Origin of the sequence: Zhongshania sp., from assembly GCF_041623545.1 — a bacterium.
GTDB lineage: Bacteria > Pseudomonadota > Gammaproteobacteria > Pseudomonadales > Spongiibacteraceae > Spongiibacter.
Window position 1 is genome coordinate 1 of sequence record NZ_JBFJWS010000009.1, and the last position, 48,397, is coordinate 48,397.

Genomic DNA, 48,397 nt, shown 5'->3' on the forward strand with positions numbered 1-48,397 from the left:
ACCAACAAGATATTGCTGCCATCACTAAGCTGCAAATATTCTTGAAGCGTCGCAGAGCTTTTTTGATCCATTTTGCTGCCGCCGAGGCGCAGCTCGATGAGTTTGCGCTCGGCAAATAGAGACATGGATTGCCCAGCGTCAATTAACTGTCCCCAGTCAAAGCCGCGTTCTACATTGAGTACTTCGCGCTCGTGAATACCTTGTTCGCGGCAGTGCTGGCGGATGGTGTCGCAACATTCCTGAGTGATAAGTAGCTCATCGCCGCAGACTAAATAGACAGGGGATAGGCCTTTATTGAGTTGCCCGGCTAATTGCTCAGGACGTAGTTTCATCTAGGCTGGGCTTGCATTTGGTGTGACCAAAATTCCACTTGGCGGGCGAGGCGAATGCTGAGCTGCTCGCGCATTTCGGCGCGAACAATGGTCGATTCAGTTTCTTCGCCAACGGGATTGTCGGGATCGTTTACGATCAAGCGACGTTGCTGGAGGGTATGAGGGCCTTTTAAATTTTTGCCATCTGGCGTTTGTAACTCGACGCTAGCAGATTCGTATAGGGCGTACTCAGCATCGCGGGCTTCGCGATCTAGGGCGGCGCTACGCTTTTGCTCCTCAAGGAGTTTAATCACCACAATAAGCTTGGCGTCGTTGCGCCTTTTGGTAACGGCGACGTCATTGATCACAAACTGGCGCTTAAGTGATTGGCTTAATTCTTGGCTGTCCCGCTCAGCGCTGATATACACCGGCTGCATGTCGGTCGCCAAGCTGGTACTGCCGCGCAGGGCGAAGCCGCAGGCCGCGAGCCACAGGCAGGCGGCCGTGGTGAGTAATACTTTCAGAACATTAGTTTGCAACGATATTCACCAATTTTTTAGGCACCAAGATTTCTTTGCGGATGGTTAGCTCCCCAATGAAGCGCTGGACGTTGTCCTGCTCTCTGGCCATTTTCTTAATAGCCTCACCGTCGGCATCGATAGCAACCTCAATGGTCGCTCGAAGCTTGCCATTGACCTGTACCGCCATTTCAATAGTGTTGCGTACAAGTGCGCTTTCGTCTACTTGTGGCCAAGGTGCGTCTATCACCGCGGTGCTGTGACCCAATTCTGCCCAAAGTTGATGGCTTATATGGGGCACGATTGGCGCTAATAAACGCACGGCAGCTTCTAGTGCTTCACGCTCCACAGCCAAGCACTGGGGACCTTGCGCTTGGAACCGCGAAACCTCGTTGATCAATTCCATTACTGCAGCTATCGCCGTGTTAAAGGTTAGGCGGCGGCCGAAATCGTCACTGACCTTGGCAATGGTTTCGTGGGTTTTACGGCGCAAATCCTGTTGTGGGCCGGACAGGCTCGCGGTCTCAAGTGCCGGTGGGCTGCCGGCATCGAGGTGCGTGGCCGCCAATTTCCACAGACGCTTGAGGAAGCGGTGCGCACCTTCAACTGCGCTGTCAGACCATTCCAAACTCTGTTCTGGTGGCGCCGCAAACATAATGAATAAGCGCACGGTGTCAGCGCCGTACTGCTCGATTAAGGCTTGTGGGTCGACGGTATTGCCCTTGGATTTAGACATCTTGGTGCCGTCTTTTAGCACCATGCCCTGACAGAGCAATTGTTTAAAGGGTTCGTCAGAGTTTACTAAGCCTTCGTCGCGCATTAGCTTGTGGAAGAAGCGCGCATATAACAGGTGAAGTATGGCGTGTTCGATGCCGCCCACGTATTGGTCAACGGGCAGCCAGTAATTGGCGCGGTCGGGGTCGAGCATGCCGTCTTCGAAATCGGGACAGGTGAAGCGCGCGTAATACCAAGAGGATTCCATAAAGGTGTCGAAGGTATCGGTCTCGCGCTCTACAGGTTTGCCGTCGAGTTCGTCTTTGCGCCACTCAGTATCGGCTTTAATGGGCGATTGGACGCCGTCCATCTCCACGTCTTCCGGTAGCAGCATGGGTAGCTTGTGGGCTGGCACTGGAATCTCGCCGCCTTCGGGCAAATTAAACATGGGGATGGGTGCGCCCCAGTAACGCTGGCGGGAGACGCCCCAGTCGCGTAGACGGTAATTGGTGGTGACTCGGCCTTTGTCTTGTGCAATCAATGCATCTGAGATTGCGGTGAATGCGGCACTGAAATCGAGGCCGTTAAAATCGCCGGAATTAGTTAGCACACCTTTTTCGGTAAACGCGGCGGCGTCAATATCGATGGTCTCGTCGTTAGCCGGTGCAATAACTTGCTTGATGCCAAGGCCGTATTTTTTCGCGAACTCATAGTCGCGCTGATCGTGGGCGGGCACTGCCATAACCGCGCCAGAGCCGTAATCCATGAGTACGTAGTTGGCGATCCACACGGGCACCAATTCGCCGGTGAGCGGGTGGCGGGCTTGCAGGCCGGTGGCCATACCGCGTTTTTCCATGGTTGCCATATCGGCTTCGGCTACTGAGCTATTGCGGCAGCTGTCGATAAAAGTGGCCAGTTCGCTATTGGTTTTGGCAACTTCAAGGGCAATCGGGTGCTCGGCAGCTAGGCTGACATAGGTCACGCCCATCAGGGTGTCGGGGCGAGTGGTGTACACTTCAAAGCTGTCGGCACCGGCCACGGGGGATTCTAAATCAAAACGCATTTGCACGCCCTGGGAGCGGCCAATCCAGTTGCGCTGCATGGTCTTAACTTGCTCAGGCCAGCCGTCAAGTTGGTCTAAGTCGTCAATTAGCTGTTCTGCGTAGCTAGTGATTTTAATAAACCACTGAGGGATTTCTTTGCGTTGTACTTGGGTGTCACAGCGCCAGCAGCAGCCGTCGATAACCTGTTCGTTGGCCAGTACGGTTTCATCAACGGGACACCAATTCACCGCCGAGGTCTTTTTGTAGACCATGCCTTTTTCGTAGAGGCGGGTGAAGAACCACTGCTCCCAGCGATAATAATCTGGTTTGCAGGTGGCGAGCTCCCGACCCCAGTCGTAGGCAAAGCCCAATTGCTTGAGCTGGTCACGCATATAGGCGATATTCTCGACGGTCCATTTGGCCGGCGCGGTTTTGTTTTTAACTGCCGCGTTTTCGGCGGGTAGGCCAAAGGCGTCCCAACCCATGGGCTGTAGTACGTTTTTGCCGAGCATGCGCTGGTAGCGTGAGATCACGTCGGCGATGCTGTAGTTGCGCACATGCCCCATATGGAGCTTGCCGCTGGGATAGGGGAACATGGCCAAGCAGTAGTATTTTTCGCGACTAGGATCTTCTACGGCGGTGAAGCTGCCTTGCTCATGCCAAAATTGTTGGGCAGAGGTTTCGATGTCACGGGGGGCGTATTGATGGTCCATTGGCAGTGTCAGTTCTCTATACAGCGGGCAGATGAAGTTAAGGGCGCTTATTCTAGCAGCTTAGCTGGGTCGGGGCGATTGCCTAGCGTCGATCCGAGTCGCAAGAAGGAGACCGAAACATAATAAGATGATGGGCGTTGAGCCATAGCGCGTGAAGGGTGTTGTACCTTCGCGGGCGTGGACTTCACCCCGCAATGCGGTTTCGACAAATGACGGAACGCGACTGCGGATATTGCCGTGATGATCGACTAGCGCAGTGATGCCAGTACTCGTTACCCGAATTAGCTCCCGGCCATTTTCCAGTGCGCGCATTTGTGCCATCTGCATGTGCTGATCTGGGCCAATGGAATGACCAAACCAGGCGTCATTGCTGATGGTAAACAGAATATCGCTGCCCCGGGAGCTTTGGGCGATAAGGTCGGGGTAGGCTACTTCATAGCAAATTGACGGCGCTAACTGCCAGCCCTTCACTTGTAGATGGCCCTGTTCGGCGGTGCCGCGACTAAAGCTGGATAAGGGGAGGTCGAAGATTTTTAGCAGGCCGTGAATATACTGACTGAGGGGAATGAATTCGCCAAAAGGCACGAGTTTTTGTTTGTGGTAAATGCCTTCGCCGCCGCTGATGACCATGGCGGAATTATGCATTTTTTCATCGAAGCGGGTGGGTACGCCAGTGATTAATGCGCTGCTGTTCTCGGCAGCGCGCTCAGCGATATAGTCAAAAAATGATTGGGCATTGTGATATAGCGCGGGAATGGCGGCCTCAGGCCAAATCACGAGGTCGGCGTCGGCCCAGAGTTTTTCCGATGCAAAATCGTAGAGCTCTAGGGTTGCCCAATATTGGGTGTAGGCCCATTTTTTTTCTTGAGATATATTTGATTGCACTGCGCCGATCCGCAGAGGTGCGATGTCTTTGGCTTGGGTCCACTCGGTTTGTTTTAGCAGGTAGCCCTGGCCAAACAGCAGGGCGCAGCCAAGCAGCGGCGCGGTGTTGCGCAGTTTAGTTTTATGGGGTGCGAGGAGGAATTGCGCAAGGGCGCCGCCACTTAGCGCAACCCAGAAGCTGAGGCCGTATACGCCGATAACCGGCGACCAGCCTGCCAGTGCGCTATGTAAGTGACCATAGCCGAGATAGAGCCACGGAAATCCGGTAAAGACCCAGCCCCGCAGCCATTCGCATAATACCCATATTGCGGCAAAGCCGAGAATACGGCCGCCACGGCCATTGCGGACCCAGCGGCTATAGGCATAGCAAAATAGCGCGGGAACTAAGCCGAGAAAAACACAAAATATGCCGGTCATCGGTAGGGCGAGGTAGGCGGGGGTTGCGCCGAAATCGTGAATGGCAATATAAACCCAGGACACCCCGGTTAAAAAACTGGCACTGCCAAAAACCCAGCCCATTATAAAACTGTGCTTTGGGTTGGTGATGTTGATGCCGGCAGCCAGAGCGGCCATTGCTAATATGCCAATCCACCACCAGTCAAAGGGCGCCAAGGACAAGGGTAGGCAGGCACCGGCGACGGCGAGAAATAGTACGTGGCTAAATTTTATTGATGACGGCGTATGTGGTGACGGGGTGTTCACAGTTTGCGGATCCAAGCTGAAGGCCAAATTTAGCGAGGACCTAGTGTAACGGCGCGCTGGTCTTACTGCTAGCGCACCGAGGTGAATCAGGCTTGACGGATGTCGGTGTCGTTTGCCGGATGTAAGGCAGGATTGTTCTCGTCAGCGCTGTCCGCACTGCTGGCAATTAAGTGTGCGGGCTTGGGCGTTTTGTCTGGGTAGCGGTTGGTGAGGGGTTCAGGGCTGCCGCTATTGTCGATTAAATACACGTGGCGGCGCTGCAGACCACGGGCTTCTTTTACACCGCAAGAGTGGGCGATAACGCCGACCTCATGCATTAAATTGAGGGCGTAATTCTTAACCCGGGTTGCTTTGTTAGTGGGGTCTAGGCCGCGCTGCAACTCTGGGTCGTGGGTGGTAATACCGGTGGGGCAGGTATTTTTATTACATTGCAGGGCTTGGATGCAGCCCAGTGCAAACATAAACCCCCGCGCGCTAACGATAAAATCTGCGCCTACGCACAGCGCCCACGCCGCTTCGGCGGGGTTAATCATTTTGCCAGAGGCAATGACTTTGATGCGTTTGCGCAGATTGTATTCGCAGAGTTTGTCTACCACCATTGGCAGGCTGCGGCGTATCGGCAGGCCAACATAGTCCATGAGACTTTGCGGCGCCGCGCCGGTGCCACCGTCGGCGCTGTCGATGGTGATAAAGTCAGGTGCGTATTTTTGGCCGCGTAAATGGATGGCCTCGCACATTTCGTCCAGCCATTCAGAAAAGCCCACTACGACCTTGAAGCCCACAGGTTTGCCGGTGATGCCACGAATGCGCACAATCATGTCGAGCAGGTCGTCGATGCTGTGAATGTCGGTGTGGCCATTCGGGCTGATGGAGTCTTTGCCAACGTCGATGCCGCGGATGCTGGCGACCTCTGCGGTGACTTTGCCGCCGGGTAAAATGCCGCCTTTGCCGGGTTTGGCACCTTGGCTGAGCTTGATTTCAAACATCCGCACTTGCGGGTGGCTGGCAATATTGCGGAGTTTCTCATCGCTGAGCTGACCGTCTTTGTCACGAACACCGTATTTAGCAGTACCAATTTGAAAGACAATGTCGCAGCCCGCTTCCAAATGGTAGGGCGATAGGCCGCCCTCCCCAGTATTTAACCAAATGCCCGCTTCTTTTGCGCCGGCGCTGAGAGCCTGAATCGCAGGTTTGGATATGGCGCCAAAACTCATACCAGAAATGTGAAAAATAGCGGAACTGGTGTAAGGGTGCTTGGCAAAGCCTTCGCCGATGGTGACGGCGTGGGTGGGTACTGCGTCTTGACTGAGGGTGGGGAAGAAGCAGTTCATAAACAGGACTTCATTGCTCTGGCTCAGGGGGCGGGTAGAGCCAAAGGCGATGGTGGTGTCGATGTTCTTCGCCGCGCGGTATACCCAAGAACGTTGGGAGCGATTGAAAGGTAATTCCTCTCGGTCCATTGCAAAGAAGTACTGGCGAAAAAACTCGCCTAAGTGTTCAAAAATATAGCGAAAGCGACCAATGATAGGGTAGTTGCGGCGAATGGCGTGCTGGGTTTGGGTGATATCGGCGATATAGATGTAGGCAAGATAGATGATGCCCACTGCTAGAGCTAGTAGGAATGCTAAGGCAGCATATTCGATAAAGGTGTTGGCGATATTATTAAGGCTGTCGAGGGTCGTTGTGAACATAGCTTCCTCAATGTGTGCAGTAAAATGCCAGTGTATTAAGGCATTGTAGACTGAAACGATGAGAAAAGTTTACCGGGGCGCTGAACGAACCCCGGTAGATAGCAGAGCGCTTACTTAATTATCGATTTGGGCTACTTGGCGCATACGCAATAAATGAATTTGCCGGTTGTCCGCGTTCACCACTTTGAACTCAAAATCGTCAAGGCGAGCTATTTCATTGCGGCTGGGCAGATACCCGAAAGCTTTAAGTATCAGGCCGCCAATGGTATCGAATTCTTCGTCGCTAAGCTTAGCGTTGAAATAGTCGTTAAAGTCGTCGATTGGCGTTAGCGCTTGCACTACAAAATCATTGTCAGTGATTTTACGAATCGGCAAATCGTCGTCTTCGTCATACTCGTCTTCGATATCGCCAACAATTTGTTCAAGAATATCCTCGATGGTAATCAGGCCAGCCGCGCCGCCATACTCGTCAATCACCACGGCCATATGATGGCGCTTTTCGCGGAAATCGCGCAGTAGCACGTTCAATCGCTTACTTTCCGGCACTAAGGTTGCCGGGCGGAGAATGTCGCGAATGTCGATGTCTTCGCTATTGGGGGTTTTCCAGAGCAGCGGTAATAAATCTTTTGAAAGCAGTATCCCAAGGACGTTGTCCAAGGTGTCGCCAATGACTGGGTAGCGGGAGTGGCCGGTATCGACAATAATTGGAAGCAGCTCACTTAGGGGCTGGTCTGCCTTTAGAACCACCATCTGCGGGCGTGGAATCATGATTTCCCGGGCCTGCATATCGCTGATATGCATGGCACCTTCAACAATGCTTATGGCATCGTCATCGATGACTTCATTCTGTTTGGCGACAGCAAGCAGTTCAAACAGATCTTCCCGCGTTTTGGGTTCAGATGAAAAAGCATGGGCTATTTTCTCGATCCAAGACTTGTCACTTGGATCGTTGCTAGATCGATCTTCACTCATGGTTTTGGGTGCTGTCCTCGCATATAGGCGTATAGGGATTGCTAATATTTAGTGCATTTAGAAGCGCAATTTCCAGCGATTCCATTATTTCGGCTTCATCATCGTCGATATGATCATAACCGAGGAGATGGAGTGTACCGTGAATTACCATGTGCGCCCAGTGGTCGTGACAGGGTTTACCCTGTTCTATGGCTTCACGCTCAACGACTTGCTTACAAATAGCGAGGTCGCCTAAGAGCGGTAGCTCGAGTTCTGGAGGTAAATCAGCAGGAAAAGACAGCACATTGGTGGGGCCGTCTTTTTGTCGATATTGTAGGTTCAGTTCTGCACTTTCGGCAATATCAATGAGACGGATACTGAGCTCGGCCTCCTCGCGGTGTTCCGCTAATGCAGCTTGAGCCCAGCGTTCAAATTGAGTTTGGCTGGGCAGCTCACCTGCTTCGCAGGCGATTTGCAGGTCGAGATCGAGGTGGACTTGGCTCATTGAGCGCCGCCGCTTGTTGCATCAAAGGCGGCGTAAGCTTCAACGATGCGCTGTACCAAGGGGTGGCGAACCACGTCTTTGGCAGCAAAGTGGGTCATGCTAATGCCGTCGATGTCGCCGAGCACTTTCATTACGTGTACGAGACCGGAAGGCGTGCCCCGAGGCAGATCGATCTGGGTGGCATCGCCGGTGATAACCGCAGTGGAGCCGAAGCCGATGCGGGTCAGGAACATCTTCATTTGTTCCCGTGTGGTGTTTTGGGCTTCATCCAATATGATATAGGAGTCATTCAAGGTGCGGCCGCGCATAAAGGCCAGTGGGGCAATTTCGATAATATTGCGCTCAATGAGTTTGGTGACGGTTTCCATGCCCAGCATTTCATAGAGCGCATCGTAGAGAGGCCGTAGATAGGGGTCGATTTTTTGGGCCAAATCACCGGGCAAAAAGCCGAGCTTTTCACCGGCCTCAACTGCTGGGCGAACCAATAAAATACGCTGCACGTCATTGGAAATCAGTGCCTCGACGGCACAGGCGACCGCGAGATAGGTTTTTCCAGTACCGGCAGGGCCAATGCCAAAATTAATATCGCAACTTTGGATAGATTTTACATAGCGCTGCTGGTTTCCGCCCCGAGGTTTGACGCTGCCTTTCTTGGTTTGGATGACCACCGGCACATGATCGGTGGCGGGATGGCTTATTTGCTCGAGACCAGCTTGCTGCAAATTTAGGTGCACGCTTTCAGCGTTTAAAACAACGCCATTTTGCGAGTCACTGTACAGGTGTTTGATCAGTTGTACGGCATCGTCAACGGATCCACTGGGGCCGTTAATCTGAAAAGTATTGCCCCGCGCAGCAATGCGCACCAGCAGGCGCTGTTCAATCATTTTTAGGTTGGCGTCATGCTGGCCGCAGAGATCGGCAAGTAAACGCGGATCGTTGGGTTCTAGAGTGAGAACGCGTTGTATATCTTGAGCTGTCAATGATTCACCGAGTGCCACAAATGCAGCGTAAATTGTGAAATTTCGATCATAAGCCGGTTTTCAGGAGAATCAAACCGGCGACTGTTTCTAAAGCATTTTGCCCCGCAGGGAGTTGGCGTAGGCCTCTAATATGTCTACGTCGACAAATTGGCCGATAACGCTCTGATCCGCGCAGGGAAAGTTGACGACCCGATTGTTTTCGGTGCGGCCTTGGAGTTCACCGGGATCCTTGCGGGACGCGCCGGTGACTAAAATGCGCTGGGTAGTGCCCGCCATTTGACGGCTGATCCGCGCGGCATTTTGTAGGATTTGGTGCTGGAGAATGTCGAGGCGTTCTTTTTTCACCGACTCCGGGGTTTCATCGGGCAATTGGGCGGCTGGGGTGCCGGGCCGAGCGCTGTAAATAAAGCTAAAAGAGTGATCAAAACCGATGTCGTGAATCAGCTGCATGGTCTGTTGGAAATCTTCGTCGGTTTCGCCGGGAAAGCCGATGATGAAGTCAGACGACAGGCTGATGTTCGGGCGTATGGTTTTGAGCTTGGCAATTTTGGCGCGGTATTCGTCGGCGGTGTGACCGCGTTTCATGGCCGCGAGAATACGGTCACTGCCATGCTGTACTGGCAGGTGTAAGTGGTCCACTAGTTGCGGCACGGTGGCATAGGCCTGTATTAGAGCCTCGCTGAACTCCACCGGGTGCGAGGTGGTGTAGCTTATACGATCGATGCCGGGAACCTGGGCAACAAAGTGAATGAGCTCAGCGAAATCGACGATATCGTCTTCGTGGTTGACGCCCCGATAGGCATTGACATTTTGACCGAGCAAATTGACTTCGCGCACACCTTTGGCGGCGAGCTGCGCGACTTCGGCGATGACGTCGTCGAAGGGGCGGCTCACTTCTTCGCCACGGGTATAGGGCACAACGCAGAAAGTGCAGTATTTAGAACAGCCTTCCATGATGGACACAAAGGCACTGGGGCCGTCCACGCTGGGCTCGGGTAGATTGTCGAATTTCTCAATTTCGGGAAAGGTGACATCGACAATAATGGGACCCTTGGGCTTCTTGCTGTCGAGCATGGCGGGCACCCGGTGCAGGGTTTGCGGGCCAAAAATGAGGTCGACAAAGGGCGCGCGGCGGCCTATATCAGCGCCCTCTTGGCTGGCAACACAGCCGCCAACACCGATGACGAGGTCAGGGTTTTTCGCTTTGAGTTTGCGCCAGCGGCCCAGCTGGTGGAAAACCTTTTCTTGGGCCTTTTCGCGGATGGAGCAGGTGTTGAGTAGTAATACGTCTGCTTCATTCGGGTCGTCGGTGGGAATCATGCCGTGGCTGACCCCGAGCAAATCCTGAATACGGGATGAGTCGTATTCATTCATTTGGCAGCCCTGGGTTTTGATAAACACTTTTTTTGGCTTGCCCGCGGCGGTGCTGGCAATGAGCTCGGCTGCTGCTGATGTGGGGGACGATTCGCTGGTTTCAGGCATAGGATTCGTTAACGATTAGGCCGCTAATGGCCGCAAATAAAATTGGGGAGGCATTATAGCTAAATTGTGGTCTAAAACCCAGAAGTGCAGTGGATTTGGCAAATTTATGCTATCATCCGCGGCCCGGTTTTCCGGTGCCATCTTTCGCAAATACAGTGCTGTTAAACGACGGAAAGACTATGCCCCAAGCTCCTATTTATAAAGTTATTTTCAATAATAACAACAAGGTCTATGAACTCTACGCGCGCGCGATTTACCAAAGCGACATGTACGGTTTTATCGAAATTGAGGAGATTGTTTTTGGTGAGCAGAGTCAGATTGTGGTCAATCCGGGTGAAGAAAAGCTCAAAAATGAGTTTCACGGCGTAACGCGCAGCTATATTCCGATGCATGCGATTGTGCGGATTGACGAAGTGGAGAAAGAGGGCGCAGGTAAAATAGTCGATGTTGAAGGCGGTAGCAGCAATGTGCGTCACTTCCCCAGCGCGCCAGGTCGGCCGATTAATCGGACTCCAGACTCTGAGTAGTTAATAAATCGATATAAAAAAGGGGGCGCCGATTAATCGGCGCCCCCTTTTTTATTGTGCGGTCTATTTAGCTTAAGCGCTGACGCACCGAGGCTAACTTTACGCAATTCACGAAAACCGCCATGGCGCGGTCGATCTCTTCCAAGCTGGGTACGCTGGGTGCAATTCGGATATTTTTGTTCTCTGGGTCCTTACCGTAGGGGAAGGTCGCGCCGGCGGGTGTCAATTTAACGCCGGCTTCAGCGGCCAGTTTAACGACTTCTTTCGCCAAACCGGGCAAGGTATCAAAAGAGACGAAATAGCCGCCCTGTGGCTCGTTCCAGCTCGCCATGCCGGTGTCGCCTAAGCCTTCACGTAAATGCTTGAGTACAATATCAAAACGGGGCTTTAGTACAGCGGCGTGGGCCTGCATATGGGCTTTGAGGCCGGCGCTGTCCTTGAGAAAGCGTACATGACGCAATTGATTGATTTTGTCAGGGCCGATCTGACTCATGCCTAGGTGCTGGGTGAAGGCTTTGAGGTTGCCTTTAGACATACCTGCAAAGGAAACGCCGGCACCTGCATAGGTGATTTTCGATGTTGAGCCAAATAGATAAACGCTGTCTTCAGTGCCGTGGGCGCGGCAGCGATCCATGATATTGGCGAGCTCTGGCGCATCGTCGCTTAGGCTGTGAACCGCGTAGGCGTTGTCCCAGAACACCCTGAAATTACTGCCCGCGAGTTTGCCGAGTTGGGCAATACGGTCAACAACTTGATCGGAATACACGGTGCCAGTGGGGTTGCTAAAGCGTGGAACACACCAGATTCCTTTGATACTGGGGTCGGCCTTAACTAATTTTTCAACCGCGTCCATGTCTGGGCCGTCGTCGTTTAGTGCAACTGGGACAAGTTCGATGCCAAGGTGTTCACACACACTGAAGTGGCGGTCGTAGCCAGGCACCGGGGCGAGGAATTTAGTGGTTTTGCCCTCGCTGGACCAGCTTGCGCCAAGGGCGCCAAAGCCTTGGTTTTGAGCGAAAAGTACGGCGAAATACATTAGTGTTAGGCTGCTATTTCCGCCGATTAGTATCTCGTCGTTGGCCACGCCGAGGACGTCAGCAAACAGCCGCTTGCACTCGGGAATACCGTCGAGCCCCCCGTAGTTGCGCAGATCGGTATTGCTCTCGTTACTTAGGTCGTCGCCCAAAATGGTGTTGATGGCGTCCGATAAATTCAGTTGTTCTGCGCTGGGCTTGCCCCGGGTAAGGTCGAGATTCAGGCCGGAGGCTTTAAACTGTTGATACTCCTGCGCCAGGGTAGTTTCCCATTCGCGTAACTGCGTAGTAGAAGCGTGGTCGAGTTGCAAAGTCATCACCTTAAATGCGTGATCGCGGTTGAGTGCGATTGAACGAGTGTGGTTTGGGCCGTGTTTGCTCTGTACAAGCAGACATGCGGGGCGAAAATTATACCTATTTTTGGGTGCTGTCGTCACCCGAATGCGGATAATCGTCGTGGGCTTAAGGGGGCGTAGCGTAGGATTTAGGTGCGATTCAGGCTGGTACTACGCCCTGATGCAATCATGCGCAGTTGGTGCAGCTCTTCAATCAGCGCTTGGCTTGCTTGGTAGCTGTAATTTATGCGGGCCAAGCCCTCGCTGAGTTCGGCTTCAAGGTCTTTGCTCATGGCCTTGGCGCGGCGCAATTCTGACCAGTCTGCGTGGGGCTTGATATACCAGAGGATATCGTCAATTAGCTTCATGCTGCGGCGCAGCGGGGTGCTATTACTGCCGTGACGCAACCAATGGTACAAGACAATGGTGGTCATTGGGCCGTAGAGCATATTGTCGACGCTAACGGGCAGTTTGAGCTCAGCGGTTTTCTCGTCGAGCATTTCATGCACTTTGCGGCGCAATCTAGTCAAACGTTTCTGGCCGACGTCGGCGCTCAAATTGCGTTTGTCGTTAAGTTTGATGCTCTGTAGTAAATGTTGGCAGCATTCGTCAACTTGCTTGCGGATTTGAGTGAAGTCGTTAGCGTGAATATCCTTTTTGGCGAGTTTGCGACTAATGATTTTAAGTGCACCTTCAAATTGCAGGCGTTGACCGCTGTCCGCGTCGTCCCAATGGCTAAGTGCATTAACGATCTGCCGGCAAACTTGGCGGGCCGGGTGCAGGGAGTGCAAAAAGCTATGGCGGTCTTGCAGGGCAATACTGCTGACCTGGGTTTGCAAGGTGTTTAGCGCCGCGAGAATGCTTGGCGATAGTCGACGGCGGTTGCTTAGTCCGTGGAAAATACTCGCAGCGGCCTCGATGAGTTCATTGTCAGTTGCCTCGATAAGTGGCGCTGCGCTGCTACTTTCGCGGAAGTCGTGCAATTTTAACAAGCGCTGCAAACGCAGTTCTGTTAGCGCTCGCTGCTGGGTCGTTAAATTCTTTTCTTTCAGCTGGAGTTTGCTGTGGCTAATCCAGTCAGCTAAATTGTGGGCTTTAATGGGCTTCGGTAGCGTGTTTGCCAAGCTGTCGTAAAGTTTACTTAGCTCATTGATAAATAGACCCTGAAACATCGTAAGGGCTTGATGGCGATGCTGGGTGTCGAGGCGCAGCGGATTCATTATGTGCTGAAAGCCGGCCAGCAAGGTTATCGGTGCAATGGCGCGGCAAAAATATTGCAGCTCGGCCTTTTCACTTGCAAAGCTGTCGTCGGGCAATTTTTCTAATTGCTGGGCGAGGCGATCGAGCTCGGGGTAGTTCCCCGATTCGTACTCGCGCTTGCTAGTAAACGCCTGATTGATATGTTCGGCAAATAAGCGAAACGCTTCGTCTTGACCTGCTTTAACGGCACGTTGTTGGTCGAGGAGCTCATTTTGCTCGTTTGCTGAGTTTGCGGTGAGGGCGCGGCGATGGAAGTTATCTTGGAGGCGCTCAAAATAACGGTACAGCTGCTCGCCAAACCACTGTCGAGATTGTGATTTGAGGCGGTCAACAAGTAATCCGGTATCGCTAAGTGGCATGCATCTTCCAAGGCGCTACGTAATAGTGCGTATATCAGTTTAATAAAGGTATCATATAAATGTCACATGAGGACTAAGTTTGCGTGTTATTTGTTCAGGTTTTGACCAATGTCACGCTTTGCGTGCGCCCAGTCTTAGGGCGCTTCAGCGATAAAGGTTGCTCTTTTGGGTGCGGGGTAGCCCTCAATCGTCTTGTTGGCGTCTGTCGGGTCTAAGAACTCCGCTAAGGAGTGGAATTGCATCCATTCAGTGCTGCGCTGCTCGTCAGTGCTCGTTTGGTTGACCTCGATGAGGCGTGGGTTTTTAAATCCCGCCTTTCTTAGCCACGACTCTAAGCTCGCCGTGCTTGGAATAAACCAGACGTTGCCCATTTTACTGTAACGTCCCTCCGGGACGAGTACCTCGCCAGCGCCGCCGTCAATGATCAGTGTTTCCAGTACTAATTGGCCGCCGCTACGCAGGGTGTCGCGCAAGGCCAGTAGGTGGTCAAAGGGGGAGCGGCGGTGGTAGAGAATGCCCATGGAGAAAGTAGTATCAAAGGCGTTCAGCTTCGCTGGCAAATGCTCAATGCCCATGGGTAGCACGGCGACGGCGGGTTCATTCAAGTATTTCTGTAGGGCAAAATACTGGGTGATGAACAGGGGGGTTGGGTCAATGCCCACCACCAGTTCGGCGCCAGCCCCGCGCATGCGCCAGCAGTGATAGCCGCTGCCGCAGCCGATATCGAGCACCGTGCGGCCATTGAGTGGCGCGATTGCGTTCTTTAGTCGATCCCATTTCCAATCAGACCGCCATTCGGTATCTATATGCACGCCGAATAACTCGAAAGGGCCTTTGCGCCAAGGGTGGAGTCCCTTTAGCGCTTGCACCAAGGCGCCGCGCTGTAGCTCGCTAATGTCGCCAGTAGCGCCAACGCGAGAGGTGTTTAGCTGAATTTTACTTGGTGTGAGCGCCGGTAGTGACTTGAGTGCTTCTTTCCAGCGGGGTAGGTCGCCATATCTTGATTCGTTCAGGCCGCTACTAATCTGCTCTGGTAAGAGTGCGGCCCAATTGGCGAGCTGTGGGTGTTGGCTGAGAATATCGAGGAATGCGCGGTAGTCCATCATTTAATGGCAACCAGAGAGGCGAAATTAAAACACTGAAACCACACGTCAATACTGCTAAAGCCCGCTTCACGTAGGCGTTGCTGGTGTTCAGCTAGGGTTTCTGGCACTAGGACGTCCTCCAGTGCGCTGCGCTTTTGCGCGACTTCTAATTCGCTGTAGCCGTTGGCGCGTTTAAATGCATGATGTAAATCAGTGTTTAGCTGCTGCAGGTGCTGATCTGCAAAGCGGATTTTTTCGGACAAGATCAGAATGCCACCGGGGCGCATTGCCGCGCTTATCTTGTTGATCAGCGCCGCTCGCTCGCTGGCGGCAACAAATTGCAGTGTGAAATTTAACACCACCACCGAGGCATTGGTGATCTCAGTCTCTTGGATGTTTTCACAGCGCAGCTCAATTGGGGCGGTAGCTTCACTGATATAAGCGCGGCTGCGCTCGATCATCGCCGCGGAATTGTCGACGCCGATAATATTGCAGTCACGGCTATTGATTTGCCGTGCCATGGATAAAGTGCTCGCCCCCAGTGAACTGCCTAAATCGTAGATATTGCTTTGGCCTTGGGCGTAGCGGCCAGCCATAACACCCGTCATTGCGATAATTGTCGAATAACCCGGCACCGAGCGCTGAATCATGTCTGGGAAGACTTCTACGACATGTTCGTCGAAGGCAAAGCGGCCGAGCTTGCTTTGAGGTGTGGCGTAGAGGGTGTCGGGCTTGGTCATTTAAGTTTACTTTCGAGGTTTCGGGGTGTCAGGTCCAAATTTTATCACAGCCTAGCTTTCGCAGGCGAAATGTGGCCCCGGCTATGTTTATGCTTGGTGGAGGAATTTGTGCAAGTGATGATCGTTTTTATGCACGTTTGGGCGGGTGGGTGTGTGGGGAGGATAGGGCTGGCTGTTTAGGCCAGCCCTTAAGCTTAGGGTTGGTCAGCGGCTTGGGTCACAGTCGCAGACGCAAATGACTCATTACCTTGTGGGGTTTTTACCGTGACGGTGACAGTCCCACTGCCTTTTTTCGCCGCGGGTTTAATGCCGAAGCTGAAAAATGCTTCGCCATTAAAATTAGAAGAAGCAACAGTAAATGAATTGGGGCCAGTGATTGCACCGAAGTCCGTTGCGACCGAAATGACCGTTCCCGCAGGTGGAAGTTGATTGTTGACGCTATCGATTAGCGCCGTGACGCTTGCTGGTGCAGGCGTTGTCGCGTCGCCTAGGGTAATGCTTGTCGGCATTACAATATTAAAAAAGGATTCGGACAGGACAATAACAATGCTTTCTCGTATGGTTACGGTGGTTTGTGTAGGGTTGCACTTACTTGGGCCTTTGCAAAGTAAGCCTTCGTAAGTACCGCTAGGGACGTCACGGGTAAAGTTACTATTAAAGTCGATATAGGGTTCATTTGGTGAATCGTAAGCCCCATTCTCGTTATCGTCGCGGTAGGCTTCCGCTAGATCAGTGAAGTCTTCAGCATCGTCGTATTGTCCGTTTGATGGGTTGCTGTCGTTAAAGCTTTCTTCACCTATGGCTGTTGCAAGTACAGTCACGCGCTCGTCCGGCTGTGGACGTGGCTTTTGCGAGGTCAATTTGACTGAACATGCGCCGCCTACGGTGGTGCAGCTGCCTTCTATGGACGCGCCCTCGGCCTGGAAGGCGACAGCCGTTCCATCGGGTACAGGGTTGTTGTAGCGATCAGCTGCGCGGATTGTCAACTCGGTGGTGATGCCGTCGTAGTTAGAGCCTTCAATGTTGAGGGTTGTTGCACTGAGGGAAAAGCTGTCTTGGTCCGGTATGCCCGTAGTAATAACGAGGGCGCTAGATTGCGCACTTGAGGTGGCTGAGCTTTGCACGGCGGTTGCGGTCACGCGTACGGCGGTTGCCACGGTACCGGAGGCAACGGTTGTGGTCACAATGCCTTCAGCGTTAGTTGTGTTTTGATTCGTACTAAGTGTTATGCCGCCGGAGGTATTGTTTAGCTCGAAGGTAACTAGCTGATTGGCAACCGGTCCACCCGCGGTATTAGTGACTTTAAAAGAGGCAACAGATTGCTCTGGAATAGCGCCAGAGCCTTTAATGCCAATAATTTGCGGGCTGGCAGAAATGAAGCTAATTGAACCGAGTGGCGCGGGCGTGGTGTTTATGGTGACAGTAGCGGTGTAGCTGGTGCCATTTAGGCTGGTTTGTGCGGTGATCTTATCATCGCCGGAGCAGCCTAGTGTGGTATAGGTGGTGCTTACTGTGCCGCTGGTATTGTTCGCGATCGCTGGGCTAAATTCGGCAAGGCCCGACCCGCTGCAGGGTGAGTTAAATAAGATGCTTGCGGCGTCAGTGATGAAGTTACTATTTTGGTCAACGAACGCGACGGTTAGGGTAGCGCTTTGCCCTGCATCTAGCGCGCTGCTGTTGCTCGCGATTTGACCTGCTGTAAATGTGCCGCTTGTGAATGAGCCGAACTTGGCAATTGTAGGCTCGGTAACGCTGCCGTTACCGTTACCGCCGTCAGTAGGGTTTGTGGTGTTATTGGTGGTGCCGGGCGTTAATGATGGTCCAGTGCCACTTCCGCCTCCACAGGCAGTAAATAATAGAGCTGCCAAAACCAGCAGGCTGGAGCGTGAGAAGCGTTTCATATCGGGTGTCCCCTATCTATTTATTTCTTAACTTGGGCTGAGTAAGGCTTAAGATTATATTTTTTCTCAGTTTAATACAGTAAGTCACTAAGTATTAAAGCATATTAGCTTAATACTTAGGAATTTGCGGCAAACTTGTGATGAGTAAGGCAAAAGTTTGGGCTGAGCTTGATATGTTTGCCATGCCAGCGTTTGAAAAATGGCGTCTGGGGCCTGTTTCTGAGTCAGTGGGCGGTAAAGTGGTTTATGTTAGCTTAGATTATAAGGACTCTTTGTTTGTTAGCCCAATAATAAAAAAGGAAGAGCGGCATGTCGGATATTAGTTTTAAGGACCGCGTTGTTATCGTTACTGGTGCCGGTGGTGGTCTTGGTAAATCGTATGCGCTGGAAATGGCTAAACGTGGTGGGGCGGTTGTTGTCAACGATTTAGGCGGTAGCGTGGATGGGCCTGGTGGCTCGTCGAAAATGGCCGACGCCGTTGTAGAGGAAATTTTAGCGGCCGGTGGGCGGGCTATTGCCAACTACGACAGTGTGGCCACATGGGCTGGTGCCCAGCGAATTGCTGCTGCGGCGATAAAGGCGTTTGGCCGGATTGATGCGTTAATCAACAACGCCGGCAATATGCGCTATAAACCCTTTGAAGAGTGCTCAGCAGATGATTTGAATGCCCTGCTATCCGTTCACCTCATGGGTACTTTCAATATGGCCAAAGCGGTCTGGCCCCATATGAAGGCGCAGGGCTACGGTCGTATTGTATCCACCTCTTCAAGTGCAGGCATGTACGGCGATGAAAACTATTCTTGCTATGGCGCGGCTAAAGCGGGGGTTACCGGCCTTATGAATGTGCTGGCCCATGAGGGTGAGGCACACGGTATTTTGTGTAATGTAATGATGCCCAATGCCATGACCAGAATGACTGATATGGTTTCCGCGCAAATGGGCGCTGAGGATGTTGATAGAAGTCGAGCAATGATGGCGGCGGTACAAAACTCCATGTCCCCCGACTTTAACGCCGGGCTCGTTGTCTATCTGGCCAGTAGCGCCTGCTCAACTACCCATATGGTCTACTCGTCCTGTGGCGGGCGAATGGCAAGGGTGTTGATTGGTGCCACAGACGGTTGGCAGGGGTCGAAGGAAATCCCGGCGGCTGCCGAAGATATTGCCGCACATTTTGATGAAATTACCGATTTGGCACGTGGTGTTCATACCCCGAAAAGCCCTGGGGATGAGTGGCGCATTGTGTTGAGTAAGGCGGATCCAGTAATTCCGGCTGGCAAAGCATCCCTATAGTTGGCGGGTTAGTGTCGAGCAAAATAAGACGAGGCACAGCGATTGCTGGCATTATGGCGCGCTAATCTCCGCGCCTGTCGCCCGTCGAAACTGTCAGTGGGTAGAAATTTGAATAAGTATAAATACCTGCTAGGCTTGGTTTTAGGTACTAAGCGCCTGTCATGCAGTAGTCCTGATTAGCGGCGCGTTGTTTTGCTAACAACGCTCTGGGGTGGACGACTTCGTTGAATACCTACTCGCTAGCCGGGTTTTGGGGGGCTCCCGAATCGGCTAGCTGAATTCGACGGTCTGACATGGCGTTTTACTACTTCTCTCTTTGAAGTTGTTGCGAGTCGGGCTGTATTGGCGACGCCGAGACTCAAAGGGGAAGGGATGCCATGCAATACCCTAGTTACTCGATGCGGAGCCTCTGTACCGCTGGTGTATTTTTACTTAGTGCGTGCACTAACATTCCCGTTGATGCGCCTCGGGCAGAAGTGGCGCCCCTTCAGGCCGAGCCTGCCTCTTACCCCGTCTTGCCCAGTGTGCAACAGCCAAGCAAGCTCGAAATCGATCGCCAAGCGCAGGCCTTTTATCGTGATACGCCGCCCTGTCTCGACCATCACTTTTCATTGCGCGATCTACCCGTTAGTGAAGTTCGACTATCTAATAACGACCTATCTACTATTGCTTCGACGCTAAATCTAATGGGTTACGGCGTTGTCGATTTACGCAACCCGACGGCAACACCCAATGGCTTTAGTTGTGCCGAGCTCCCATTACTGGTTATTCCGAGCCAATCCACTGGCGCGATGCGCGCCAGTGCTCGCGTTAACGGAGGTTCCGGCGGAGGTAATTCGAGCGGCTTTGGCGGCGGTTCACAGCAATACGGTGGCGCTGCAGCGGAGATTAGCCCACTTGGCTACTCGGATGCCTCCGAGATGGATCGCTTTTTGGTTTACTACCATCCGTCGCAAGAGCAAGCGATGAAAAAGCTGCAATGGCTGGTTGCCAATAAGCTCGATGTCGCTTCAGCGCAGGTCTATATCGAAACCATGGTTCTTGAGGTCCGGGAAGAAGACAGCGAAGAGTTCGGGTTTGAATACAGTAAAGCCGACAACGATAAAATGTTCACCTTAGGTGGCCTAATCCCTGGCGGCGATACCGTCGATTTTACCCGCGATACCATTGCCGATGCGGCCACCGGCGTCAGTGTATTTCAGCCCGGCCTGGGTAAGCGTTATCGACTAAAAGCATTGATAGATGAAGGCAAAGCCGAAGTACTTTCGCGGCCCAGCGTGCTGGCCGTCAGCAATCGGCAGGCAACCATTCAGATCGTCGATATTATCCAGTCACCGGTTCTTACCAGTACATTAAGCCAGTTTGGTGGCTTGCAGGTAACGGGGTACAACTTCGAGCCTTTACTCATCGGCATCACCCTGAATTTAAAGCCAAGGGTCTCGGCGGATCGACGCTGGCTAACCTTGGAGATTGACGCCACCGTGGACTCCGAGGACGACGAAAACAACGGCCAAGTATTCGCGCCGACAGCGTCGGGTGAGCGTGTTCTGCTTGCCGAGAAGCAGGGCTCGTCAAGCAAAAAAGTCCGAACCTTCGCCCGCATCCCCGACCGCACCCCGATCATCATCGGTGGCCTCGTCAGCAAAAAGGTAGAAGAGCGGCAGGGTAAGCTGCCACTTTTGAACCGCATTCCCGGCATCGGAAAATTGTTTACATCCAGAGATGACGAGACGCAGAACCGGGAAATCATCATCGTGTTAACGCCCTATATTCTGGATGAACAGTCAGCCGGTATTAACACCAATCAGCCCAATGCGCGGGTCAGGAAAAAAAACTCTGAGTCGAAATTGTTTAATAGGTAGCGTTATTAGCTTATGTGAAATGGAACCAGTGCGCTTGCTTTGTGCAGAGGGAGTCGATTATGAAAAATGCCAGGTTAATTACTTTTGTGCTGGGAGCCATAGTTCAACTAGGCGCATTTCAAGAAGCCAGCGCCACAGAGGTTAACTATTTATGGGTATATAACCCAGGTAGCGGCTACGTCAATGGTAAAACGTTCGAAGAATCTGGCGCGTACTGCCGGTCAAAAGGTGGTGCGCTCGCCACAAAAGCACAGCTTGTAGATGCCAACAGTAAGGGCTTTAGTATGTGTGCTTATGGATGGCTGGATGGTGGCGTTAGCGGCTATGTGATGGCTGGCGCGCAGGCTGGTTGCGGTAGAAATGGTTTTAATGGTGGTGCAAAAACCGCACCGGACAAAAAGCTCGGCGCATATTGTGTTGGCCCACGGGCACCGCTTAACTCTAAGAATATCCAGCTGGCACAATCGCCCGCGAACCAACCTGTACGCTCACCAGAGCCACTGGTATACGGAACTACTGTCGCCGGCGCGCCTGTGGCCAAATTTGAAAAAAACAAATACTACTACCTAAGTAATCGATGGCTAGGCACTGAAAAGGTTCTAACACTCGACGCGCAGAGCCAATTCGTCATGCAAGCCAAGTCACCATCTGGCAATGCAAGGCAGTTATGGAAAATGGAGCATCAACAAGACGGCAGTATCCGCATTTATAACGCATCAACTGGGACTTCATCGAGCGTCGATAGTGACCGCGTAAAACCTACATTTCGCAAAACGGGAAACTACAGCGGACAGCACTGGCACTTCACCCACGCAGGCGATGGCTGGTTTCGCATTTCCAACAACTTTCAAGGCAAAGCCAAAGTTCTCGACACATTCAATAAGCCCAACAACCCACTGTTCTTTGAAGATGCGAACAAAGGCAGTTCTGGGACATTCTGGAAATATCAGGTCCATGATTCAGCTATTACGGCGCAATTTACCAAGGAAGAGACCACCGCTATTACTTTGAGCCCCACCCGCCCAACGGAGGTTAAGCCCACCGAACCAGGAATTACCGTTGTCGGTTGTGTCAACATTCCGGGTATCGTGGATTGCCGGAGCCCCGGGCACCGAAGCCAGGATGGGTCGAGGACGAATTACAAAGTGATTACTCCTTGCTTAGCCAAGCAGTCACAGTCACTTCTACTGCACGCGAGAGGCCCGCTCAGCCACACCGATAGCCCACTCTTGCCGCATAACGACTGCTTCGGACGATCAAGCAACTCAGCAACCAACTTGAGTTATTTTCGAACCTATTCGGATGAATATGAAAAAGTCAGTGCGTTTTTTGTGCAAGCTGAGCAGGAATTTCTAAGCGCCTTGCGGGAGAATCCGAGCAAAGTACTGAATCTGGAAGATAAGAGTGTTCGGGAAACACTCGTTAAAACTGGCGGAAAGGTGCCATTCTCCTATTTGACAGCCTATGTACAGGCATCATTAATGGGCGTGGCTGCTATACCCAAAGCCGAGCGAAGTGTTGAACAGCAGGCGGCACTCGAATGGATTTTACGCGGCGACTATGCCGTTCAGTCCATGATGTGGGGGCGCGCACAACAATATTACCGGGAATGGCTAAGCAATCCCTGCGCCTTCAAACCACCCGCAGCTTTTAAAACACGAGTCGCGGATCGCACCAAGGAAACAAACCGCGATTTGTATGCAAATTGCGGCGGTGGCGCGAATCCTTTTAATGCATTAAATACTATTACTAAGACTCAGCAAGCACACTATGATGTTCAAGAATTTCTCGAGTGGGGTGCTGCCGATGTCGGAGCTAAATATTTAGCAGACTCTTCAGAAGCCAATGCTGCGCGAGACGAAGCATTGGCTGCGGTATTAATTACAGGTGGTGCTGCCGCAGCAATTACCGGCGGCACACTTGTGCTAGCCGGCACCGCAATCTCAGCAGCTATATTTACAGTCTCAGGGATGATGGTGGCAAAGGGCCTTGTGTTTACCGCTGTAACTGCAACCGGATTAACAGTAGTAGGCCCTACCCTGACCGCGATAGGTGTTTCCGGCGTAGCGGGTCCAGCAGGGATAATTGTCGTTGCCATTCTCGGATCAGCAATCGCCACAGCCATAACAATAGAAGATGTGCAATTTCATGAAGCAATGCAGAATGACCAGTTATCACGACCATTCAATGCCGATCCCGGCGTCACCTACATGACAGGTGAAGGCTTAGTCGGCGTTACCATCGCATTCAATGACGCACTAGCTAGGCAGGATCCAAATCGCCTTATAGACATTACGCTGCCTGCTCACGTTTACACAGTGTTTCGCTCTAACGCGTTACAGCCAAGAACAACAGATGATGTCAATTGCCCTCCTCATCGGCAATCCTGCTCGCCTGCGAAATAACGATAGGGACGCCGCTCTGCAGAGACTCTATAGACTTCCTTCTGTACTCACCGCGCGGCGGTTCTCATCCACCCGTCGGGGGGTGGCGTACTTTTCAAAAGTCGAAAAAAAACCACCTATTGGTGGTTTTTTAGAATAATGGTAGCAAGGGGCGGATTCGAACCGCCGACCCCAACATTATGAGTGTTGTGCTCTAACCAACTGAGCTACCTTGCCACTGTTCTCTTGTGCAGAGAAGGCGCGCATTTTCCAAGCTTCAGGGCCTTATGTCAAGCGCGGAATAGCGCGCGTTAGACATTGAAGCGGAAATGGACAACGTCGCCATCTTTAACAACGTAGTCTTTGCCTTCAAGCCGCCATTTTCCGGCGTCTTTGCTGCCTTGTTCGCCTTTGTACTGAATGTAGTCGTCGTAGGCGATGACTTCGGCGCGAATAAAGCCTTTTTCAAAGTCAGTGTGGATGACACCGGCCGATTGTGGGGCGGTGGCGCCGACGGGGATGGTCCATGCACGGACTTCTTTGACGCCCGCGGTGAAGTAGGTTTGTAGGCCAAGTAGTTGGTAGCCAGCGCGAATAACGCGGTCTAGGCCCGGTTCTTCCATACCGAGATCGGTCAGGAATTCGGTTTTTTCTTCGTCGTCGAGTTCGGCGATTTCAGATTCTAGCTTGTTGCATATAGGGACAACGATGGCGCCGTCTTCTGCGGCGATGGCGCGGACTAGGTCGAGATGGGCGTTGTTTTCAAAGCCGTCTTCGTTGACGTTGGCGATGTACATGGTGGGCTTGATTGTCAGCAGGTGCAGGGCGCGGGTGCGCTGCATTTCGTCGGCATCGAGTTTGAGGGAGCGCACGGGCTTGCCTTCATTGAGGTGGGCAAGTAGCTTCTCGAATAGGTTTTTAAGGACGGTGGCTTCTTTGTCGCCGCTACGGGCAACGCGGACGACTTTCTGCAGTTGCTTGTCGATACTTTCCATGTCGGCCAGCGCTAGCTCGGTATTGATGATATCGATATCGGCGGCGGGGTCGATTTTATTGGCCACGTGAATGATGTTGTCGTTGTCGAAGCAGCGCACAACGTGAGCAATGGCGTCGGTTTCGCGAATATTAGCCAAAAATTTATTGCCCAAGCCTTCACCTTTTGACGCGCCGGCGACAAGGCCGGCAATGTCGACAAATTCCATGGTGGCGGGCATGATGCGCTCCGGCTTCACAATGGCGGCCAGCGCCTGTAGGCGCGGGTCTGGAACCATGACGATGCCTGAATTGGGTTCGATGGTGCAGAACGGGAAGTTGGCCGCGTCAATGCCCGCGTTGGTCAGTGCATTAAAGAGGGTGGACTTGCCGACATTGGGTAGTCCGACGATGCCGCAGTTAAATCCCATGTGATATTACCCTTGTTTATAGCTGTGTAGTTGATTCATGGCCTTTGCCCAGTCGCCGTTGACGGCGTCGGGGAGGCTGCGCAGGGCTTCGTCGATACAGCGATCGATGCTGATGCGCTCGTCGGCTGGCGGTTTGCCAAGAACATAATTTGTCACTTGCGCCGCGCTGCCGGGGTGGCCTATGCCAACTCGCAGGCGGTGGAAATTCTTGTTGTTGCCCAGCTGGGCAATGGTGTCGCGCAGGCCATTGTGGCCGCCGTGGCCGCCGCCGGTTTTAAAGCGGGCGGTGCCGGGGGCGAGGTCCAGTTCGTCGTGGGCGACGAGGATGGCTTCGGCCGGAATTCGGTAAAAATTAGCAAGTGCGGCGATGGCTTGACCGCTGCGGTTCATAAAGGTGGTGGGTATTAATAAGCGCAGATCTGCACCTTGGTACTGGATTCTGGCGGTGTCGCCGAAAAACCGAGATTCGCTACTGAGTGTGCAATGATGCTGGCGCGCCAGTTCTGAAACGAACCAAGCGCCCGCATTGTGACGAGTATCGTGATATTGCGGGCCGGGGTTAGCCAGGCCAACGATCAGTTTTATCGTATTCAATGGGGCGCCTGTTACTATTGGCCCCGAGGGGCCGTTAGCTTATTACTCTGCGTCGCTTGCTTCTGCTTCTTCGCCGTCATCGTCGCTAGAGGCGCCGCGTGGAGCGTGAACAGTTGCAATAGCTTGGTCGTGGTCTTCGCCAAGTGCCAGAGCGGTGCTGCTAACGCCGGCAGGTAGGGTTAGATCAGAGATGTGCAGTGTGGTGCCGGTTTCAATCAGCGCCATGTCCACTTCAATGAACTCGGGCAGATCTTTTGGTAAGCACTGTACTTCAATGTCAGTTGCCGCGTGGGTGATGTTGCCGCCCGCCAGCTTAACACCAACACAGATTTCTTCATTGATGAAGTGCAGTGGGACGTGCAGTGTAATTGGGGTGTCGGCACTTACGCGCAGGAAATCGGCGTGTAAAACGCGCAATTTAGCTGGGTGACGCTGCAGATCCTTTAATACCACTGACTCTTTCTGGCCATCAACATCCAAGGTCAGGATGGAAGTGTAGAAAGCTTCGTCGTTGAGCAATCTGATTAGATCTTTGTGAATCAGATTGAGCATTTGTGGAGCTTTTTCGCCACCGTAAACAATAGCAGGAATCTCACCTTCCAGACGACGTAGGCGGCGGCTCGCACCTTTCCCTACATCTGCGCGAACTGTTGCGCTAACTGTGTAATCGCTAGACATATTTGTCTCCTTAATAACGCGAAAACCGCCGACTTGCGACCAGTGCGGCGGTAAATGTCGAAAAACGTGTTGCTAAGCGAAGTGCTTAGCGAAACAGTGCGCTGATCGACTCTTCATTACTGACCCGTCGAATTGACTCGGCCAATAGATTTGCCAGGGTTAGCTGGCGAATTTTGCTGCATTTTCTTGCGTCTTCCGACAGCGGGATGGTGTCAGTTACCACCAGTTCGTCCAATTGCGAGCCGTTGATGTTGGCAATGGCCGCGCCGGATAATACAGGATGTGTACAGTAAGCGACAACTTTTGCGGCGCCATGTTGTTTAAGCGCTTCAGCGGCCTTGCACAAAGTGCCGGCTGTATCGACCATATCGTCGACTAAAATACAGGTTTTGCCTTCAACTTCGCCGATTATGTGCATAACTTGCGCGATGCCGGCAGCTGGGCGTCGCTTGTCAATGATGGCGAGATCGGCGTCGTCTAATTGCTTGGCCACAGCGCGAGCGCGGACAACACCGCCGATGTCAGGCGATACTACCATTTGATTCTCGTACTGCTGGCGACTGATGTCATCTAGCAATATTGGTGAGCCGTAGACATTATCGACGGGAACATCAAAAAAGCCCTGAATCTGCTCGGCGTGTAGGTCAACAGTTAGTACACGGTTAATGCCCACACCGCTCATCATATCGGCAACGACTTTGGCGGAAATCGGCACGCGCTGTGAGCGTACTCGGCGGTCTTGGCGAGCGTAGCCGAAGTAGGGGACAACAGCGGTTATGCGGCCGGCGGAGGCTCTGCGCATGGCGTCGGCCATTACGATGAGTTCCATTAGGTTGTCGTTGGTGGGCGCGCACGTTGGTTGCAGTAGAAATACATCGGCGCCACGCACGTTCTCGTTCACTTCGACGAATATTTCGCCGTCACTGAATTTGCCAACAATTGCATCGCCTAGTGGTAGGTGCAAATGTTCAACGACTTTGCGAGCAAGTTCGGGATTGGCATTGCCGGTGAAGACCATCATCTTGGGCACGGTCGGCGTCCTGTAGGGCTGGTGTTAATGAATTTCAGGTGGTGTGCGTTGCCAATTTATCGCAATTGGCTGGCTCTCAGTGCGTGTACTTTGGAAATAGCTCAGGCAGCTGATTTGAAGCTACAAGCCGCTTTACGCGGCGAGTTTTAAAATGGCTGGGGTGGTAGGACTCGAACCTACGAATGCTGAGATCAAAACCCAGTGCCTTACCACTTGGCGACACCCCAATAAAACTTTTCAGGTCTGCGTTAGAGAATGCCCAATGCTAAATGCAGTGGCGAGGTGTTAACGCCTCGGGCAACGAAACCATTAATATCGCTTGGTCGTTGCGCGCAAACTGCCTCGGCAGTTGCCTGATCTTGGAAGCTGGCAAAAACGCATGCGCCTGTGCCGGTAAGCTTCGCGGGGGCAAATTGATTCAGCCAAATCAAAGCCTTATCAACCTTCGGATACAGTTTTCGAACCAGTGGTTCGCAACTATTTCCGTTACCTCCCTCAAGAAAGGCGGCTATTTTGATCGGTGAGCTGTGGCGTGTCAATTGTTCATGACAAAAAATTTCTACAGTGGACACATGGCAGTCGGGTTTTAGCACCAGAAACCAACTCTCTGGGGTCTGTATGGGGCTGAGTTTTTCGCCGATACCCTCTGCCCAAGCAGTCTTGCCGTGTACAAAAACCGGCACGTCGGCGCCAAGTTTTAAACCGATCTCGGCTAATTGCGCCAGGCTCAGTTTTAGATCCCATAAAGCGTTAAGGCCTAGTAGCGTACTTGCAGCATCAGAGCTTCCGCCGCCAATACCCCCACCCATGGGTAGACGTTTAATGAGTGAGATGTCTGCGCCAAGGCGTTGCTCAGGTTTTAATGCCTGTAATTGGCGCGCGGCGCGCATGATTAGGTTGTCTTCACTCGCTACGCCATTGAGGTCGGTAGTCAAGCAAAGCTGAGCGTCGTCGCGGTGGCGTAGCCGCAAACTGTCGCCGTAATCGAGCAGCTGAAACACTGTTTGCAGCTCGTGGTAGCCATCGGCGCGGCGGCCAGTAATATTGAGAAATAAATTTATTTTGGCGGGGCAGGGCAGCTCAATTGTCGTCATTAGGGAATGCATGCGCTCGTTTGTTCGTTCCAGTCTCGAATAATTAGGCTTAGGCGGGTGTTTGCAGAGCGTGCTTCAACTCGGTCGGGCAAGGTTTGCTGAGCTTGGCTGTAGCGATAGTGTATGACCCAGCCCGCCTGTTCTAATTCCTCGAGTTGGCCATTGGTGTTAATCCGGCTGCGCAGTTCTAGCTGGGGCGCTGCGCGACCGCGCACCCAGAGGCGTAAAGCTTCAACGGGGAGCGGCCATTGTGCTTGGGCGGCGAGGTGTTCAATGCTGTCCGCGCGGCGGATTTCGCCATTTTGGTTTAGGCTGGCACCACCTTTGTCAGCTGTTAGCTCAATGGCGCCACTGCCGAGTGGGCCGCTGAGGCGGATAAGCATGCTGCTGGGGCCGCACTGTTGCCAATCTATGGTGGCGCTTTCTCGCTTGTCGCCGTGCCAAAGACCGATTTTACCCTTGAGCTGCCAATGTTCCGCGGTGTTGTCGTGGTAGCGTTCGGGACTTGCTGCGCAGCCTGCTAGGTAGGCGATGCTGATGACGGCAAGGACTTTGAGCCAAAGCTGTTGTCTTGAGTGTGATTTAGTCATTCAGGAGCTTCAACCTGCGCAGGGTGTCAAAAATAATGGGGCTGTTTGGGGTGTCTTTTAGTCCAGTTTTCCACACAGTTTTAGCGCGCTGCCGGTCGCCGCTGGCCCAAAGGGCTTCGCCAAAATGGGCGGCAATTTCGTGGTCCTGACTTTTGTTGTAGGCCCTTTCCAAGAGCGCGACTGCGCCAGCTGTGTCGCCCTTTAGAAACAGTATCCAGCCGTAACTATCGATTATGGCGGGGTCTTCGGGTTCTAGTGCCAAGGCGCGTTTAACAAGGCTTTCTGCTTCGTCGAGTCGCGAGCTGAGGTTGGCGAGGCTGTAGCCAAGGGCGTTGAGTGCTGTCGCGTTTTCGGGGTCACGCTTAAGTATGTGCCTGAGATCGGACTCCAGTGTGCTGAGGTCGCCGAGCTTTTCGCTAAATAATGAGCGGGCGTAGCGTAACTGCTCGTCGTCAGGGAAGCTGTTTAATGCTGTGGTGAGTAAGTCGTAGCCGCGCTGGAAGTGAGATTCCTTGCGCAGAATTTCCGCTTCGAGCAAGTAGATTAGGCTGCTGTGTTCTGGCAGGCGCATACGCAGAACTTTTAGTCGCTCTAGGGTTTTCTCAGGACCATCGAGGCTCAGCGAGATGCTGCTCAAGCGCTGACTGGCCGGGGTGAATTCTGGATTGGCTGTGGCTTGCTCGTAATGAGCGATAGCTTCTGGCCAGTTGCGGTCTTCTTCGGCAAGGCGGCCAAGCACGTAGTGTGCGCGACTGCTGTGTGCAGGGGTGTCGCTAAGGGATGCAAGCTGCTCCGCCGCTTCGCTGGTGTTGCTGAGCTCGCGATTAATAAGCATCAGCTCTAGCAGCAGGTCATTGTCTGCCGGGTTCTGTCGGACGAGCAACTCATATTGGGCTTTGGCTTGGTATAAGTCAGTTTTTACTAAGCGCCGAGCCAAGTCGTGGCGCAGGCGTTTGTGATTGGGGTTTTGGTCCACGGCATACTGCAGCCTCGCAAGGGCTTCATCGTCGCGTCCCAATTGGGCGAGGGTGCGGGTTTCAATAAGCAGGGCGTGGGGGTTGTCAGGTTCGTCGCTAAGTACCTGTTGGATAAGTTCGAGTGCGGCGGTCTCTTGCTGTTGATACTGCAGCATTAAGGCCTTAGCTATTTTGAGTGAGTTTTCGTTTGGGTGACGTTCGAGTTGCGTATTTATCTGTTTGAGAAAATCACGCTGCTCGTCCTCGGAGCGCGAGAGAACGGTGGCTGCCAAGGCGGCAAAATTGCTTTCACCGCCTAACTCCATGACTTTAGTCATGTGTGGGAAGGCGTCGAGTGGACGCTGGCTGCGAGATAGGGACGAGGCCAAAATATAGTGTGCCTCCGCATTTTCTGGCTCGAACTTTAGCCATTGCCGGGCATAGTTTTGGGCGACATCGTCGCGATTTAAATATTGGGCCAGTCTGGCGGCTGTGGTGATTACACCAAGATCCCCGGTTTTTTCGGCTTGGTAGCTGTAGTTATCTAAAGCGGTATCAAGGTCGTGATAGCGCAGGGCCATTTCGGCCACCAGTAGATCGAAAAACGTGTCTTCCGGAAAGGAGCGCTGGGGCTTTTCGCTAGCGGGCGGCTTAGCGGTTTCGGCTAGGCCTGTTGCTGGGCCTGATGTTAAGCTGGCGCAGCCACTTAGTAGCGTCAATGTTAATAACAGGCTTGGTAGGGCAGAACGCATAATATAGGTATCACCACGGGTTTTGAGAGCCAATGTTAGCATGGCTATTGGTCATGGGTTAGGGCTATAAGCTAGGACATTCGTCGCTAGCTTAAATTCGGTAATCAACAATGTTTGGCCCAAGGTGGGAATAAAATCCACATTTGGCCTTCATCTTGCTAAAATTCACCGCTGTTCCCGCGTTAACTCTTAAAGTCAGGCGCTCGTTATTTAATGAATTTGCTCGTAATTGGCATAAACCACAACTCCGCCCCAGTCGCGGTGCGCGAGCGCGTGGCCTTTGTGCCTGAGCAAATGCCTATCGCCCTGCGCGATGCTCTGACTTGTATTGGTGTCTCTGAGCTGGCAATACTCTCTACCTGTAATCGCACTGAATTATACGGGGTACTCGATGATACTGCCGATGCTACAGTTCACAGCATGGTGGATTGGTTGGCGGCCTATCATCACATTGATCGCTCAGAGTTGGCGGCGTGTATTTATGATCGCCGCGGCCAAGACGCTCTTAGGCATATGATGGAGGTCGCTGCGGGCCTGGATTCGATGGTGCTTGGTGAACCGCAAATCCTCGGTCAAATGAAGACGGCTTATGCTCAGGCGGTTGATGCTGGCACCGCAAACGGGGCCTTGCATCGCACCTTCGCTCAAGTTTTTTCGGTGGCTAAGCGGGTGCGTACCGATACGGGGATTGGCGAAAACCCTGTGTCTGTGGCCTATGCAGCAGTAAATTTAACCCAGCATGTATTTTCTTCCTTGAGTAGCTGTACCGCGCTGTTGATTGGTGCCGGTGAAACCATTGAGCTGGTAGCTCGTCATCTTCATGATAAGGGTGTAAAGCGTATCATTATCGCCAATCGCACCTTAGATCGGGCGCGGGGACTTGCCGAGCAGTTTAATGCTGAGGCGGTGATGCTCTCAGACATGCCCAAGTATTTGGTCGACGCCGATATCGTGGTGGCATCGACGGCCAGCCAATTGCCCATTCTTGGTAAAGGCGCGGTTGAGTTAGCATTAAAAAAGCGCAAACACCGACCCATGGTGATGGTCGATATTGCGGTACCCCGCGATATCGAATCGCAGGTGGCAGAGCTGGCCGATGTCTTTTTGTACACGGTTGATGATCTCCGCGAAATTGTTGAAGAAAATAAACGAGCTCGGCAAAGCGAGGCCCACAAAGCGAGCGACATCATTGCTAAGGCATTACTTGATTGGCAAACCCAAATTCGCGCTTTGGACGCTGTGGATACCGTACGGGATTATCGTGCTAAAGCGGAGCAGTATCGCGACGTAGAGTTGGAGCGGGCCTTGCGTCAATTGGCAAAAGGTGAGGACGCCGAGCAAGTGCTGGAGCAATTGGCTCGGGGCTTAACCAATAAATTAATACACAGCCCAACAACCCAAATAAAAGCGGCGGGCGCAAAAGGTCGAACCGATCTCGTCCACTGGGCGCGGGAGTTGTTTCAGCTTAAAGACAGTGACTCCTAAGCCACCCATACCTTAATTAAGTGAGTAAAAAATGAAGGCCTCCCTTGTCAGTAAGCTCGACAATTTGCTTGATCGTTACGAAGAGATCGGCGCGTTGCTTAGCGACCCGGAAATTATTGGTAATCAGGATCGCTTCCGCGGCCTGTCGCAAGAGTACGCAGAAATTGAGTCCGTGGTGCAGAGCTATGGGGAGTACCGCCAGGTTGCGGAAGATCTCGCTGAGGCCACTGCCATGCTCAGCGAAGATGATGCTGATATGCGGGAAATGGCCGAAGAGGAAGTTAAGACGGCAAAGGCCAAATTAGAGACCTTGGAAGTGGAGCTGCAGACCTTGCTGCTGCCCAAAGACCCCAATGATTCGCACAACGTATTTTTGGAAATTCGCGCTGGCACCGGTGGTGACGAGGCTGCGATATTTGCTGGTGATCTATTCCGTATGTACTCCCGTTACGCTGAGCGCAAGGGGTGGCGCGTTGAGGTTTTGAGTGAGCGCCAAGGTGAGCACGGGGGCTACAAAGAAATTATCAGTCGGGTGGCGGGTCAAGAAGTTTATGGTCACCTTAAGTTTGAATCTGGCGCTCACCGTGTGCAGCGGGTGCCGGAAACGGAATCCCAGGGACGCATTCATACCTCGGCATGTACTGTCGCGGTGATGGCTGAACCAGAAGAAGCCGATGAAATATTAATTAATAAAGGCGATCTCCGCATCGACACCTTTCGCTCGAGCGGTGCCGGTGGTCAGCACGTAAACACCACTGATTCTGCGGTGCGAATTGTTCATATACCCACCGGCATTGTGGTCGAGTGCCAGGACGAGCGTTCGCAACATAAAAACAAGGCGCGGGCGATGTCCCTGTTAACGGCGAAAGTGAACGATGCCGCTAGCAGCAAAAATCTCGCGGAGCAGGCGACAGAGCGCCGCAATTTGGTCGGCAGCGGTGATCGTTCCGAGCGAATTCGTACCTATAATTTTCCCCAGGGCAGGGTAACTGATCACCGTATTAATCTTACTTTGTATAAGTTAGACGAATTCGTACAGGGCGATGTTGACCATATTATTTCGCCGCTGCGCCAGGAATACCAAGCAGACCTGTTGGCTGCGCTGGCGGAATAATGTCGACTCTCAGCATTGCTGATGCCTTGGCGTATCGGGGCCAATTAGCGGCGCTGAGTGACAGCGCTGAGCTCGATACTGCGTTACTACTTTGTTATTGCTTGGGGAAACCTCGCAGCTATTTATACAGCTGGCCGGAACGGGCGTTGACCGCCGAGGAACAGGCGCAGTTTCAAGCGCTCTTCGCGCGGCGTGCCGCTGGCGAACCCATCGCGCATATATTGGGTTATCGCGATTTCTGGTCACTGTCCTTGGCGGTATCGCCAGCCAGTTTAATTCCCCGCCCAGATACCGAGTGCTTGGTTGAGCGTGCATTAGAAATTATTCGCGATCAAATTCGTCCGCAAATTCTCGATTTAGGCACGGGCACGGGCGCAATTGCCTTGGCTTTGGCCTCTGAGCGGTCTGATGCGGATGTGCTTGGCTTGGACTGCGTGGCCGATGCGGTTGCCCTTGCCAAAGCCAATAGCACGGCTCTTTCATTGCGTAATGTTCGTTTTCAGCAGTCTAACTGGTTCGCCGCACTTGATGCTAAGCGGTATCAGTTGATTGTCAGTAACCCGCCCTATATTGATGCTGACGATCCACATTTGCGGGAGGGCGACGTGCGCTTTGAACCGCGTTCGGCATTAGTTGCGGCGGACGGTGGTATGGCTGACCTGAAGCATATCATTCAATTCGCGCCGGAATATTTACATGCTGACGGGGTGTTGCTGTTGGAGCATGGTTTCCAGCAAGCAAGTGCAGTTCGTCAGGTTTTTAGTGAGCGAGGCTTTAGCGGCGTTGAGACCCGCTGTGATTACGGCGGTAATGAGCGAATTAGCTGGGGGGTATGGCGCCATGAATGACGAACAGTTACTGCGTTACAGTCGTCATATTTTACTGCCGGGATTGGATGTGGCTGGCCAAGAGGCCTTGTTGCAAAGTCGCGTGCTGATTGTCGGAATGGGTGGCTTGGGTTGCCCAGTTGCTCTGTATTTGGCCGCGTCGGGGGTGGGTGAGCTGCATTTGGCTGACGACGACGCGGTTGATTTAAGTAATTTACAGCGACAGATCGCCCACGGCAGCAATGATATTGGTCGACTCAAAGTCGATTCGGTTGCGGACAGTATTGGCGCTGTAAATAGCGATACAAGGCTGCTGAAGTATCCAGTGCGTCTAGGTGGTGAGGCCTTGCAGGATGTCGTCACTAAGGTCGATTTGGTGGTCGATGCCAGTGATAATTTCACAACCCGCTTTGCCCTGAATCAAGCTTGCTATGCTGCGCGCAAGCCGTTGGTGTCTGGCGCCGCAATTCGCGGTGAGGGGCAGTTGAGTGTGTTTGATTTTCGCCGTGACGATTCGCCCTGCTATCGCTGTCTATATCACGAGGCCGACGACGCGGCGCTCAATTGTTCAGAGAGTGGCGTGTTAGCGCCCATTGTCGGCATCGTTGGCAGCATGCAAGCACTGGAGGCCTTGAAGTGCTTAACGGACTTTGGGGTGCCGTTAGTGGGTCGCTTATTATTAATCGACGGCGTTAATATGGAGCTGCGTCAGCTGAACCTTCGCCCAGACCCCGCTTGCCCAGTGTGCAGTTCCGGTCGCATCTAGCTATACTTTTTCAGCACGACCACGATAATTATAAAAAAGGGGATGATTATGGCCTTGTTGTATAGAGCCTATTACGGCGTACACGATTTTCTGTTTGGTTTGTTGGCCAAATTAGATGGTTTGGCACCGCTGTTGATTCGACTTTATTTAGCGCCGGTCATGATTGCCGCAGGCTTATATAAATTTCGTCATCTCGATGCCACTGCCCAGTGGCTAGGAAGCGGCCTTGGTTTGCCGGAGCCGGAGCTCCTCGCGCAATTGCTCACCTATACCGAGTTGTTGGGCGGCTTTTTATTACTGTTTGGACTGGCTGTGCGCTGGGTAAGCATTCCTCTCATGGTGGCCATGTTGGTGGCGGCGATCACCGTGCACTGGGATAACGGTTGGTTTGCAATTGCGCCGTCTGATCCCGCGACCAGTACCGCCAAACCCTTGGCTGATTTAGGGCTGCCCGCTGCGCGCGCGAGTTTGGAAAATAGCCAGGCCGTTGGCGATAGGCTTGACCGAGCGGCAGATATTCTTAATGAGCACGGTAACTACGGCTGGCTAACGGAAAAAGGAGACATCGCCGTAGTCAATAACGGTATTGAATTTGCCGCGACGTATTTTATTATGCTGCTTAGCTTAATGTTTAGCGGCGGCGGGCGCTGGTTTAGTGTGGACTATTATCTTGACCGGCAGGCGCGGGCACGCATAGCGACGAGTAATGAGGCGAGGGCTGCGGCAAAGCGCATGGCGGAAGCTCCGGTATCAGTGCCGAAGGCGGTATCAGCGGAGTCGCCCGCCGCGGAGGCACCTTTAAAACCGCCGCTAACAGAGCAAGTTAAACCATCTTCGCCGCCTCCCTTGGAGCAGCAAAAAGTAGGCGCACCTGACTCGCAAGTGCCGATAAAGTAAAAAATAACAGGCGGCAATGGCATTTGGGCGTGTTGCCGGAGAATGGTGCTAGAATGGCTGATTATTGTGCAATTTAAGAAGAGTGAATTTTGTTAAAAAAGTTATTTGGCTCAGGTAAAGCATCGTCAACGCCAGAACAGACTACTGTTGCAGACAGTCAGGGCGCGGCAGCTGTTTCCACAAGCAAGCGCTCGCCACGAGGTCGCAGTGGGGCCGAAAAGCACAAGCCAGCTGAACCGGAATGGAGCTTAGACCAATTCCCAGTGCCGGTGGAGGAGGGCAAAACCCGCTTTCACGACTTGGATCTCGACCTGAGTTTGATGCATGGCATTGCCGATACTGGCTTCAAGTATTGCTCGCCGATTCAAGCCGTGTCATTACCCCACACCTTGCGCGGCAACGATGTGATTGGTAAAGCCCAAACTGGCACCGGCAAAACCGCTGCGTTTTTGATTACTATTTTTAATGATCTGCTGAGTAATCCCATAGAAGAAGAGCGCTTTGCCGGTGAGCCTCGCGCCTTGGTTATTGCACCGACCCGCGAGCTGGTGGTGCAAATTGGTGAAGATGCCCGCGCCCTAGGTAAATACTGCGGTTTAAATGTGGTGACCTTGATCGGCGGCATGGACTACCAGAAGCAGCAGGATAAATTGAAGGGCATGGTTGATATTGTGGTGGCAACGCCTGGTCGCCTCTTGGACTTTGAAGGTCGTAAAGACCTGTATCTGGATCAAATTGAAATTTTAGTGATTGATGAAGCCGACCGCATGCTGGACATGGGGTTTATTCCGCAAGTTAAGCGCATTGTGCGGGCGACACCAAGCACCGCCCACCGTCAAACACTGCTGTTCAGCGCCACTTTCACCGACGATATTATGCGTTTGACCGAGCAGTGGACAAAAGAGCCGGTTAAAATCGAAATTGAACCCGAAAGCGTCGCGACGGATACGGTTGACCAGAAAGTTTATTTGGTTGAGTCCCAAGATAAATATCGCTTACTTCTGAATATCGTGCGAGAAGAGCACGCGACGAGCGTGATTATCTTTGTGAATCGCCGAGATGAAACCCGCCGTCTATTTGAAAAAATGCAGAAAGCCGGTATTCGCTGTGGCATTTTGTCGGGTGAAATTCCCCAGAACAAACGCTCGCGGACCTTGCAGCAATTTAAAGACGGTGAAATTAACTGTCTGGTGGCAACCGATGTCGCGGGCCGCGGCATTCACGTCAATGGTGTTAGCCACGTGATTAATTATGTGTTGCCTGAAGACGCGGAAGACTACGTGCACCGCATTGGTCGCACAGGTCGCGCTGGTGCAACCGGTACCTCGATCAGCTTTGCTTGTGAGGACGATGCCTTCTTGCTGCCCAATATTGAAGAGGCCCTAGGCATGAAGCTGCCGTGTGTTCGGCCTCCCGAGCACTTGCTCAGGTAAGCGCTTCTCTATGGCTACTTTTTAAAGCGCTCCACCCACATTAAAGTGCCGCCGCACACGGCGGCGGGCATTATTATTAGGTTCAAAATGGGCACCATGGTGCCTAACATCACCAAGGCGCCAAAGCTGAAGCTACTGCCGCGTTGACTACTAATCCGTGTGCGGGCTTCTTTAAAGCTCAGTTTGTGATTGTCCATTGGGTAGTCACAATAGGCTAGCGCCATCATCCACGCGTTGAGCGCGAACCACAGCAGTGGTGCCAAGGGCGAGATCACAAAGCTGGCGATTAATGTCAGTATCGCAAAGCCTAGGTAGTAGAAGAGTTTTTGGCATTCCCGTCCTATGCTTTTGGGAAAGCTGGCGATGGCCATGGCAATGGTTTCGCGGCCGGCTACCTCTTCGCCGGTTAGCATTTCCTCGACTTTTTCTGAGAGTAAGCCGTTAAAGGGCGAGGCGATAATATTGGCCACCGTACTAAAGATATACATGACAATCGCAAGTACTAAAATCACTGCTAAGGGCCACAGAACCCAGCGCAAAAAATCCAACCAGCTCGGTAGCCATTCAATGACCTGATTGATCCAGCCGCTCATGGCTTCCAAGGTCAGGGTGGTGAACGCGCCAAATATAAGAATATTTATCAGCAAGGGAATGGCGACAAACAGGCGAATGCCTGGTTGGCTAAGCATTTTAAAGCCACGTAACAAATAATCGGGGCCACTCAGTGGGCTTGGTGTCATGGTGTTTTACCGGTGGCGGAAATGAATTGGCAAGGTTGACCTTATGGCCTTGGCGCCGTATTTTCAATGCCTGTTTACATTGTTTTTACGTAGTGACACGCCCGCATTTCGGACAAATACAGCGCGGTGGTCCACTGCGGTTAGCGGCTTGTTGTTTTGCTGCGTTGTCGAGGCTGGCTTGCATGCACCAACAATTGCTAGACTCGCGGCCCGTTGCGACAGCACATTGATTATCTTGGTCGCAGAGCGGGCATTGGGTCGCGGGTTCTGGTGCTGTATTGATAAGCATCGTTTTTCCTGAATTTAGCAGTGGAGGTGAACATGGACGACGAAGAGCAATTGTTCGCCCAAGAGATGGCTGGTGTCAAACCGCTCGAGCTGGAAGCGCGGGTGGCATTGAAGAAACTGGATTTAGATAAGGTTAATATTGCTGCTCGTCGCGAGGCTGCCACCGCCAGAAGCGAGCGTAAAAACTTCTTATCGACTGGCGACATAGAATTACTCGACCCCTATCATATTGTGGAGTTTAAACGCGAAGGCGTGCAACACGGTGTGTTTCGGCGTTTGAAACAGGGTAAGTATCGTATTGAGGCAAGCTTAGACTTGCATAAAATGACGGTGGAGCAGGCGCGCTTACAGGTGTTTGAATTTATTCGCGAGGCCATGAAGCTAGATTTACGGGCAGTGATTATTGTTCACGGTCGCGGCCATAATAGCAGTTCCAATGGCGCGGTCTTGAAGTCTTATGTGAATCGCTGGCTCCCCGAGTTGGAGGAAGTGCAGGCCTATTGCAGTGCTCAGCCCCAACATGGCGGGGCCGGTGCGGTATATATTATGCTGCGCAAAAGTGAGGCTAAAAAGCAGGAGAACCGCGACCGCTTTAGTCGCAGCCGCAGCAGTTAAACCAGCCTCTACACTGCGCCCATCTTCTCTAAAGCGGCGACGTGCTCACCGGAGTTGCGGTGTTCTTTTGCATAGCTAAGCACGGTGCGGCCCGCTTTGTCAGTGGCGTTGAGATTGCGGTTAGTCTCTAAAAACATGCCGAGAAACAATTCGAAGTCGTCAGCTCGCATGCTTTGGTATGCTTTGAGTAGCGCGTGAAAGTCTGCGTCGGTGCCCGCTTTGGGCTCAGAATCCAAAAACTCTCTCACCCGATCTTCGGTCCATACTTCGTCCAGAACCTTCTCTTTATCTTTTTTCATCGTATTTACATTACCTTGTAGGGGCGGGGTTTAGCTGCCCAGCTTTTCGTTTAAAAGTTTATTGATGACGCCGGGGTTGGCCTGGCCCTTGGACGCTTTCATAATTTGACCAACAAAGAAGCCTAGCATTTTCTTGCGTTTGCCTTCGTCGGCGCCACGGAACTGTTCAACCTGCTCAGGGTTGGCGGCCAAGACCTCGTCGACCATCGCGCCGAGGGCGCCAGTGTCGGAAACCTGCTTTAAGCCCTTGCTGTCGATAATGGCATCGGCGCTGTCGCCCTCACCATTCCACAGTGCTTCAAACACCTGCTTGGCGATTTTACCTGAGATGCTATTGTCGATAATGCGCTGTATTAAGCCGCCAAGCTGGCTCGCGCTAACCGGGCTATCGGCGATACTGAGGTTGTCGCGATTCAACGCGGCGGAGAGTTCGCCGTTCACCCAGTTAGCGGCGAGCTTGGCGTCACCTGTGACGTCGGCGGTGGCCTCAAAATAATCGGCAATGGCGCGCTCGGTGGTGAGTAGCGCGGCATCGTAGCTTGACAAGCCGTAGGAGGCTTCAAAGCGCTGGCGCTTGGCATCGGGTAATTCCGGCATGGTGGTCTTGAGCTGGTCAATTAAGTCCTGCTCAATAACCACGGGCAGCAAATCAGGGCACGGGAAGTAGCGGTAGTCATTGGCTTCTTCTTTGCTGCGCATGGCGCGGGTTTCATTTTTGTCGCTGTCGTAGAGTCGGGTTTCCTGCTTAACTTTGCCGCCGTCTTCAATGAGCTCAATTTGTCGTTGTACTTCAACTTTAATGGCGCGTTCAACAAAGCGGAAAGAGTTGATGTTTTTGATCTCGGCGCGGGTGCCGTATTCGGCTTGGCCTTTGGGTCGCACCGAGACGTTGGCGTCGCAGCGCAAGGAGCCCTGAGATAGGTCGCCGTCGGAAATATCCAGATAAGTCACTATAGAGTGGATCTTGCGCAAATAAGCCACGGCCTCTTCGGCACTGCGCATATCCGGTTCAGACACAATTTCAATCAAGGGTGTGCCCGCGCGATTGAGATCGATGCCGGTCATGCCGTGATAATCTTCGTGCAGCGACTTGCCAGCGTCTTCTTCTAAGTGAGCGTGGTGCACGCGAATATCGCGGCTACTGCCGTCCGCTAGATTAATGGTGACAATGCCCGGGCCAACAATGGGAAAATCCATTTGCGTGGTCTGGTAGCCCTTAGGTAAATCGGGGTAAAAATAATTTTTGCGGTCGAATACTGAGGCCATGCAGATGTCTGCATTAATGGCGAGGCCGAACAAAATCGCTTTTTTTAATGCCTGTTCATTGAGCACCGGGAGGGTGCCGGGTAGGGCCAGATCTACGGCGCTGGCCTGAGTATTAGGTGCAGAGCCAAAGGCTGTGCTGGAGCCAGAAAAAATCTTTGATTTGGTGTTGAGCTGGACGTGGACTTCCAGGCCAATAACTACTTCCCATTCCATAATGCTTTCCTTATACGCTGCCGGGCGCAACGTGGCTGTGCCAGTCGCTGCGCTGCTGATATTGATGGGCGGCGGCGAGTAAACTCGCCTCGTCAAAGTCGCGGCCAATCAATTGCAGGCCAATGGGTTTGCCTTGGGTGAAGCCCACCGGTAGCGAGATGGCGGGTAGGCCAGCCAAATTCACGGCGATGGTGTAAATGTCTTCAAGATACATCGTCAGTGGGTCGCTGACTTTCTCGCCCAGTGCAAAGGCGGGGTTTGGGGTGGTGGGCCCAGCGATCATGTCGACTTCCTTAAATGCCTCATCGAAATCTTGCTTAATTAAGCGGCGAATTTGCTGGGCTTTGCGATAGTAGGCATCGTAGAAGCCAGACGACAACGCGTAGGTGCCGATCAAAATGCGACGCTTAACCTCTGCGCCAAAGCCTTCAGCACGGGTGCGGGTGTAGAGATCGTCAAGGTCTCTGGGGTTTTCGCAGCGATAGCCGTAGCGTACGCCATCAAAGCGGGATAAATTCGCCGAGGCTTCCGCCGGAGCGATAATATAGTAGCAAGGTACCGCCAAGTGAGTGTGCGGCAGGCTAATGGTCTTGATTTCAGCGCCGAGTTTGCGGTATTCGTCCAGTGCTGATTCAACCGCCGCGCCAATCGCGGGGTCTAGGCCCTCGCTGAAATACTCTTTAGGTACGCCAATTTTTAAGCCTTTCAGGTCTTTGTTTAGGCCGCCGACAAAATCAGGTACAGCTTGCTGCATGCTGGTGCTGTCGAGGGGATCAAATCCTGCCATGGCCTGCAGGAGTAGGGCATTGTCTTCGGCGGTTTTGGCCATTGGGCCAGCTTGGTCGAGGCTCGAGGCGAAGGCGATCATGCCGTAGCGAGATACGCGGCCATAGCTTGGCTTGAGGCCGGTCAGGCCACACAGTGCGGCGGGTTGGCGTATTGAGCCGCCGGTGTCGGTGCCGGTGGCTGCCGGAGCGAGACCAGCGGCAATGGCCGCGGCTGAGCCGCCAGAGGAGCCACCGGGAACGCAGTCGGTATTCCAAGGGTTGCGCACCGCGCCGTAAAAGCTGGTTTCATTGGACGAGCCCATGGCGAACTCGTCCATATTGGTTTTACCCAGGGTCACGGCACCGGCCTGTGCCATATTGCTGACCACGGTAGCATTGTAGGGGGCAATAAAGTTGTCGAGCATTTTTGAAGCGCAGCTGGTACGCACGCCTTCGGTGCAGAAAATGTCTTTGTGGGCAATGGGTACACCGCATAACAGCCCGCCAGTGCCATTTTGGCGGGCTTGGTCAGCATTGCGCGCCTGAGTAAGTGCGGCATCAGCGGTTACGGTGATATAGCTGTTATAGCGCGGGTCGTGCGCGACGATGGCGTCTAAATACTGCTGGGTGATTTCTGCGCTGGAGAAGGTTTTGGCCTCCAGTCCGCGAAGGATGTCGGCAACCGTATGATTGGGCATAAATAAATGGCTCTTGGCAATATGATAATGTTTAGGCGCTAATGAACGAGCGGCGAGGGGCCTTTGTGGTCACTCAATGACTTGGGGCACTAAGTACAGGCCATCTTCAGTTTTCGGGGCAATGGCTTGAAAGTGTTCACGCTGATCGTCTTCGGTGACAATATCGGCGCGCAAGCGCTGAACGGCATCGTGGGGGTTGGCCATGGCGACGACATTTTTCGTATCCACTGCCTGCATGACATCGACCATATTTAAAATGTCGCCAATGCGCTGGCTGAGTTCTTCAGTTTCGCTGTCGGCAACGCTGATGCGCGCCAGTCTGGCCAGTTTGCTAATTTCGTTCTGGTCTAAACTCATGGATCACCTGAATTAATCTGTAAGAGGCTGGCGCGGGCTTTTTTCGGTGTTTAACTTGGGCGTGGCACCGAGATTGCTTTGCAGACAGCAGTAAACCCGTAAACTTATCATATTTGCGCCTTGCCCTAAATCCCTGCCATTGATAGAGTGGCAAAGTTTTCAATTCAGGGGCATGCGAAAATTGTCGGGTGGCAATCTCTTCGAGTCTCTATAGCCTGGCTCTACTCTAAAAATACGAGCCGTAGACGGTGTTAAATACTAATGTTTAAACGAATTCGTGGCATGTTCTCCAACGATTTATCTATCGATCTTGGAACAGCAAATACGCTTATTTATGTTCGAGGTCAGGGCATCGTTCTCGATGAACCCTCGGTAGTAGCTATTCGCGTGCACAATGGTCAGAAAACCATTGAGGCGGTTGGTATGGAAGCCAAGCGCATGTTGGGACGGACGCCCGGAAATATCACCGCCATTCGGCCATTAAAAGACGGTGTTATTGCCGACTTTCAAGTGACCGAAAAAATGCTGCAGCATTTTATTAAATTGGTTCACCAAAACAGCTTTATTCGTCCCAGCCCTCGGGTATTGGTTAGCGTACCCTGCAAAAGCACCCAAGTTGAGCGCCGCGCGATTCGCGAGTCGGTACTCAGCGCCGGTGCCCGTGAAGTGCGCTTGATTGAAGAGCCAATGGCGGCTGCGATAGGTGCTGGCCTGCGGGTTGGCGAAGCCTCAGGTTCGATGGTGGTGGATATTGGTGGTGGTACCACCGAAATTGCAATTATTTCTTTGAACGGTGTCGTGTATTCCGATTCCGTGCGCGTTGGTGGTGACCGCTTCGACGAGGCCATTGTCACCCATGTGCGCCGCACCTACGGTAGCTTGATTGGCGATGCAACTGCAGAGCGAATTAAACAGGAAATTGGCTGCGCCTACCCAGGCAGCGAATTGCGTGAAATTGATGTGCGCGGCCGGAATTTGGCCGAGGGTATCCCTCGTCGCTTCACCTTGAATAGCGATGAAATTCTTGAAGCTCTGCAGGAGCCTTTGCAAGTGATTATTCAGGGCGTTAAGCGCGCGCTGGAGCAGTCACCGCCAGAATTGGCAGCGGATATTGCCGAAACGGGTATTGTATTGACCGGTGGCGGCGCGTTGTTGCGGGGTATCGATCAATTGATCGCCGATGAAAGTGCACTTCCTGTTATTATCGCCGAAGATCCGCTGACCTGTGTGGCCCGCGGTGGTGGCAAGGCGCTGGAAATGATGGATCGGCATCACCTCGACATCTTGTCTGCAGAGTAATAATGATTCGCCCTGTAGAGGGAGGACGCAGCAATTAAACCGGTATTCTCGAATGAGTCCTCGGTTGGTGGGCGCCTACTGCTGTTTGGCGGTTTGGCGCTCGCACTCATCTTGCTCGGTCAGCGACTGGATTTTATGGCCCCAGTTCGCACCCAATTGTCTCTCGTGGCGGCGCCGTTTTACTGGGTAGTCGATGTCCCAAGTCGTATGGTGAGCGAGTTCAATGACACGCTGAGTTCGCGTCGCGAACTGATGGCAGACAACGAACGATTGCGCGCCGAGTCCTTAATCCTTAACGCCAAACTCCAAAAATACATTGAACTGCGGGCTGAGAATGTGCGGTTGCGCGAGTTAATGAACTCGGCTGAGCGACTCAATGATACCGTCGTCGTTGCTGAAGTGGTTGCGGTTGCTTCAGACCCCAATAGACATCAGTTAGTGGTCGATAAAGGCAGTCGCGATGGTGCTTTTGTCGGTCAGCCAGTGATTGATGCAACAGGCTTGCTCGGTCAAATTATTGAAGTGGGCATTTTGCAGAGCCGGGTTTTGTTAATTACAGATAGCGCTCACGCTCTGCCCGTGCGCGTTAGTCGCAACGGTCTCCGGGCGATAGCCGAGGGGACTGGGCTGATTGATGAATTGACCTTGACCCATGTGGCGGCCACAACCGATATCCAAGTTGGTGATTTATTGGTTAGCTCCGGTTTGGGCGGTCGCTTTCCCGGTGGGTATCCGGTCGGTGAGGTCACTGACGTGTCGATTGATCCGGGTCAACCTTTTGCCGAAGTGCGGGCTAGGCCAATGGCGCAGCTCGATCGCAGCCGCAACGTCTTGCTGGTGTTCAGTGAGCAGAAGTCGGAGGAGTAGCGCGTGGAATCGCATGCGCACGGACTGTGGTTTGTCGTAGTAAGTTTAGTGGCAGCGCTGCTGCTGAGTATTTCCCCTTTAAGTGGTGATTGGGCCTGGGCCCGTCCGGATTTTGTCCTGCTGACCTTGGTGTACTGGCTATTGGCGCTGCCAGAGCGGGTTGGGGTGTTCGTTAGCTGGTTGTGTGGCATTACCCTTGATATTTTGCAGGGCGTGGTACTTGGGCAGAATGCCTTTGCACTGGCAGTGATTGCCTACATGATCCAAGTCTCCTACCAGCGTTTGCGCATGTTTAGTTTGCGCAAGCAGGCTGCGTTTATTTCTTTGTTGGAATTGTTCCATATACTGGTCGACCAGTGGGCGCAAAATATTAATGGCGTGGCCCAGACTCATTGGCTGGTGTTTATCCCCATAGTGACAACGGGAATTCTGTGGTTATTCCTGCGGCCGACGATCGCTTGGTTTCAGCGCATGTTTGCGGTCTACTGAAATGTCTGAAATAGTGGTCTTAGCATCGCAGTCGCCGCGGCGGCGGGAGTTGCTGCAGCAAATTGGCATCCAATTTCAGGTCATTGCCGCTGACATTGATGAAACTCCTTTTTTTGCTGAAGATGCCGTGGACTATGTGCAGCGTATGGCTGCTGAGAAGGCGATGGCCGTTGTCAGTCGCGCAGCTAGCTTACCAGTGCTGGCCGCTGACACCTCGGTGATTGTCGATGGCGAAATTTTAGGCAAGCCAGATAATCGAGCGCACGCCGTGGCAATGCTAACGCGATTAAGCGGTCGCGGTCATCAGGTCATGACGGCAGTAGCATTATACGTGGGCGGTCAATTACGGCAGCGCTTGTCTGTGACTGAGGTTGTTTTCGCGAACTTGAGCCCAGCGCAGATTTACGCTTATGTCGATACTGGCGAGGCGGATGATAAGGCCGGTGCCTATGGTATTCAGGGCTTTGCCGGGCAATTTGTAGAGCATATCTCCGGTAGTTATTCCGGGGTGGTGGGGCTTCCTTTGCATGAAACAGCGGCTTTGCTGAGCGAAGCTGGAATCGGGTAAGAGTAAGACCATGAGCGAAGAAATTCTGATCAATGTTACGCCGGTCGAGACCCGGGTTGCGGTGGTCGAAAATGGCGTATTACAGGAAGTATATATTGAACGCAGTCGCTCTCGGGGCATCGCGGGAAATATTTATCAGGGCAAGGTGGTTCGGGTATTACCCGGTATGCAGGCTGCCTTTGTGGATATTGGCTTGGAGCGCACAGGGTTTATTCACGCCTCAGACATTGCCTGTTTGGATAATGCGGACGGTGAGCACGCGGATATCCGCACAAAGATTCGCGAGGGTCAATTACTCACGGTACAGGTGAGCAAAGACCCGATGGGTACCAAGGGCGCCCGCTTAACAACGCGGTTATCGGTGTCGTCGCGCTATTTGGTGTATATGCCGGGTGCTGCGCATATCGGTGTGTCGCACCGCATTGACGATGAAGAGGAGCGTCAACGCCTGCGGCAATTACTCGAGTCTGCTGCCCTAGAGGACAGTGGCGAGTTGCGCGACGGCTATATTCTGCGTACTGCCGCAGAGGGCGCTGGCGAAGAGGAGATGCTCGCCGATGTCCAGTTTTTAAAACGCCTATGGGTGGCGGTTGAGCGGCGCATGAAGCGGGATGTGGCACCGAGTGTGATATACGAAGACTTGCCACTGTTTATGCGGACCATGCGTGATTTGGTGCGCCCCGGTCTAGAAAAGATTCGTATCGATTCCAAGGAAAGCTTTCAGCGGGTGGCGCAGTTTGCCGAGGACTACCTGCCAGAAATTGCCTCGCAACTCGAATATTATCCCGGTGAACGGCCGATTTTTGACCTTTATGGGGTTGAAGACGAAATTCAGAAGGCCCTTGGTCGCAAGGTAGAGTTGAAGTCAGGTGGTTATCTGATTATTGATCAGACTGAGGCCATGAGCACCATCGATATTAATACTGGTGCCTTTGTTGGCCACCGCAATCTTGAAGAGACAATTTATAAAACTAATCTTGAAGCAGCGGCGGCCTTGGCTAGGCAGCTGCGCTTGCGTAACCTCGGTGGCATTATCATTATTGATTTTATCGATATGAAGGACCCAGAGCATCGCCGCCAAGTTTTGCGGGCCTTAGAAAAGGCCATGGAAAAGGATTACGCTAAGACCTCCATCACAGGGGTGTCAGAATTAGGCTTGGTCGAAATGACCCGCAAGCGCACCAGAGAGAGTTTGGAACATGTGCTTTGTGAGAGTTGCCGCTACTGCCATGGTCGTGGCTCAATGAAATCTCCTGAGACTGTGTGCTACGAAGTGTTTAGAGAAATACTGCGCGAGGCCCGAGCCTACGAGAGCAAACGGTTGCTGGTGTTGGCATCCCAAGAAGTGGTAGATCGCTTGCTCGATGAAGAGTCGTCCAGCGTTGCGGACCTAGAAGAGTTTATCGGCGCCAGTATTCGCTTTCAGGTGGAGGCGGTTTACACCCAAGAGCAATATGATGTGGTGCTTTTGTGATGCTGGGGACCTGCACGTACAAGTGTGGCCAATATCGTGGGTGAAGAGTGATGTTGGGACGCATATTTCGACAATTGTACGCCTTGGCTTGGGGGGCGGCGCTGCTGGTGTTGGTGTTACTGGCGCTCTACGCCAGCCTTGGCAGGCAATACATTGGTTTAGTCGAACGTTATCAGGACGAAATATTTCAGTATGCAGAAGCCTTCTCGGGCATACCTCTGCGAGCCAGTGCGATGCAGGGCAGCTGGTCTGGCTTGTCGCCCGTTATCGAGCTGCGGGATTTTCAGCTTGGTGAAAGTGGCGCACTGCGCTTTGATCGCGGCCGTATTGAAATCGATTTGCTCGCCTCACTCTTTTCCGGTACTCCTAAAATCCGCCAGATCAAGGTGGCAAAACTCGATTTAGATTTGCAGCAGGACAGCGCTGGTCATTGGCATATTCCCGATTTAAATACTGCCGGTGGAGGTAATCCAGATACCCTCATTGATTCGGTTTTGGGTGTTCGCAATGCGTCATTGGCATTGTTTTCAGTAAAATTACATTACGCTAATGGTGACCAAACCCAGATCAGCACACGTGATTTTTTCCTGCGTAGCGACGACAAATTTCGCCGAGCCTACGCCAAATTAAACACGGACAGTGACGGCGACATTCAATTATTACTCGAGACTTATGGTGATCCTCGCAATGCTGAGCGCTTTAGCGCGAATGCGTATTTGGCTATTGAAGATAGCCGTTTAAACGCCTTAGCGCCCCTATTTAAAGATAGCGCGCCGCTTATTAATAGCGAACTTAGTGGTGAGGTGTGGTTGAGTTGGCGTCGAGAGCAGCGCATTAATATTAGCGGTGTACTAAAGGCACCCGCGCTGTCTTTAGGTGTGTTGTGGGATTCTCAGACGGCGGTACTGAGTGATGTGAATATGCGATTTACCGGTAGTCATCGCGACGGTAATTGGCAAATCGGTTTCACTGAGTTTGATGCCCGCTGGCGAAACTTGGCGCTAGATCTTGCTGGGGTGTCGGTGCGGCGACCCGAGGCCGCACTGTGGCAATTTAGTTTGCCAGAACTCGATCTAGACGTTGCTAATACATTGCTCATTGAAAGTGAGGCGCTCAGTCCTGCGCTACAGGCGACACTTGATGAGCTAAAGCCTAAGGGCCGCTTGCGCAATATCGTGTTTGATTTGTACCGTTCAGCGGCTGGCTTTGAGGGATTTAATTTTCGAGCTGAAGCCGATGCATTAAGCCTCGAATCGTGGCAGGGCGCGCCGGGTGCGGAGGGCATATCGGGCTATTTGGAAATTGCGCCGCGACGCGGCTTGTTGTTATTGGACTCAGAACGCCTAATGCTGGCTTTTCCTAACTTGTACGAGAATGCCTTTGATTTGCAGAATATAAAGGCCGAGCTGAACTGGGCCTTTGATGAGGATCATTTAGCGCTCAGTAGTGGCTTGATCAGTGCAGAAAATCAGGGCGTGCCAATTGCGGCATTGTTACGACTAGACTTGCCACTGCACAAAGCGGTTATGAGCGAGCCGCAGATGAGCTTAGTCATTGGTGCGCGCA

The 48,397-nt window shown here is 52.7% G+C and carries 45 protein-coding genes and 2 tRNA genes; 18 read left to right on the plus strand and 29 right to left on the minus strand.

The features are described 5' to 3' along the window. From ABYT30_RS02535 to miaB, 9 genes are all read right to left on the minus strand, one after another. A partial coding sequence (locus tag ABYT30_RS02535) for a DNA polymerase III subunit delta (RefSeq protein ID WP_373095152.1) occupies window positions 1–332 on the minus strand: 332 nt, incomplete at its 3' end. After that, entirely contained in the window at window positions 329–850 is a 522-nt protein-coding gene (gene lptE, locus ABYT30_RS02540; protein WP_373095154.1) for an LPS assembly lipoprotein LptE, read from the minus strand. The genes ABYT30_RS02535 and lptE, both read right to left, overlap by 4 nt. Then, a complete protein-coding gene (gene leuS / locus ABYT30_RS02545; RefSeq protein WP_373095156.1) occupies window positions 840–3,299 on the minus strand; it encodes a leucine--tRNA ligase in 2,460 nt (819 codons plus the stop codon). Before leuS ends, lptE begins: the two co-directional genes overlap by 11 nt. Before the next feature lie 60 nt (window positions 3,300–3,359). Further along, complete coding sequence (gene lnt / locus ABYT30_RS02550; RefSeq protein ID WP_373095158.1) at window positions 3,360–4,886, minus strand: apolipoprotein N-acyltransferase; 1,527 nt, start codon at window positions 4,884–4,886, stop codon at window positions 3,360–3,362. Between the two features lie 86 nt (window positions 4,887–4,972). After that, window positions 4,973–6,577: an FMN-binding glutamate synthase family protein gene (locus tag ABYT30_RS02555; RefSeq protein WP_373095161.1), complete on the minus strand. Its 1,605-nt coding sequence runs from the start codon at window positions 6,575–6,577 to the stop codon at window positions 4,973–4,975. A 114-nt stretch (window positions 6,578–6,691) separates the two neighbouring features. After that, entirely contained in the window at window positions 6,692–7,549 is an 858-nt protein-coding gene (locus tag ABYT30_RS02560) for an HlyC/CorC family transporter (protein ID WP_373080578.1), read from the minus strand. Beyond that, complete coding sequence (gene ybeY, locus ABYT30_RS02565) at window positions 7,542–8,033, minus strand: rRNA maturation RNase YbeY (protein WP_373080575.1); 492 nt, start codon at window positions 8,031–8,033, stop codon at window positions 7,542–7,544. Before ybeY ends, ABYT30_RS02560 begins: the two co-directional genes overlap by 8 nt. Next, complete coding sequence (locus ABYT30_RS02570) at window positions 8,030–9,013, minus strand: PhoH family protein (protein ID WP_373095163.1); 984 nt, start codon at window positions 9,011–9,013, stop codon at window positions 8,030–8,032. Before ABYT30_RS02570 ends, ybeY begins: the two co-directional genes overlap by 4 nt. Window positions 9,014–9,100: 87 nt before the next feature. Further along, window positions 9,101–10,495, minus strand: a complete 1,395-nt coding sequence (miaB, locus tag ABYT30_RS02575; RefSeq protein WP_373095165.1) for a tRNA (N6-isopentenyl adenosine(37)-C2)-methylthiotransferase MiaB — start codon at window positions 10,493–10,495, stop codon at window positions 9,101–9,103. Window positions 10,496–10,674: 179 nt separating this feature from the next. Between miaB and ABYT30_RS02580 the strand changes: the two genes are divergently transcribed. Next, a complete protein-coding gene (locus ABYT30_RS02580) occupies window positions 10,675–11,022 on the plus strand; it encodes a DUF1820 family protein (RefSeq protein ID WP_008251707.1) in 348 nt (115 codons plus the stop codon). Between the two features lie 67 nt (window positions 11,023–11,089). Here the strand turns inward: ABYT30_RS02580 and ABYT30_RS02585 are convergent, their stop codons facing one another. The 5 genes from ABYT30_RS02585 to ABYT30_RS02605 form a co-directional block, all read right to left on the minus strand. Beyond that, the gene (locus ABYT30_RS02585; protein ID WP_373080586.1) at window positions 11,090–12,367 is read right to left on the minus strand and encodes an aminotransferase class I/II-fold pyridoxal phosphate-dependent enzyme; all 1,278 of its coding nucleotides are present in this window, start codon (window positions 12,365–12,367) and stop codon (window positions 11,090–11,092) included. A 173-nt stretch (window positions 12,368–12,540) separates the two neighbouring features. Further along, window positions 12,541–14,010 (minus strand): DUF1631 family protein, encoded by a 1,470-nt coding sequence (locus ABYT30_RS02590; RefSeq protein ID WP_373080567.1) that lies wholly within the window; start codon window positions 14,008–14,010, stop codon window positions 12,541–12,543. A 134-nt stretch (window positions 14,011–14,144) separates the two neighbouring features. Continuing rightward, the gene (cmoB, locus tag ABYT30_RS02595) at window positions 14,145–15,116 is read right to left on the minus strand and encodes a tRNA 5-methoxyuridine(34)/uridine 5-oxyacetic acid(34) synthase CmoB (RefSeq protein WP_373095167.1); all 972 of its coding nucleotides are present in this window, start codon (window positions 15,114–15,116) and stop codon (window positions 14,145–14,147) included. Beyond that, a complete protein-coding gene (cmoA, locus tag ABYT30_RS02600; RefSeq protein ID WP_373080561.1) occupies window positions 15,113–15,835 on the minus strand; it encodes a carboxy-S-adenosyl-L-methionine synthase CmoA in 723 nt (240 codons plus the stop codon). Before cmoA ends, cmoB begins: the two co-directional genes overlap by 4 nt. Window positions 15,836–16,029: 194 nt before the next feature. Continuing rightward, complete coding sequence (locus ABYT30_RS02605; RefSeq protein WP_373095169.1) at window positions 16,030–17,736, minus strand: hypothetical protein; 1,707 nt, start codon at window positions 17,734–17,736, stop codon at window positions 16,030–16,032. A gap of 140 nt (window positions 17,737–17,876) precedes the next feature. Between ABYT30_RS02605 and ABYT30_RS02610 the strand changes: the two genes are divergently transcribed. From ABYT30_RS02610 to ABYT30_RS02625, 4 genes are all read left to right on the plus strand, one after another. Then, window positions 17,877–18,059 (plus strand): hypothetical protein, encoded by a 183-nt coding sequence (locus ABYT30_RS02610; RefSeq protein ID WP_373080556.1) that lies wholly within the window; start codon window positions 17,877–17,879, stop codon window positions 18,057–18,059. Next, entirely contained in the window at window positions 18,046–19,026 is a 981-nt protein-coding gene (locus ABYT30_RS02615; protein WP_373080553.1) for an SDR family NAD(P)-dependent oxidoreductase, read from the plus strand. Before ABYT30_RS02610 ends, ABYT30_RS02615 begins: the two co-directional genes overlap by 14 nt. A gap of 377 nt (window positions 19,027–19,403) precedes the next feature. Further along, on the plus strand, window positions 19,404–20,888 hold the full coding sequence (locus tag ABYT30_RS02620; protein WP_373080550.1) for a type II secretion system protein GspD: 1,485 nt from the start codon (window positions 19,404–19,406) through the stop codon (window positions 20,886–20,888). A gap of 59 nt (window positions 20,889–20,947) precedes the next feature. Further along, on the plus strand, window positions 20,948–23,293 hold the full coding sequence (locus ABYT30_RS02625) for a hypothetical protein (RefSeq protein ID WP_373080547.1): 2,346 nt from the start codon (window positions 20,948–20,950) through the stop codon (window positions 23,291–23,293). Between the two features lie 139 nt (window positions 23,294–23,432). Here the strand turns inward: ABYT30_RS02625 and ABYT30_RS02630 are convergent. From ABYT30_RS02630 to ABYT30_RS02670, 9 genes are all read right to left on the minus strand, one after another. Then, window positions 23,433–23,509: transfer RNA gene (locus ABYT30_RS02630), tRNA-Met, on the minus strand. Window positions 23,510–23,583: 74 nt separating this feature from the next. Next, the gene (gene ychF, locus ABYT30_RS02635) at window positions 23,584–24,675 is read right to left on the minus strand and encodes a redox-regulated ATPase YchF (protein WP_373080544.1); all 1,092 of its coding nucleotides are present in this window, start codon (window positions 24,673–24,675) and stop codon (window positions 23,584–23,586) included. Window positions 24,676–24,681: 6 nt separating this feature from the next. Further along, window positions 24,682–25,269 carry an aminoacyl-tRNA hydrolase gene (gene pth, locus ABYT30_RS02640; protein WP_373080541.1) on the minus strand — a complete coding sequence of 196 codons (588 nt, stop codon included), beginning with the start codon at window positions 25,267–25,269 and terminating at the stop codon, window positions 24,682–24,684. 42 nt (window positions 25,270–25,311) lie between these two features. Further along, window positions 25,312–25,947, minus strand: a complete 636-nt coding sequence (locus tag ABYT30_RS02645; protein WP_373080538.1) for a 50S ribosomal protein L25/general stress protein Ctc — start codon at window positions 25,945–25,947, stop codon at window positions 25,312–25,314. An 85-nt stretch (window positions 25,948–26,032) separates the two neighbouring features. Beyond that, entirely contained in the window at window positions 26,033–26,977 is a 945-nt protein-coding gene (locus tag ABYT30_RS02650) for a ribose-phosphate diphosphokinase (protein WP_373080536.1), read from the minus strand. Between the two features lie 152 nt (window positions 26,978–27,129). Next, window positions 27,130–27,204: transfer RNA gene (locus ABYT30_RS02655), tRNA-Gln, on the minus strand. A 21-nt stretch (window positions 27,205–27,225) separates the two neighbouring features. Continuing rightward, on the minus strand, window positions 27,226–28,071 hold the full coding sequence (gene ispE, locus ABYT30_RS02660; protein WP_373095171.1) for a 4-(cytidine 5'-diphospho)-2-C-methyl-D-erythritol kinase: 846 nt from the start codon (window positions 28,069–28,071) through the stop codon (window positions 27,226–27,228). Next, window positions 28,071–28,661 (minus strand): lipoprotein insertase outer membrane protein LolB, encoded by a 591-nt coding sequence (lolB, locus tag ABYT30_RS02665; RefSeq protein WP_373080531.1) that lies wholly within the window; start codon window positions 28,659–28,661, stop codon window positions 28,071–28,073. Before lolB ends, ispE begins: the two co-directional genes overlap by 1 nt. After that, a complete protein-coding gene (locus ABYT30_RS02670; protein ID WP_373080528.1) occupies window positions 28,654–30,411 on the minus strand; it encodes a tetratricopeptide repeat protein in 1,758 nt (585 codons plus the stop codon). Before ABYT30_RS02670 ends, lolB begins: the two co-directional genes overlap by 8 nt. 171 nt (window positions 30,412–30,582) lie before the next feature. Between ABYT30_RS02670 and hemA the strand changes: the two genes are divergently transcribed. The 6 genes from hemA (at window position 30,583) to rhlB (ending at window position 36,891) form a co-directional block, all read left to right on the plus strand. Then, window positions 30,583–31,854 (plus strand): glutamyl-tRNA reductase, encoded by a 1,272-nt coding sequence (gene hemA / locus ABYT30_RS02675; RefSeq protein ID WP_373080526.1) that lies wholly within the window; start codon window positions 30,583–30,585, stop codon window positions 31,852–31,854. A gap of 31 nt (window positions 31,855–31,885) precedes the next feature. Further along, complete coding sequence (gene prfA, locus ABYT30_RS02680) at window positions 31,886–32,968, plus strand: peptide chain release factor 1 (protein ID WP_373095173.1); 1,083 nt, start codon at window positions 31,886–31,888, stop codon at window positions 32,966–32,968. After that, the gene (gene prmC, locus ABYT30_RS02685) at window positions 32,968–33,816 is read left to right on the plus strand and encodes a peptide chain release factor N(5)-glutamine methyltransferase (protein ID WP_373095174.1); all 849 of its coding nucleotides are present in this window, start codon (window positions 32,968–32,970) and stop codon (window positions 33,814–33,816) included. Before prfA ends, prmC begins: the two co-directional genes overlap by 1 nt. Further along, entirely contained in the window at window positions 33,809–34,561 is a 753-nt protein-coding gene (locus ABYT30_RS02690; RefSeq protein WP_373082014.1) for a ThiF family adenylyltransferase, read from the plus strand. The genes prmC and ABYT30_RS02690 overlap by 8 nt, the downstream gene beginning before the upstream one ends. A 48-nt stretch (window positions 34,562–34,609) precedes the next feature. Next, window positions 34,610–35,458, plus strand: coding sequence for a DoxX family membrane protein (locus ABYT30_RS02695; protein WP_373095176.1), 849 nt, complete (start codon window positions 34,610–34,612; stop codon window positions 35,456–35,458). 89 nt (window positions 35,459–35,547) lie between these two features. Next, window positions 35,548–36,891: an ATP-dependent RNA helicase RhlB gene (gene rhlB / locus ABYT30_RS02700; protein WP_373082009.1), complete on the plus strand. Its 1,344-nt coding sequence runs from the start codon at window positions 35,548–35,550 to the stop codon at window positions 36,889–36,891. A 14-nt stretch (window positions 36,892–36,905) separates the two neighbouring features. Here rhlB and cysZ read toward each other — a convergent pair whose 3' ends face one another. Together cysZ and ABYT30_RS02710 are read right to left on the minus strand one after the other, a co-directional pair. Continuing rightward, a complete protein-coding gene (cysZ, locus tag ABYT30_RS02705) occupies window positions 36,906–37,631 on the minus strand; it encodes a sulfate transporter CysZ (RefSeq protein WP_373095177.1) in 726 nt (241 codons plus the stop codon). An 85-nt stretch (window positions 37,632–37,716) separates the two neighbouring features. Beyond that, window positions 37,717–37,920 carry a cysteine-rich CWC family protein gene (locus tag ABYT30_RS02710; protein ID WP_373082005.1) on the minus strand — a complete coding sequence of 68 codons (204 nt, stop codon included), beginning with the start codon at window positions 37,918–37,920 and terminating at the stop codon, window positions 37,717–37,719. Between the two features lie 32 nt (window positions 37,921–37,952). Between ABYT30_RS02710 and smrA the strand changes: the two genes are divergently transcribed. Continuing rightward, the gene (gene smrA / locus ABYT30_RS02715) at window positions 37,953–38,534 is read left to right on the plus strand and encodes a DNA endonuclease SmrA (protein ID WP_373082003.1); all 582 of its coding nucleotides are present in this window, start codon (window positions 37,953–37,955) and stop codon (window positions 38,532–38,534) included. Window positions 38,535–38,542: 8 nt separating this feature from the next. Here the strand turns inward: smrA and ABYT30_RS02720 are convergent, their stop codons facing one another. The 4 genes from ABYT30_RS02720 to gatC all read right to left on the minus strand — a co-directional run bounded on the left by ABYT30_RS02720 (window position 38,543) and on the right by gatC (window position 42,134). Then, entirely contained in the window at window positions 38,543–38,833 is a 291-nt protein-coding gene (locus ABYT30_RS02720) for a PA4642 family protein (RefSeq protein WP_373095179.1), read from the minus strand. Window positions 38,834–38,863: 30 nt separating this feature from the next. Further along, window positions 38,864–40,312 carry an Asp-tRNA(Asn)/Glu-tRNA(Gln) amidotransferase subunit GatB gene (gene gatB, locus ABYT30_RS02725; RefSeq protein ID WP_373095180.1) on the minus strand — a complete coding sequence of 483 codons (1,449 nt, stop codon included), beginning with the start codon at window positions 40,310–40,312 and terminating at the stop codon, window positions 38,864–38,866. Window positions 40,313–40,322: 10 nt separating this feature from the next. Then, window positions 40,323–41,777 (minus strand): Asp-tRNA(Asn)/Glu-tRNA(Gln) amidotransferase subunit GatA, encoded by a 1,455-nt coding sequence (gene gatA, locus ABYT30_RS02730; protein WP_373095182.1) that lies wholly within the window; start codon window positions 41,775–41,777, stop codon window positions 40,323–40,325. 69 nt (window positions 41,778–41,846) lie between these two features. Beyond that, entirely contained in the window at window positions 41,847–42,134 is a 288-nt protein-coding gene (gene gatC, locus ABYT30_RS02735) for an Asp-tRNA(Asn)/Glu-tRNA(Gln) amidotransferase subunit GatC (protein WP_373081992.1), read from the minus strand. A 261-nt stretch (window positions 42,135–42,395) separates the two neighbouring features. Between gatC and ABYT30_RS02740 the strand changes: the two genes are divergently transcribed. From ABYT30_RS02740 to ABYT30_RS02765, 6 genes are all read left to right on the plus strand, one after another. After that, complete coding sequence (locus tag ABYT30_RS02740) at window positions 42,396–43,433, plus strand: rod shape-determining protein (RefSeq protein ID WP_008251661.1); 1,038 nt, start codon at window positions 42,396–42,398, stop codon at window positions 43,431–43,433. 81 nt (window positions 43,434–43,514) lie between these two features. Continuing rightward, window positions 43,515–44,300, plus strand: coding sequence for a rod shape-determining protein MreC (mreC, locus tag ABYT30_RS02745; RefSeq protein ID WP_373095186.1), 786 nt, complete (start codon window positions 43,515–43,517; stop codon window positions 44,298–44,300). 3 nt (window positions 44,301–44,303) lie between these two features. Further along, complete coding sequence (mreD, locus tag ABYT30_RS02750; RefSeq protein WP_373081988.1) at window positions 44,304–44,789, plus strand: rod shape-determining protein MreD; 486 nt, start codon at window positions 44,304–44,306, stop codon at window positions 44,787–44,789. 1 nt (window position 44,790) lies between these two features. Further along, a complete protein-coding gene (locus tag ABYT30_RS02755) occupies window positions 44,791–45,357 on the plus strand; it encodes a nucleoside triphosphate pyrophosphatase (protein ID WP_373081985.1) in 567 nt (188 codons plus the stop codon). 10 nt (window positions 45,358–45,367) lie between these two features. Further along, complete coding sequence (rng, locus tag ABYT30_RS02760) at window positions 45,368–46,831, plus strand: ribonuclease G (RefSeq protein WP_373081982.1); 1,464 nt, start codon at window positions 45,368–45,370, stop codon at window positions 46,829–46,831. A 50-nt stretch (window positions 46,832–46,881) separates the two neighbouring features. Next, a partial coding sequence (locus tag ABYT30_RS02765) for a hypothetical protein (RefSeq protein WP_373095184.1) occupies window positions 46,882–48,397 on the plus strand: 1,516 nt, incomplete at its 3' end.

Excerpts from the sequence above, each read along its gene's own strand:
- ABYT30_RS02720 (WP_373095179.1), bottom strand. The coding sequence starts at position 38,833 with ATGAAAAAAGATAAAGAGAAGGTTCTGGACGAAGTATGGACCGAAGAT.
- ispE (WP_373095171.1), bottom strand. The coding sequence starts at position 28,071 with ATGACGACAATTGAGCTGCCCTGCCCCGCCAAAATAAATTTATTTCTC.
- gatB (WP_373095180.1), bottom strand. The coding sequence starts at position 40,312 with ATGGAATGGGAAGTAGTTATTGGCCTGGAAGTCCACGTCCAGCTCAAC.
- lolB (WP_373080531.1), bottom strand. The coding sequence starts at position 28,661 with ATGACTAAATCACACTCAAGACAACAGCTTTGGCTCAAAGTCCTTGCC.
- gatC (WP_373081992.1), bottom strand. The coding sequence starts at position 42,134 with ATGAGTTTAGACCAGAACGAAATTAGCAAACTGGCCAGACTGGCGCGC.
- prmC (WP_373095174.1), top strand. The coding sequence starts at position 32,968 with ATGTCGACTCTCAGCATTGCTGATGCCTTGGCGTATCGGGGCCAATTA.
- ABYT30_RS02580 (WP_008251707.1), top strand. The coding sequence starts at position 10,675 with ATGCCCCAAGCTCCTATTTATAAAGTTATTTTCAATAATAACAACAAG.
- ABYT30_RS02670 (WP_373080528.1), bottom strand. The coding sequence starts at position 30,411 with ATGCTAACATTGGCTCTCAAAACCCGTGGTGATACCTATATTATGCGT.
- ABYT30_RS02695 (WP_373095176.1), top strand. The coding sequence starts at position 34,610 with ATGGCCTTGTTGTATAGAGCCTATTACGGCGTACACGATTTTCTGTTT.
- ABYT30_RS02590 (WP_373080567.1), bottom strand. The coding sequence starts at position 14,010 with ATGCCACTTAGCGATACCGGATTACTTGTTGACCGCCTCAAATCACAA.
- ABYT30_RS02740 (WP_008251661.1), top strand. The coding sequence starts at position 42,396 with ATGTTTAAACGAATTCGTGGCATGTTCTCCAACGATTTATCTATCGAT.
- ABYT30_RS02625 (WP_373080547.1), top strand. The coding sequence starts at position 20,948 with ATGAAAAATGCCAGGTTAATTACTTTTGTGCTGGGAGCCATAGTTCAA.
- prfA (WP_373095173.1), top strand. The coding sequence starts at position 31,886 with ATGAAGGCCTCCCTTGTCAGTAAGCTCGACAATTTGCTTGATCGTTAC.
- ABYT30_RS02615 (WP_373080553.1), top strand. The coding sequence starts at position 18,046 with ATGTCGGATATTAGTTTTAAGGACCGCGTTGTTATCGTTACTGGTGCC.
- smrA (WP_373082003.1), top strand. The coding sequence starts at position 37,953 with ATGGACGACGAAGAGCAATTGTTCGCCCAAGAGATGGCTGGTGTCAAA.
- leuS (WP_373095156.1), bottom strand. The coding sequence starts at position 3,299 with ATGGACCATCAATACGCCCCCCGTGACATCGAAACCTCTGCCCAACAA.
- ABYT30_RS02560 (WP_373080578.1), bottom strand. The coding sequence starts at position 7,549 with ATGAGTGAAGATCGATCTAGCAACGATCCAAGTGACAAGTCTTGGATC.
- ABYT30_RS02755 (WP_373081985.1), top strand. The coding sequence starts at position 44,791 with ATGTCTGAAATAGTGGTCTTAGCATCGCAGTCGCCGCGGCGGCGGGAG.
- cysZ (WP_373095177.1), bottom strand. The coding sequence starts at position 37,631 with ATGACACCAAGCCCACTGAGTGGCCCCGATTATTTGTTACGTGGCTTT.
- miaB (WP_373095165.1), bottom strand. The coding sequence starts at position 10,495 with ATGCCTGAAACCAGCGAATCGTCCCCCACATCAGCAGCAGCCGAGCTC.
- ABYT30_RS02690 (WP_373082014.1), top strand. The coding sequence starts at position 33,809 with ATGAATGACGAACAGTTACTGCGTTACAGTCGTCATATTTTACTGCCG.
- ABYT30_RS02710 (WP_373082005.1), bottom strand. The coding sequence starts at position 37,920 with ATGCTTATCAATACAGCACCAGAACCCGCGACCCAATGCCCGCTCTGC.
- ychF (WP_373080544.1), bottom strand. The coding sequence starts at position 24,675 with ATGGGATTTAACTGCGGCATCGTCGGACTACCCAATGTCGGCAAGTCC.
- ybeY (WP_373080575.1), bottom strand. The coding sequence starts at position 8,033 with ATGAGCCAAGTCCACCTCGATCTCGACCTGCAAATCGCCTGCGAAGCA.
- cmoA (WP_373080561.1), bottom strand. The coding sequence starts at position 15,835 with ATGACCAAGCCCGACACCCTCTACGCCACACCTCAAAGCAAGCTCGGC.
- rng (WP_373081982.1), top strand. The coding sequence starts at position 45,368 with ATGAGCGAAGAAATTCTGATCAATGTTACGCCGGTCGAGACCCGGGTT.
- ABYT30_RS02610 (WP_373080556.1), top strand. The coding sequence starts at position 17,877 with ATGAGTAAGGCAAAAGTTTGGGCTGAGCTTGATATGTTTGCCATGCCA.
- cmoB (WP_373095167.1), bottom strand. The coding sequence starts at position 15,116 with ATGATGGACTACCGCGCATTCCTCGATATTCTCAGCCAACACCCACAG.
- ABYT30_RS02605 (WP_373095169.1), bottom strand. The coding sequence starts at position 17,736 with ATGAAACGCTTCTCACGCTCCAGCCTGCTGGTTTTGGCAGCTCTATTA.
- ABYT30_RS02645 (WP_373080538.1), bottom strand. The coding sequence starts at position 25,947 with ATGTCTAGCGATTACACAGTTAGCGCAACAGTTCGCGCAGATGTAGGG.
- ABYT30_RS02555 (WP_373095161.1), bottom strand. The coding sequence starts at position 6,577 with ATGTTCACAACGACCCTCGACAGCCTTAATAATATCGCCAACACCTTT.
- ABYT30_RS02620 (WP_373080550.1), top strand. The coding sequence starts at position 19,404 with ATGCAATACCCTAGTTACTCGATGCGGAGCCTCTGTACCGCTGGTGTA.
- hemA (WP_373080526.1), top strand. The coding sequence starts at position 30,583 with ATGAATTTGCTCGTAATTGGCATAAACCACAACTCCGCCCCAGTCGCG.
- gatA (WP_373095182.1), bottom strand. The coding sequence starts at position 41,777 with ATGCCCAATCATACGGTTGCCGACATCCTTCGCGGACTGGAGGCCAAA.